At 42.3% G+C, this 56884-nt stretch carries 62 protein-coding genes, 1 tRNA gene and 3 pseudogenes (2 of these 66 cut by a window edge); 21 read left to right on the top strand and 45 right to left on the bottom strand.

The features are described from left to right. The 5 genes from MBEAL2_RS29075 to MBEAL2_RS08175 form a co-directional block, all read right to left on the bottom strand. On the bottom strand, positions 1-371 hold the 5' portion of the coding sequence (locus MBEAL2_RS29075) for a M20/M25/M40 family metallo-hydrolase (protein ID WP_052947579.1). Its footprint begins 910 nt before the window's first position; 371 of the gene's 1281 nt are visible here — the first part of the coding sequence; the start codon lies at positions 369-371; the stop codon falls past the left edge of the window. Positions 372-386: 15 nt separating this feature from the next. Then, positions 387-1136 carry an SDR family NAD(P)-dependent oxidoreductase gene (locus MBEAL2_RS08190; protein ID WP_047151816.1) on the bottom strand — a complete coding sequence of 250 codons (750 nt, stop codon included), beginning with the start codon at positions 1134-1136 and terminating at the stop codon, positions 387-389. Between the two features lie 148 nt (positions 1137-1284). Further along, complete coding sequence (locus MBEAL2_RS08185; protein ID WP_047151815.1) at positions 1285-2445, bottom strand: N-acetylglucosamine-6-phosphate deacetylase; 1161 nt, start codon at positions 2443-2445, stop codon at positions 1285-1287. A 17-nt stretch (positions 2446-2462) separates the two neighbouring features. Further along, positions 2463-3209: a glucosamine-6-phosphate deaminase gene (locus MBEAL2_RS08180; RefSeq protein ID WP_047151814.1), complete on the bottom strand. Its 747-nt coding sequence runs from the start codon at positions 3207-3209 to the stop codon at positions 2463-2465. Between the two features lie 44 nt (positions 3210-3253). After that, positions 3254-4108 carry an MBL fold metallo-hydrolase gene (locus tag MBEAL2_RS08175; RefSeq protein ID WP_047151813.1) on the bottom strand — a complete coding sequence of 285 codons (855 nt, stop codon included), beginning with the start codon at positions 4106-4108 and terminating at the stop codon, positions 3254-3256. A 524-nt stretch (positions 4109-4632) separates the two neighbouring features. Between MBEAL2_RS08175 and MBEAL2_RS08170 the strand changes: the two genes are divergently transcribed. After that, complete coding sequence (locus MBEAL2_RS08170) at positions 4633-5961, top strand: MFS transporter (RefSeq protein ID WP_082129825.1); 1329 nt, start codon at positions 4633-4635, stop codon at positions 5959-5961. Here the strand turns inward: MBEAL2_RS08170 and MBEAL2_RS08165 are convergent. Beyond that, entirely contained in the window at positions 5920-6264 is a 345-nt protein-coding gene (locus tag MBEAL2_RS08165; protein ID WP_047151811.1) for a hypothetical protein, read from the bottom strand. The two genes, MBEAL2_RS08170 and MBEAL2_RS08165, sit on opposite strands and share 42 nt — an antisense overlap. 598 nt (positions 6265-6862) lie before the next feature. On the opposite strand from MBEAL2_RS08165, the gene MBEAL2_RS32225 reads away from it, so the two are divergent. Continuing rightward, positions 6863-7018, top strand: a complete 156-nt coding sequence (locus MBEAL2_RS32225) for a hypothetical protein (protein WP_173427698.1) — start codon at positions 6863-6865, stop codon at positions 7016-7018. A gap of 15 nt (positions 7019-7033) precedes the next feature. Then, positions 7034-8433: pseudogene (locus MBEAL2_RS08160) on the top strand (hypothetical protein). A 178-nt stretch (positions 8434-8611) separates the two neighbouring features. On the opposite strand, the gene MBEAL2_RS32220 reads toward MBEAL2_RS08160, so the two are convergent. The 19 genes from MBEAL2_RS32220 to ahlS form a co-directional block, all read right to left on the bottom strand. Continuing rightward, the gene (locus MBEAL2_RS32220; protein WP_047151810.1) at positions 8612-8800 is read right to left on the bottom strand and encodes a hypothetical protein; all 189 of its coding nucleotides are present in this window, start codon (positions 8798-8800) and stop codon (positions 8612-8614) included. Positions 8801-9035: 235 nt separating this feature from the next. Continuing rightward, entirely contained in the window at positions 9036-9197 is a 162-nt protein-coding gene (locus tag MBEAL2_RS31695; protein ID WP_161798192.1) for a hypothetical protein, read from the bottom strand. A gap of 302 nt (positions 9198-9499) precedes the next feature. Beyond that, complete coding sequence (locus MBEAL2_RS08145) at positions 9500-10924, bottom strand: SLC13 family permease (protein WP_047151809.1); 1425 nt, start codon at positions 10922-10924, stop codon at positions 9500-9502. A gap of 22 nt (positions 10925-10946) precedes the next feature. Beyond that, positions 10947-11495, bottom strand: coding sequence for a Fe-S-containing hydro-lyase (locus MBEAL2_RS08140; protein WP_047151808.1), 549 nt, complete (start codon positions 11493-11495; stop codon positions 10947-10949). Positions 11496-11507: 12 nt separating this feature from the next. Continuing rightward, on the bottom strand, positions 11508-12350 hold the full coding sequence (locus MBEAL2_RS08135; protein WP_047151807.1) for a fumarate hydratase: 843 nt from the start codon (positions 12348-12350) through the stop codon (positions 11508-11510). Positions 12351-12355: 5 nt separating this feature from the next. Further along, the gene (locus MBEAL2_RS08130) at positions 12356-13711 is read right to left on the bottom strand and encodes an MmgE/PrpD family protein (RefSeq protein WP_047151806.1); all 1356 of its coding nucleotides are present in this window, start codon (positions 13709-13711) and stop codon (positions 12356-12358) included. A gap of 24 nt (positions 13712-13735) precedes the next feature. Next, on the bottom strand, positions 13736-15007 hold the full coding sequence (locus MBEAL2_RS08125; RefSeq protein WP_047151805.1) for a TRAP transporter large permease: 1272 nt from the start codon (positions 15005-15007) through the stop codon (positions 13736-13738). Further along, on the bottom strand, positions 14988-15533 hold the full coding sequence (locus MBEAL2_RS08120) for a TRAP transporter small permease (RefSeq protein ID WP_047151804.1): 546 nt from the start codon (positions 15531-15533) through the stop codon (positions 14988-14990). The genes MBEAL2_RS08125 and MBEAL2_RS08120 overlap by 20 nt, the downstream gene beginning before the upstream one ends. A 64-nt stretch (positions 15534-15597) precedes the next feature. Then, on the bottom strand, positions 15598-16638 hold the full coding sequence (locus tag MBEAL2_RS08115) for a DctP family TRAP transporter solute-binding subunit (protein ID WP_047151803.1): 1041 nt from the start codon (positions 16636-16638) through the stop codon (positions 15598-15600). A gap of 185 nt (positions 16639-16823) precedes the next feature. Continuing rightward, positions 16824-17249 carry an FCD domain-containing protein gene (locus MBEAL2_RS29070; RefSeq protein ID WP_269082455.1) on the bottom strand — a complete coding sequence of 142 codons (426 nt, stop codon included), beginning with the start codon at positions 17247-17249 and terminating at the stop codon, positions 16824-16826. A gap of 29 nt (positions 17250-17278) precedes the next feature. Then, positions 17279-17500: a GntR family transcriptional regulator gene (locus tag MBEAL2_RS29065; protein ID WP_052947577.1), complete on the bottom strand. Its 222-nt coding sequence runs from the start codon at positions 17498-17500 to the stop codon at positions 17279-17281. Positions 17501-17736: 236 nt separating this feature from the next. Then, the gene (locus MBEAL2_RS08105; RefSeq protein WP_047151802.1) at positions 17737-18630 is read right to left on the bottom strand and encodes an HpcH/HpaI aldolase/citrate lyase family protein; all 894 of its coding nucleotides are present in this window, start codon (positions 18628-18630) and stop codon (positions 17737-17739) included. A 29-nt stretch (positions 18631-18659) separates the two neighbouring features. Beyond that, positions 18660-19046: a CoA transferase gene (locus MBEAL2_RS33940; protein WP_369405480.1), complete on the bottom strand. Its 387-nt coding sequence runs from the start codon at positions 19044-19046 to the stop codon at positions 18660-18662. Then, the gene (locus MBEAL2_RS08100; RefSeq protein WP_369405478.1) at positions 18998-19819 is read right to left on the bottom strand and encodes a CaiB/BaiF CoA transferase family protein; all 822 of its coding nucleotides are present in this window, start codon (positions 19817-19819) and stop codon (positions 18998-19000) included. The genes MBEAL2_RS33940 and MBEAL2_RS08100 overlap by 49 nt, the downstream gene beginning before the upstream one ends. A gap of 67 nt (positions 19820-19886) precedes the next feature. After that, positions 19887-21068, bottom strand: coding sequence for an acyl-CoA dehydrogenase family protein (locus tag MBEAL2_RS08095; RefSeq protein WP_047151801.1), 1182 nt, complete (start codon positions 21066-21068; stop codon positions 19887-19889). A 54-nt stretch (positions 21069-21122) separates the two neighbouring features. Beyond that, the gene (locus MBEAL2_RS08090; protein WP_047151800.1) at positions 21123-21647 is read right to left on the bottom strand and encodes a MaoC family dehydratase; all 525 of its coding nucleotides are present in this window, start codon (positions 21645-21647) and stop codon (positions 21123-21125) included. Between the two features lie 281 nt (positions 21648-21928). Further along, positions 21929-23371, bottom strand: coding sequence for an aldehyde dehydrogenase family protein (locus tag MBEAL2_RS08085; protein WP_047151799.1), 1443 nt, complete (start codon positions 23369-23371; stop codon positions 21929-21931). 32 nt (positions 23372-23403) lie between these two features. Further along, complete coding sequence (locus tag MBEAL2_RS08080) at positions 23404-24489, bottom strand: zinc-binding dehydrogenase (RefSeq protein WP_047151798.1); 1086 nt, start codon at positions 24487-24489, stop codon at positions 23404-23406. Between the two features lie 38 nt (positions 24490-24527). Next, positions 24528-25361 carry an AhlS family quorum-quenching N-acyl homoserine lactonase gene (ahlS, locus tag MBEAL2_RS08075; protein WP_047151797.1) on the bottom strand — a complete coding sequence of 278 codons (834 nt, stop codon included), beginning with the start codon at positions 25359-25361 and terminating at the stop codon, positions 24528-24530. A 200-nt stretch (positions 25362-25561) separates the two neighbouring features. On the opposite strand from ahlS, the pseudogene MBEAL2_RS29060 reads away from it, so the two are divergent. Beyond that, positions 25562-26749 (top strand): annotated as a pseudogene (locus tag MBEAL2_RS29060) (sigma 54-interacting transcriptional regulator); the annotation flags it as partial. Positions 26750-26856: 107 nt separating this feature from the next. After that, positions 26857-27015: a helix-turn-helix domain-containing protein gene (locus MBEAL2_RS33935; protein WP_236692726.1), complete on the top strand. Its 159-nt coding sequence runs from the start codon at positions 26857-26859 to the stop codon at positions 27013-27015. 366 nt (positions 27016-27381) lie between these two features. Here MBEAL2_RS33935 and MBEAL2_RS08065 read toward each other — a convergent pair whose 3' ends face one another. The 5 genes from MBEAL2_RS08065 to MBEAL2_RS08045 form a co-directional block, all read right to left on the bottom strand. Further along, the gene (locus MBEAL2_RS08065; protein ID WP_269082450.1) at positions 27382-28176 is read right to left on the bottom strand and encodes an amidase; all 795 of its coding nucleotides are present in this window, start codon (positions 28174-28176) and stop codon (positions 27382-27384) included. A gap of 17 nt (positions 28177-28193) precedes the next feature. Continuing rightward, the gene (locus MBEAL2_RS33525; RefSeq protein WP_082129822.1) at positions 28194-28517 is read right to left on the bottom strand and encodes an amidase family protein; all 324 of its coding nucleotides are present in this window, start codon (positions 28515-28517) and stop codon (positions 28194-28196) included. 86 nt (positions 28518-28603) lie between these two features. After that, positions 28604-29716, bottom strand: coding sequence for a C45 family autoproteolytic acyltransferase/hydrolase (locus MBEAL2_RS08055; RefSeq protein WP_047151794.1), 1113 nt, complete (start codon positions 29714-29716; stop codon positions 28604-28606). A 12-nt stretch (positions 29717-29728) separates the two neighbouring features. Further along, positions 29729-31366, bottom strand: coding sequence for an amidohydrolase (locus tag MBEAL2_RS08050; protein ID WP_047151793.1), 1638 nt, complete (start codon positions 31364-31366; stop codon positions 29729-29731). A gap of 30 nt (positions 31367-31396) precedes the next feature. Next, a complete protein-coding gene (locus MBEAL2_RS08045) occupies positions 31397-32692 on the bottom strand; it encodes a hypothetical protein (protein ID WP_047151792.1) in 1296 nt (431 codons plus the stop codon). 245 nt (positions 32693-32937) lie between these two features. Here MBEAL2_RS08045 and MBEAL2_RS08040 point away from each other — a divergent pair, with 245 nt between their 5' ends. The 8 genes from MBEAL2_RS08040 (at position 32938) to MBEAL2_RS08010 (ending at position 38450) form a co-directional block, all read left to right on the top strand. After that, on the top strand, positions 32938-34125 hold the full coding sequence (locus tag MBEAL2_RS08040; protein ID WP_047151791.1) for a M20 family metallopeptidase: 1188 nt from the start codon (positions 32938-32940) through the stop codon (positions 34123-34125). Between the two features lie 23 nt (positions 34126-34148). Continuing rightward, the gene (locus MBEAL2_RS08035) at positions 34149-34346 is read left to right on the top strand and encodes a DUF3311 domain-containing protein (protein WP_047151790.1); all 198 of its coding nucleotides are present in this window, start codon (positions 34149-34151) and stop codon (positions 34344-34346) included. After that, a complete protein-coding gene (locus tag MBEAL2_RS08030; protein ID WP_047151789.1) occupies positions 34346-35842 on the top strand; it encodes a sodium:solute symporter family protein in 1497 nt (498 codons plus the stop codon). Before MBEAL2_RS08035 ends, MBEAL2_RS08030 begins: the two co-directional genes overlap by 1 nt. 338 nt (positions 35843-36180) lie before the next feature. Then, positions 36181-36762, top strand: coding sequence for a polyhydroxyalkanoic acid inclusion protein PhaP (phaP, locus tag MBEAL2_RS08025; RefSeq protein ID WP_082129821.1), 582 nt, complete (start codon positions 36181-36183; stop codon positions 36760-36762). Between the two features lie 378 nt (positions 36763-37140). Further along, a complete protein-coding gene (locus MBEAL2_RS08020) occupies positions 37141-37554 on the top strand; it encodes a hypothetical protein (protein WP_047151787.1) in 414 nt (137 codons plus the stop codon). A 210-nt stretch (positions 37555-37764) separates the two neighbouring features. Continuing rightward, positions 37765-37860, top strand: coding sequence for a putative holin-like toxin (locus MBEAL2_RS33930; RefSeq protein WP_152667732.1), 96 nt, complete (start codon positions 37765-37767; stop codon positions 37858-37860). A gap of 110 nt (positions 37861-37970) precedes the next feature. Further along, complete coding sequence (locus tag MBEAL2_RS08015) at positions 37971-38258, top strand: hypothetical protein (RefSeq protein ID WP_047151786.1); 288 nt, start codon at positions 37971-37973, stop codon at positions 38256-38258. Positions 38259-38377: 119 nt separating this feature from the next. Next, positions 38378-38450: transfer RNA gene (locus MBEAL2_RS08010), tRNA-Lys, on the top strand. Here MBEAL2_RS08010 and MBEAL2_RS08005 read toward each other — a convergent pair. Next, the gene (locus MBEAL2_RS08005) at positions 38451-38942 is read right to left on the bottom strand and encodes an ABC transporter substrate-binding protein (RefSeq protein ID WP_052947574.1); all 492 of its coding nucleotides are present in this window, start codon (positions 38940-38942) and stop codon (positions 38451-38453) included. Positions 38943-39106: 164 nt separating this feature from the next. Between MBEAL2_RS08005 and MBEAL2_RS08000 the strand changes: the two genes are divergently transcribed. Further along, positions 39107-40090: an MBL fold metallo-hydrolase gene (locus MBEAL2_RS08000; protein ID WP_047151785.1), complete on the top strand. Its 984-nt coding sequence runs from the start codon at positions 39107-39109 to the stop codon at positions 40088-40090. 173 nt (positions 40091-40263) lie between these two features. Continuing rightward, the gene (locus MBEAL2_RS07995) at positions 40264-41478 is read left to right on the top strand and encodes an esterase/lipase family protein (protein ID WP_052947573.1); all 1215 of its coding nucleotides are present in this window, start codon (positions 40264-40266) and stop codon (positions 41476-41478) included. Positions 41479-41695: 217 nt separating this feature from the next. On the opposite strand, the gene MBEAL2_RS07990 is transcribed toward MBEAL2_RS07995, so the two are convergent. Next, positions 41696-41929, bottom strand: coding sequence for a hypothetical protein (locus MBEAL2_RS07990; protein ID WP_047151784.1), 234 nt, complete (start codon positions 41927-41929; stop codon positions 41696-41698). Positions 41930-42176: 247 nt separating this feature from the next. Continuing rightward, positions 42177-42619, bottom strand: a pseudogene (locus tag MBEAL2_RS30095) (glycoside hydrolase family 32 protein); the annotation flags it as partial. A 106-nt stretch (positions 42620-42725) separates the two neighbouring features. Here MBEAL2_RS30095 and MBEAL2_RS32215 point away from each other — a divergent pair. After that, entirely contained in the window at positions 42726-42887 is a 162-nt protein-coding gene (locus MBEAL2_RS32215; protein ID WP_173427699.1) for a hypothetical protein, read from the top strand. A 173-nt stretch (positions 42888-43060) separates the two neighbouring features. Here MBEAL2_RS32215 and MBEAL2_RS07980 read toward each other — a convergent pair whose 3' ends face one another. The 9 genes from MBEAL2_RS07980 to MBEAL2_RS07955 form a co-directional block, all read right to left on the bottom strand. Beyond that, positions 43061-43540 carry a hypothetical protein gene (locus tag MBEAL2_RS07980; RefSeq protein ID WP_047151782.1) on the bottom strand — a complete coding sequence of 160 codons (480 nt, stop codon included), beginning with the start codon at positions 43538-43540 and terminating at the stop codon, positions 43061-43063. Between the two features lie 302 nt (positions 43541-43842). Further along, a complete protein-coding gene (locus MBEAL2_RS31690) occupies positions 43843-43992 on the bottom strand; it encodes a hypothetical protein (protein ID WP_161798191.1) in 150 nt (49 codons plus the stop codon). A gap of 113 nt (positions 43993-44105) precedes the next feature. Then, entirely contained in the window at positions 44106-44273 is a 168-nt protein-coding gene (locus MBEAL2_RS31685; protein WP_161798190.1) for a hypothetical protein, read from the bottom strand. Positions 44274-44637: 364 nt separating this feature from the next. After that, positions 44638-45903, bottom strand: coding sequence for an SGNH/GDSL hydrolase family protein (locus tag MBEAL2_RS07975; RefSeq protein WP_047151781.1), 1266 nt, complete (start codon positions 45901-45903; stop codon positions 44638-44640). 142 nt (positions 45904-46045) lie between these two features. Next, positions 46046-46570, bottom strand: a complete 525-nt coding sequence (locus tag MBEAL2_RS29050; RefSeq protein WP_052947572.1) for a CE1 family esterase — start codon at positions 46568-46570, stop codon at positions 46046-46048. Next, positions 46567-47034, bottom strand: coding sequence for a CE1 family esterase (locus MBEAL2_RS33520; protein ID WP_052947571.1), 468 nt, complete (start codon positions 47032-47034; stop codon positions 46567-46569). Before MBEAL2_RS33520 ends, MBEAL2_RS29050 begins: the two co-directional genes overlap by 4 nt. 295 nt (positions 47035-47329) lie before the next feature. Beyond that, positions 47330-48226 (bottom strand): DMT family transporter, encoded by an 897-nt coding sequence (locus tag MBEAL2_RS07965; RefSeq protein ID WP_047151780.1) that lies wholly within the window; start codon positions 48224-48226, stop codon positions 47330-47332. A gap of 83 nt (positions 48227-48309) precedes the next feature. Next, positions 48310-48648: a hypothetical protein gene (locus tag MBEAL2_RS07960; protein ID WP_047151779.1), complete on the bottom strand. Its 339-nt coding sequence runs from the start codon at positions 48646-48648 to the stop codon at positions 48310-48312. Positions 48649-48872: 224 nt separating this feature from the next. Next, on the bottom strand, positions 48873-49667 hold the full coding sequence (locus MBEAL2_RS07955) for a ClpP family protease (RefSeq protein WP_047151878.1): 795 nt from the start codon (positions 49665-49667) through the stop codon (positions 48873-48875). Between the two features lie 376 nt (positions 49668-50043). On the opposite strand from MBEAL2_RS07955, the gene yppF reads away from it, so the two are divergent. After that, on the top strand, positions 50044-50277 hold the full coding sequence (gene yppF / locus MBEAL2_RS07950) for a YppF family protein (protein ID WP_047151778.1): 234 nt from the start codon (positions 50044-50046) through the stop codon (positions 50275-50277). A 302-nt stretch (positions 50278-50579) separates the two neighbouring features. Continuing rightward, entirely contained in the window at positions 50580-51209 is a 630-nt protein-coding gene (locus MBEAL2_RS07945; RefSeq protein WP_047151777.1) for a hypothetical protein, read from the top strand. 214 nt (positions 51210-51423) lie between these two features. On the opposite strand, the gene MBEAL2_RS07940 is transcribed toward MBEAL2_RS07945, so the two are convergent. Together MBEAL2_RS07940 and MBEAL2_RS07935 are read right to left on the bottom strand one after the other, a co-directional pair. After that, the gene (locus MBEAL2_RS07940; protein ID WP_047151776.1) at positions 51424-52533 is read right to left on the bottom strand and encodes a cysteine desulfurase family protein; all 1110 of its coding nucleotides are present in this window, start codon (positions 52531-52533) and stop codon (positions 51424-51426) included. A 98-nt stretch (positions 52534-52631) separates the two neighbouring features. Continuing rightward, positions 52632-54224 carry a phosphodiester glycosidase family protein gene (locus MBEAL2_RS07935; protein ID WP_052947570.1) on the bottom strand — a complete coding sequence of 531 codons (1593 nt, stop codon included), beginning with the start codon at positions 54222-54224 and terminating at the stop codon, positions 52632-52634. 273 nt (positions 54225-54497) lie between these two features. Between MBEAL2_RS07935 and MBEAL2_RS07930 the strand changes: the two genes are divergently transcribed. Genes MBEAL2_RS07930 through MBEAL2_RS33510 form a run of 3 tightly spaced genes read left to right on the top strand, consistent with a single transcriptional unit; the run spans position 54498 to position 56202 of the window. Continuing rightward, positions 54498-55280: a GNAT family N-acetyltransferase gene (locus MBEAL2_RS07930; protein ID WP_236692720.1), complete on the top strand. Its 783-nt coding sequence runs from the start codon at positions 54498-54500 to the stop codon at positions 55278-55280. A 14-nt stretch (positions 55281-55294) separates the two neighbouring features. After that, positions 55295-55723, top strand: coding sequence for a hypothetical protein (locus tag MBEAL2_RS33515; protein ID WP_052947569.1), 429 nt, complete (start codon positions 55295-55297; stop codon positions 55721-55723). Continuing rightward, complete coding sequence (locus MBEAL2_RS33510) at positions 55720-56202, top strand: lysophospholipid acyltransferase family protein (RefSeq protein WP_161798189.1); 483 nt, start codon at positions 55720-55722, stop codon at positions 56200-56202. Before MBEAL2_RS33515 ends, MBEAL2_RS33510 begins: the two co-directional genes overlap by 4 nt. A 12-nt stretch (positions 56203-56214) precedes the next feature. On the opposite strand, the gene MBEAL2_RS07920 is transcribed toward MBEAL2_RS33510, so the two are convergent. Continuing rightward, positions 56215-56884, bottom strand: the 3' portion of a protein-coding gene (locus MBEAL2_RS07920) for a patatin-like phospholipase family protein (RefSeq protein WP_052947567.1). Its footprint extends 200 nt past the window's final position; the window shows 670 of its 870 coding nt (coding positions 201-870); its start codon lies beyond the right edge, outside the window — the gene reads right to left on this strand; it ends in the stop codon at positions 56215-56217.

Below are 56884 nucleotides of genomic sequence, written 5' to 3'. Positions count from 1 at the left end.
TCCTTCACTACACCTGCATAGGGATGGACAGTCCACGGATCGTCACCTTTGGGGACGGTATCCATATGTCCGGAGAAAAGGAGGGACCTTCCCTGTCCGTTTCCCCTTTTTCTTGCGACCACGTTCGGCCGATTCTCGTAATTTCTCTCACCCAGGTAGGCAGCGTGGCTGGTCAATCCCGGGACATCCGTTGGAAGAAACATATCCATCTCGCATCCAAGCTGGCTTAGAAACTGAAACACGAACTCTTGAACGGTTTTTTCATCCCCGTTAGGGTAGCGGTTTTCACTTGGAATGGAAACCAGTGATTTGTTTAAACCCAGGATATCCTGTCGGTGCTCATCCACCCAACGACTAATATTGAGATACATCTGGACTCCCCCCTCTTATTCCTGGCAAATCTGCCCTCCATCCACAACAAGCTCCGTTCCCGTAATGAAGGAGGCTTCATCCGAGGCGAGGAACGCAAACGCATTAGCCACTTCCTCCACCTTCCCGTATCGATTCAAGGGAATTTTGGCGGTATAGCTGCGGACCGTTTCCTCCGACATCCCACCCTCCAATGCCAATTCGGTGAGAATAAATCCCGGACAAACAGAGTTTACACGAATGTTGTACGGAGCTAATTCAATGGCCATCGATTTCGATAACAGGATGACCCCTGCCTTTGTCGCATTGTAGTGAGCTAAACCAGGTTCGCCAAGAATGCCGTTTGTGGATCCCATATTCACAATGGCGCCAGATTCCTGTTTTTTCATCTCTTGAGCTACAATCTGGGAGCAAAGAAACACACCGGTCAAATTAACATCTAGCGTATCCTGCCAATTTTTATCTGTAATTTCAAGGAACGATTCAAAGCGGGAAATTCCCGCATTGTTCGCAAGGATATCAATCCTTCCAAACTGCTGGTTTGCAAGTGCAACCAGCTTTTCTACTTCCTCTCTCTTTGTCACATCTGCCTGAATACTATGTACTTTACCAAATGGCTCGAGCTCTTCTCGTGCTTTTTCCAACCGTTTCCCTTCTAAATCACAAATCACTATCACTGCGCCTTCTTGCAGAAATTTTTTTGCGATCGCTTTTCCGATTCCTCGACCGGCCCCCGTGACAATCGCCGACTTCCCTTGTAGTCTCATAGCATAACCTCCGGGTTACAAGTTAGTTTGTAAATTTAACTTTCTAACTAGATTCTAATGTTCTGTTAATTCAAAGTCAACAAAATATTTAGAATATTTATGTTGCGTTATGATTGGGCTGTACCTTCGTCAGCCCCCTTTTTTCTTCTTAACCTAAGTCCGCATAATGAAAAACAGAAGTCCCCAGAGAAACAGTCTCTCTCACAAGCAGTGTTTGGTTATCCGCCCAGGTAAATAGAAAAAAATCTGCGAATGATCCAACCTCTAATAGCCCGGTTTCCTGACCTGCAAGCCTGAATAATTGTGCTGGATGCAACGTGGCCATCTGAATGGCCTCACCGATTGAGCAGAGTCCCCACTTCACAACATTTTCAATTCCCTTATACAGCGGAGTGGCCGATCCTGCAAGAATATCCGGACTTTCTGCGAGATGCAGCAATCCATTCGGCTCTAAAATGACATGCGGATGGAGCGCAGTAACATACTCGCCTGGAGCCAATCCCGCAAGGTTTACCGCATCGCTCGTTAAAATAGCCTTGCTGCCCTTGGCTCGAATCATCACTTTCAACGTAGAAGTGGGGAGGTGATGCCCATCTGCAATGAAACCTGCCCAGAGCCGATCCTCCGCAAGCTGTGCCCAGATGTAATTCGGATGTCTCTTAATATAAGGATGCGCTCCATTTCCCAGATGCGTACTCATGGACGCGCCTGCTTCCACCGCCTGGATAATACATGATTCTTCCGCAGCCGTATGTCCGATAGCCGCAATGACACCCATCTTCCTCAGTTTCTTGATAAAGGCCAAAGCCCCGGGTCTCTCCGGAGCAAGCGTGACTTTACGAATGCGTCCTCCGGCGACCTGATGCCAATGAAGAAACTCTTCCCAGTCCGGGTCTCGCACCCATTCTTTACAATGGGCCCCACGCGGGCCATCTTCCGATGAGATAAAGGGACCTTCCACATGAATCCCGAGGACCGCATGATTTACTAAAGGATCTTCTTCACATGTCTGTGCGATCGTACGGATACAATGCAGCATCCGCTCTCCAGGTCCCGTTACGACCGTTGGACAAAAACGCGTGACCCCTCCCTGGTGAAGGACGGACACTACACGTCGGATGGTCTGTGTCGTTAGATCCTCTCCATTTAAATCAAAACCGCCTATCCCATTTACTTGAACATCAATCAAGCCTGGAGCAATCCACTGGTTCGTCTCTTGATTGATTTCGATAAGTGAAGCTACTTTTCCATCCTTAACGGTTACCTTTACCGTTTTCCCGGAAAGCCAGTGTTTAGCAATCCATTCCATACACATCAAAAACTCCTTTATTCCCGGATTAACTTGCGATCGATTTTCGAGGCGGATTCTTCATCAAGAAATAAATGGAATTCCGGGTGGGTTTTTAAAATCGTGGCGGGAACCTGATTGGTAGTCTCGTGCTGAAATAAAGCCCGAATGGCGTCCGCCTTGACCTGGTAGGGGACACAGGAAACAATGACGCGACTCTGCATAATTTGATGAACGGTCATGGAGATAGCTTTCTTCGGAACTTCCTCCAGGGAGGCAAACCAGCCCTCACCAACCTGCTGCTTTTTGCATCGTTCAGCCAAATCCACTACGATAAATGCATCTTTCGTGTCGAAATTGGCCGGTGGATCGTTGAACGCAATATGAGCATTCTCCCCGATGCCAATCAAAGCAAGATCGATGGGTTCCCTGCGGATTTCCCTCGTCAATGTCTCGATATGCTCTTGAACATTTCTTTCTCCGTTTACAAAATGACCCTTCTTTAAGGGGACACGTTCTACAAACCGTTCCTTTAGATATTTACGAAAACTGGCCGGATGCTTTTCCTCTAAGCCAATATATTCATCAAGATGGAACATTTCTACCCTGGTCCAATCGACATCCGTCTGAGTCAGTGCATCCAGTGTATCAAACTGGGAGGCCCCGGTAGATAAGACAATTCGTGCAGAACCCTTTTCTTCCATTACTTGTTTGAGAAGACGTGAACAAAACACCGCCGCCGCTTTTCCCAATTCCTTAGCATTAGGCAAGATTTCTACATTCATATTCTTCCTCCTCTTCGTATTTCTGGAATCAATACACAACTATTTCATGTGTGATAAATAAACCGTTCACCAACGGTAAAGATATGAAATTTCATGTTACGGTGTGTAGAAAATAAATAGTCTACGAAATAGGCAGGGTTTTCACGGTTGGTCTTAAACATGTCAAAATGCATTGGAACCAGCATGTCCGCATGGATGGCACGTCCGAACTCTACCGCTTCCCGATAATTCATGTTCCCTATCACTTCATTTTGATCACGCATCCAATCACGGCCGTTGCTGTTAATAAAAGCGACATCAATCTTAAATTTAGATAGCTCTTCGACTAACCCTGGAAAATAAATCGTATCCCCGCTGTGGAATATCGTTACGCCATTCACCTGAATAACAAAGCTAAAATAAAAATGATTCCCCTGGCTATCCACTTCATCGACCGGATGGTAAACAGCGATGGGAGTTATTAAAAATTCTCCGAGTTGAACCGATTGCAAATGTTTGGCGCCAATGATTCGTGACTCTGGTATTTCCATTTTCTGTAAAAGAAAGGTATGTGAAGCTGGAACTAAGAAAAGCGCATCGGTTGATGATTTGGCCAAAGGCCGTAAGGTGGCATGATCCATGTGATCTTGGTGGAAGTGGGAGCATAGCACATAATTGGCATTCTCAATCTTTGAGGGATTTAATGGAGGTGGGAAATCTCGGGTAAAGAGTCCCTCGGGGCCTAATTCATCTTCTACAATCGAGTCAGAAAGATATAGATCGATATAGAGAACTTCACGTTCCCCTTTGAATGCATACCCTTCCTGTCCTAAGTTCCATATGGCAACGGTCCCATCCTTGACGTTGGTCTCCTGAATCTCTTTCAGCAGTGCGGAATCAAACTTATACCTGTATTCCATTGTGATGGCTCCTCTCTTTTTTGTCTCTTAATGATTCCTTCGTCCTTGTCCATTTCTTACCACTATTTTATTGTCAATAGGTTGTGTCAGACTATGTACAAATCGCACAAAAAAAACAAAATGTATTCAGTCGATATGCTGAATATTCTTACAATAAAACATAGAAATATAGATTAATATGATAGCTTTAACAAAATTATACTAGAAGATAATCCCCCCTGTCGATTGCGATCGTTGTTTTCAGCCATCCATCTCGCTCCCTCGTTTTGTGATTAGAGTAAAAACGGAAGATAGTCATCCCTATGATTTAAATGATTTGACAATGGACCAAAAGAATGATAAAAATAAAACAAATCAATTACAGTCCTTTAACCCAACCCCGTGAGGTTGAGAAGGAAGCGGAATTATAAATGTAGTAATTCTTTTAAAAGGATTATCATGTTTATGCAGCCTTCTTACCTATTAAGGTAAGAAGGCTTTTATTATTCTTCCATAGCGACTGTATATAAGTATGAGGAGGAGTAATGATGAATGTAGTAAGCAAAGCACAGTATGTATCAGCAGAATCACAAGAAGTTAAAGTTGAAGTGGAGTCTAAATCAAAACGTTATAAAACATTGTTAGGTTCCGTCCTTGGTTACGCAGCAGAAGGATTGGATATGCTACTATTGTCCTTTGTACTCATGTACATTTTGAAAGAATTTCACTTAACCCCCGCACAGGGCGCAAATCTTATACTCGCGACAACAGCCGGTATGCTAGTGGGTTCCTATTTATTCGGATTTCTAGCTGACTTATTTGGCCGTATTCGGACAATGGCTGTATCGATTCTATTGTTCTCAGTCGCAACAGCACTTATTTATTTCGCAACAGATTATTGGCAATTGCTATTTCTTCGCTTTTTAGTAGGGATGGGGGTCGGTGGTGAATTTGGAATCGGAATGGCCATCGTAACAGAAACCTGGTCAAAAAATATGCGTGCAAAAGCAACCTCGGTTGTGGCGTTAGGATGGCAATTTGGAGTGTTAGTCGCATCCTTGCTGCCAGCCCTAATCGTTCCATATTTCGGCTGGAGAGCGGTATTCTTATTTGGATTAATCCCAGCACTATTGGCAGTATATGTTCGCAAAAGCTTAAGCGAACCAAAACTGTGGGAACAGAAACAGCAATATAAAAAACAATTACAGCTAAAGGCACTACAGGGAACATTAACGGCAGAAGAAACAAGAAAATGGAAAAATATGAAAAAATTTCCGTTACGTAAGTTATTTGAAAATAAGAAAATTACGATGACAACGATTGGATTAATTGTCATGTCCTTTATTCAAAACTTTGGATATTATGGGATTTTCACCTGGATGCCTACCATTTTAGCCAATAAGTATGGCTATACCTTAGCAAAAGCAAGTGGCTGGATGTTTATTTCCACGGTTGGAATGTTGATTGGAATTGCAGTATTTGGTTTTTTGGCGGATAAAATCGGGCGTCGAAAAACATTTACCCTCTATTATATAGGCGGCACAGTGTACTGCTTAATTTATTTCTTCTTACTAAAAGACGCAACATTATTATTGTGGGGAAGCGCCTTGCTTGGCTTTTTTGCCAATGGCATGATGGGTGGATTTGGAGCCGTGTTGGCAGAAAACTACCCAGTAGAAGCCCGTTCAACAGCGGAGAATTTCATCTTCGGCACAGGCCGTGGATTAGCAGGATTCGGCCCTGTAATTATTGGATTGCTAGCGTCTGGCGGAAATCTTTTTGGAGCGATGTCATTAATTTTCTTAATCTATCCAATCGGTCTAATCACGATGTTAGTATGCGTGCCGGAGACAAAGGGAAAAGCACTGGATTAATTTTAGAAGGAAGTTCCCCACGCGAGGAACTTCCTTTCCTGTCTGCTTTGCTATAATTCGTGCGTATAGTACTACCTGAAATCTTTCGAAGAGCAATGTGAGGTGTTCCACAGACAATTTGTTCGGTTCTTCTAACTTCACACGGTTAGGGGGGCCTAGGTGGGCGATAACGTTGCCGACTATCCTTACCCCATCTTCATCCAGAATAAGAACATCTGCTTCCTCATGTACATAGTTATTGCAAAGAACCGTGATAAAGTTGCTGAGTGTTTGCTGGGTTAAACCAATTTGAAAGTGATTCATGGTTCTCTCCTCCCCTACTTCGAATGAGATGGTGAATTTTATCACCTACGCTGAATTTTTTCACCAGTCCTAAATCGTGAAGGTAGATTTACAATTTGTAAACCCTTACACTGATGTGCGGTGAAACAATTCACCGACTTTACGATCCGTTTGATTGTTAACCCTCATTATTCCTATGTTTACATATTGGCATTAAAATTGCTTAATTTATATTTGTGATTGTTACTACAATAAATAAGGGAGATTGATTTGTCATGGTAAATATCGTTAAAGTACATTTTAAGCTTTATGTAATGAAGATAGTGGACGAATGAAAATGGATAAAAACGGATAATTACAATGCATAAGCTGGCGACTATATTTAGTCCGGGTGCTCCGTCTGAAATGGTAAAGTTCCCTCTATACCGTGCTTATTGACCATCCTAAAGGCAAAAATCTGTTTGATATTATTTACCAATGATGCCATTATCATTCATGAGGATAAGTTTAACGGTACTCTTCAGTCGTATGCCTCCCATAAAAAAGAAGGCGCATACATTTCGGGAAATATCATTTAATTACCTGAAAAATTGAAATTATCAATGGAAGTCTCCGCCTTATGCTAATCGCACGAGGACGCGGAGCGGCTGGTGTCGTTGTAGAAATTACCATTCAATCCGCAGAAATTCCAGAAAAGCAGACGCGCTTGTTACACAACAATCCTCGCACTCTTCGTGTGAAAGATGTAGAAGCAATTTATCGTGCAGCTTATTAATAAGGAGGAAGTTTTATGCAGTGGAAACATCGTCGAAACGGCGCAGAAGCACCATATATTCCTGCCGGACCTTTTAAAATAAGGCTTCCGTTTGTCCATTATCGCTTTGAATGGCCGGACTACGTGCAGGGACTATTAATGTGTGCTGTAGACTTAGGGGGCATCACATTATTAGCCGATCATCTGGCATGCCATTTGAAGTCGCGTTAGCCATCATGATATTAAATGGATTTATGTATTTACTGCATCATTTATTAGGTGATCCTGTTATTCCGGGTTGGATTACTCCTGCTATTCCTTTAATCGTTCTATTTGTCAAACAGTTCCCGGAAGGAACAGATCGAATCTATGCACTTATTGCGTTTCAGTTGACGCTAGGTATATTATCTATTTTTCTAGGGATGACTGGCCTTGCAAGTAAAGTTGTTCGTTTGGTGCCCAATGCGATTAAGTCTGGAATTATTTTAGGTGCTGGAATTGGGGCTATTACGTCAATTTTTGAAAAAGGTGGAAAATTCGACTTATTTCCAGTGACGATTACCATTTGTATCGGACTTGCTTTCTACCTTATCTTTTCTAAACAATTTGAAGGGATAAAACAAAGAAACAAGGCATGGATATTCCTAGGTAACTTAGGAATTCTGCCGGCTATTTTGCTTGCGGTTGTGGTAGCTCCTCTTGCTGGCGAAGCAAAGTGGCCTGCCATCAAATGGGGATTCAGTCAGCCCGATTTTGCAACTCTTTGGGCGAAGTATACTGTATTTGGATTAGGAATTCCTCCGGTGGAGTTTTTCGTCACAGCCCTCCCGGCGGTTCTCGCCACGTATCTCGTTGTATTCGGCGACGTACTAAAAACCAAAGCATTATTATCAGAGTCAGATGCCGCCCGTACAGATGAAAAGGTAGATTATAACCCAAATCGTGCCCATTTAATTTTTGGGGGCCGCAATATGGTTATGAGTATCATTGGTCCTGATATTACCATGTGTGGGCCGCTATGGGCAGCGATGCAAGTCGTAGTGATTGAACGTTTCAAGGGAGGCAAAAAAGCGATGAATTCCTTCTTCGGGGGCATAGGTTCCTTCCGTTGGGGAACGAATACAGGACTTCTTTTATTGCCAATCGTAAGTTTAGTACAACCCATCCTTGGTGTAGCGTTAGCATTAACATTGTTAGTGCAAGGTTATGTAAGCGTGCGCATTGGTGTAATGCAAGCGCGCAGCCAGCGTGATCTTGGAATAGCAGGAATCGTAGCAGCTGTTCTTGTTATTAAAGGTGCGGCAATGGCGTTTGCAGTAGGGATCCTGTTGTGCTTCCTACTCTACGGTAAGCACTTCCTTCGCGGTGAAGATGATCAGTTATTTACACATCCATCTAACGAAGAAGAGGAACAAATGAAGAGGCAAGCCGTATAAAGCAGCAATGGCGTTCGTTGATATGGGGTCTCACCACATCATCATCAAGCTAAGAAAAAAACGCCTCAAAAACAAAAAATGCGTTATTCTTTCTCTATAATTTATAGAAAGGATGACGCTTTTTTGTATGAATACTTCTGTATCGCAAGAAAGTAAATTTTATTATTAAAATTGTTCTTTATTGATTATGTATTACTTCAAGGTGATCCGGATAATAACTGTTTGTTTCTCCCCCTTCGAATTTTACAGTAACCGGATAATCCCCTTCCCCTATGTTTAATACTTCTCCCTCAAACCCTCTCCAAAAACCAGTCAACGGCTTTACAAGACAACCAAACATAATTTTATTCCCGTGAATATCATGCATATTAATCGCTCCAGTATTAGATTCACTCATATTTTTACAGACATTTTATATTTATCCCAACCTGCACGCTTTGGCAACACTATCTAGATATTTTCTCAAGATCTCCTCAATTTGATTCTTGATATGCGATGTTTCTATATAAAAAAGCCACTCCGCAGAATGACTCTATGTATCAAAATAGCTGAAATGCAAATAACACAGTTATACCCAGGAGAAGTCGTGTAAGATGAACTTTTTAGGACAGCAACTCATCCTTTTCTTTGCTGTACTTTTTCAATCGTTCGTATTCTTTTTCTGATGGATTATTTGCACGTAAGCTGTCGCTATTATCGTCAATGTCAGCCAATTTCACGAGTAATGCAACTTTATTTTGTTTGCAGCGACGAATAAAATCCATATCTGCTTCGTTTTCCCTTTTGGTAAGGCAATATTACTTTATTGTACGCAGTATTTTTAAACTATAATTTATTAAATTATAAAAGACCGTGTAGAGGAATCCTGCTATACGGTCTCAAACTCAAAACACCTGACTTTTATTCAATGTAATAAATTATTTGTCATGACAGCAGTCATGCTCTTTTTTATTCCAAATTGCAATGCATATAGAACTGAACTGAGACACTAACGTTCCATGCATCCAATTCGGGTCAAGAATCTTTCAGGAGAAGTGTGATATAAAGATGAAAAAATGGTATATTTCTACGAAATAAAACCGATCCATCTCCACCAGGTGGCGGCTACAAACATGGTAATTAGAATTGAAGCTAGCGTGGCCCATATTCCTGGAATAAGAAAATCACGTTGGCCTATATAACCGCTGGCCTGCGCAAGAACATTCGGCATAGTTTCTACTACCAAAATAAAACCAAACAGGCATGTAAGCGCCGCTGAAAAAGCGATTGCCACCGGGTCAGCGCCTGCCCTGTCAGCAATCCCGATTAATGCGGGCAACAATGTCACAATGGCGGTCGATACGTTTGAGACACCCAAATGATAAATCTGGGTGAACAGCACAACAAGTAAAATAGCAAAAATCGGAATATGAAAGCTGTTTATCAGCCACTTATGTTCAAGCATTTGGCTTACATATTGGATCGCACCTGTCTCATTCAGTACTTTCCCAAGCGAAAGCGTAATGCCAAGAATAAAAACGGTATCCAAATTAATTTTTGTAGTGTTCTCCCAACTTGTCACTCCAATACCGGGCAGGCTAAGCAGGATAACAGCGAATATAGCAGGAATAGCAGGGACCATGTGATGCAGTGATTCTGTCGCCCACAGTCCAACAGTAACAGTTAAAATGGCCAGACAGCGTTTTTCTGCCCAGGTAAGGGGTCCGAGTTCATGCAAGCGCTTCTCCATTACTTCCTGCACACCTGGAATTTCTTTTATCTCCGCAGGATACGTGCGCCTGATAATATACCATACTGCCGGGATTAATAACAGCCAAATCGGAAAAGCCAGCCAGAGCCATCGAAAGTAAGAAATACTTGTATGAAGATACAAATTTAAAATTTCAACCGTCAGCACATTCCCAATCGCGGCTGGCAGGATGGCCGTACCGCTAATGTTGCCACCAAAAGCAACCCCAAGCATAAGCTGTCTGCGTATATTCGGGTGTGCCCGATAATCAAACATTTTCATAAGATTTATAATTGCCGGCAACAGCAAACTGGTACGTACTGCCGTTGCCGGAATAAAAAACGCCTGAATCTGTGAAATAAGAATGATTCCGGCCAGTATACGTGAAGTAGTTGAGCCAATTTTCAATAATATATAATATGTTAACCGTTGAATGAGAGAGGTATCGTTTACAGCCCGGGCCATCATCATGCCCGCAATAATAAGAAAAATAGCGCTGGAAGCAAAACCGCTCAGCGCCGTATCCAGGGGTACAATCCCAGTAAAGCCGATAATTAGTAAAACCAAAAATGAGGTTTGTCCAATCGGAATGGTTTCAGCCACCCAGAGGACAATTGCCGCGCCGGTTAGGGCAAGAGTAAGGCACGCTTTATCTCCCGCCCGCTGGTGCAACAGAAGAAAAATCGTTCCAAAGACAATGGCGGCGGCACATACACTAAGCCCTCTCCACCATATCCTTCTCCCTGCTGCTTGTACTGACATCTCTATCTATCCTTTCCTTCGCTTATCCTAAACCAAATTGTGCTTCTCCCTGCTCATATAAATCGTTTCCATAGATATCATTCACTACAATTGCCGGGAATTTCTCCACCTCCAGCCGATAGATTGCTTCTGTTCCCAAATCAGCATACGCTACTACCTCCGCGGAGCGAATGGTTTGGGCAATCAGCGCCGCCGCCCCGCCTACTGCTGCAAAATAAACAGCTTGCTGTCTCACTATCGCTTCTTTTACTTCAGCGTTTCGTTTTCCTTTTCCGATCATCCCTCTGAGTCCCATTTCGAGAAGACGCGGGGTATACGCATCCATCCGGCTGCTCGTTGTGGGTCCCGCTGAACCGATAACCTGCCCAGGTTTTGGCGGCGTCGGGCCAACATAATAGATAATCTGTCCCGCAATTTCTACCGGAAGGCCATTCCCGCTTTCCAGCGTTTCATACATCCGTTTATGAGCGGCATCCCGCGCGGTATAAAGCATCCCGGTCAATTCTACTCTCTCGCCAGCCCGCAATTCCTCTATCTGCTCTTTGGACAATGGGAGCCTTACCTGTTTCATCTTTTCTCCTCCTTAGACGACCGCCGTCTTATGGCGGCTGGCATGGCAGTTAATATTGACGGCTACCGGCAGGCCAGCAATATGCGTAGCGAATACCTCAATATGAACGTCAAGTGCGGTTGTCCGGCCTCCCATTCCCTGCGGTCCAATACCAAGACGGTTAATCTCTGTCATTAACTCTTCTTCAAGATTGGCCACGTCGGGGCGTTCGTGACGCTGTCCAAGTGGACGGAGCAACGATTTTTTCGCCAGGTAAGCCGATTTCTCAAAAGTTCCGCCAAGGCCAACGCCCACCACCATTGGCGGACAGGCATTCGGTCCTGCCATTTTCACCGTCTCGATAATAAATTTCTTGGCTCCCTCAATCCCGTCAGAAGGCTTTAGCATCTTAAGCTGGCTCATATTTTCGCTGCCGAAGCCTTTCGCCGTCATGTGAAGCGTACACTGATTGCCAGCCACCAGCTCCACGTGAATAATGCCAGGTGTGTTGTCACCCGTATTCTGACGTACAAGCGGATCCTGTACAACCGAAGCCCGTAGATATCCTTCTCCATACCCCTGACGAATCCCCTCATTAATCGCATCATATAAGCTTCCCTCTGTAATGCGGCACTCCTGTCCTAACTCAACAAAAAAAACGGCCATTCCTGTATCCTGGCACATCGGTACGCGTTCTGCCGCGGCGATTTCCGCATTTGTGATTAACTGGTGAATCACTTCTTTGCCAACCGGAGATTCTTCTTTACCCGCCGCTTCATGGAAGGCGGTTACAACATCGGCACCCAGATCATAGTTCGCATCGATACATAACCGTTTGACCGCCTCCACAATCTGGCTGTACGTTATCTCCCGCATACCTCTCATCCGCCCTTTACCATACTAAGCATCCAAAAATCTTGGACATCTTCTACTTGCTCCAAATTCATGACCGTATCGATAAAGCCTTCTACTTCTTCCTTCCGAAGCCGTAACGTCAATGCACGGAATTTATCCATCAACTCAATGGCTGACACCGGATTCTCAGGATCGCCTTTTGGATAATCGGCCGTAAGCGTCAGTTTATCACCGCTGGCAAATTCGATTTCAAACTTGGCGCCCCATTTACTTGGATAAGCCGCATCCACTTCGGGATCAATTGAAACAGAAATCCGCTTCATCAAGTCTCGAATGTCCTCGTTATATAAGGCTTCTTCGCTAAAATCGGGCAGCGATGTTTTACCTGTCAATAGTGCAAGTGCTACGCAGTACTGCAAGCTAAACTTGGAAGCGTATACTGTATTGGGGTCCGGGTTATCGGTAATGTTTACGACAGCACGGTACGTTTTAACACGAATCGCCTTCACATCGCTCGGTTTCAGCTGTCTTTCCTGACACAACACCTGTGCAAGATCCATCGCATGGTGGGTATGGCGGCATGAAGCGTGAATTTTAAACGAATTTTCCGTAATTTTAAATGTTGTACCGAGCCCTTCCGTCATTTTGCTGGCATCATATTGCTCTGACATGGCCTGGAAAAATCCACGTTTCCCTTCAAAAATGCATTCTGCCCCGGTAAATCCCTTTTCGGCAAGTAAGGCCGCCAGCACCCCATTCATAGCTGCTTTGCCAGGGTGCAATTGCTTAGACATGGCCCCGTCTTCAATGAATTCCCATAATCCGGCCGCCTGTGTGCCGGCATTCCCAAGCGCCTGGACAATCTGATTCTCATTAAGCCCGAGCAGCTTGGCGGCCGCAGCGGCTGCGCCAAACGTGCCGCACGTTGCTGTATTGTGCCAGTAATAATAGTGGGATGGGCTAACCGCTTCCCCGACGCGATAACACACTTCATACCCGAGTGCTACTGCCAGCAGCAAGTCCTTTCCGCTTAATTTCTTCCATTCCGCTACTGCCAGTGCTGCCGGAATAACAACCGTTGCTGCATGGATAATGGATGCTTTGTGAATATCATCAAGCTCCACAACATGGCTTGACGCTCCATTAACGAGCGCTGCATTCAATACAGATGACCGCTCTCCTGTTACAAGCGTAGCCTGGGGATTTCCTCCGGATTCCCTCACCACCTGATGAATCATTTGAATGGGCGGCTCCTCCCGTCCAGCCAGCGCTGAGGCAAGCCAATCAAGCACACATAACTTCGTAAATTCTACTGCTTCTGAAGGCATGTCTTCATATTTTGTTTTTATCAGATAAGAAGCGATTTGCCTGCTTATACTCATTGTTTTTCGTCCTCCTTGGTTTCTTTATTCCATCATATTCGGCAGCCAAAGTGAAATTTGCGGGAAAATAACATAAAATGCCAGCACGATGATAAACAAAACAATAAAGGGAGCAACCCCACGTACGACGAGTTCAAGTTTCTCTTTTGCAATACCGCCTACAACAAACAAGTTTAGACCGACCGGAGGCGTAATCATCGCAAGTTCCATATTTACGGTCATAACAATTGCGAAATGAATCGGATTAATGCCGAGATGATGGATAATCGGAAGCAAAATTGGCAGTGTAATCAGGATAATCGAAACCGCTTCCAGAAACATTCCCAGGAAAAAGAACAGGAGGTTGACGACAAGAAAGAACATCCATTTGTTTATATTACTTTCCGCAATCCATGCCCCCACGGTTTGTGGCACCTGTTCATTCGTCAGGTACAGGCCGAACAGGCTGGCAGCGGCAATAATAAGGAAAATCATCGACGTAATGTTAATGGTTTCTACCAGAAGGGGGCGAATGTCTTTTATACCCATCTCCCGATAAATGACAACCGAGACGATGATACCGTATACAACCGCGATAACGGCTGATTCCGTGGGCGTTGCCACTCCGGTATAGATACTGCCCAGAATTAGGATGGGCAGAAACGCGCCCCATAGCGCTTTAATCGAGGCTTTCATACGCACTTCCATCGAAGATTTTTCGTCACTTCCAAATCCATGCTTCCGGGCAAAGAAAATAGCGGATATGATCAAGATACCACCCAGCAGCAATCCTGGGATGACGCCAGCCATAAACAGTTTGCCGATGGATTCTTCGGCGGTAATTCCATAGATGATGAGCGGAATGCTTGGCGGAATTAAAATCCCTAATGTACCTGAGGCGGCTACCAGTCCCATAGCATACTTTTTATCATAACCCGCATTGACCATCGCTGGAATCATAATCGCTCCGATTGCGGCAGCCGTCGCCGGACTGGAACCAGAAATGGCCGCAAACACCATACAAGCCAATATGGTAACAACAGATAGCCCACCCTGCAGATGACCCACCCATGTGCGCAGCGCTTCAATTAAATACTTGGAAATTCCGCCACGAGCCAGAATGACGCCGGCCAGTACGAAGCCGGGAATCGCCATCAGTGGAAATGAATCAAGCGCTGCGAACATCCGCTGCGGCACCATGTTCATGTTAAAGTCAGACATCATCAACACCAGTACAGTAGACAATGCCAGACTGATGGCAATCGGTACCCGGAGCAGCATAAGACCTATGAAACTACTAAATAGCGTGAGTACCATGCGGGGCATTCTCCTTTTCTTCAGATATCTCTACCATATCTACTGTATTTACGATTTTTTCTCCACGCACTGCCTGGACAAACTTCTCGATAAAGCGAAGCAGGAGCATAATGCCTGAAATTGGGAGAATCAGATAAACCATCCACATTGGAATACCGACATCCATCGAAACCATGCCGGACGTATACCTCTTCGCCACCAAAACATACCCGTAATACATAAAGAAAATACTAAATAAAATTCCCATGAGGTTTGCAAAAAGATCTACCAAACGCTGCATCCTACGCGGCAGTTTATCATACAGTATGTCCACCTGAATATGGTGATTATTACGCAATGCAACTGAAACGCCGAGCAGCGCACCCCATACAAGTGTATAGTTAGCTATTTCTTCTACCCAGGCTTTTGGCTCATTAAAAACATAGCGCATGAGAACACCGTAAAAAACAAATGCGATACCAACGGATAAAAAGGAGCCTGCGGCGATGTCTTCAAGCAAATCCCACATCTTTTTCGAGCTTTTCAATGATATCCCTCCTTCAATTAAGGAGGAAGAAGCACCAATAATGCAGTGCCCTTCCTTAGTAACCCTATTTCAGATTCTTTATTCCGTCGATAAGCTCAGGGGTAATAACGGACTTGAACTGCTCATATACCGGCTGCAGCGCTTTTTCCAGCTCGGCACGCTCTGCATCCGTCAGTTCCGTAATTTGCATTTTGCCTGATTTTTTCAGGTTTTCATAGCTTTTGTCGTTTTCCTCCTTTGCCATATGATTCGCATAGTCAGTAGCTTCTTTTAAAGCCCCTTCAACCTTCGGACGAACGTCTTGCGGCATGTTATCCCAGAACGGCTTATTGACGAAAATACCATAATCAATACGTCCATGGTTACTAACCGTCATATACTTTTGTACTTCTTGATACTTTTGTGTATCAATGTTGTTGAATGTGTTTTCCTGTCCGTCTACCGTACCTTGCTGCAGAGCCGCGTACGATTCACCGAACGGGATGGTTGCAGATCCTGCTCCCAGTGCTTTAAACTGTCCATCCAATACTTTGCCTGCCTGTGCGCGGAATTTCAGCCCTTTAAAATCAGCCGGTGTTTTCAACGCTCTTTTGTTGTTTGTGACCTGTTTAAAGCCATTTTCCCAGAAAGCCAGACCCATGATGTCGTTACCTACCAGCTGCTCACTGTTCATCAGTTTTTTCGCCAAATCACTCTCGAAGAATTTCAGAGAGTGTGCTTCATCCCTAAACAGGAACGGCATGTCCACATATTGCCAGCGTGGGTCGAGCTTTACCATTTTGGTCACGGAAGGGGCAATCATTTGCACGTTTCCGGATACCAGCGCATCCAATTCTTCTTTATCACCGTACAGCTGTGACGATGGATATACCTCCACTTTTACTTTCCCGCCTGTTTTTTCTGCCACCAGATCAGCAAATTTTTGCGCCGCTTTTCCTTTTACACTTTCAACCGAAGTAACATGTGAGAACTTGATGACAATTTGTTTGCCATCCCCTTTATTTCCGTTATCACTCTTGGCAGTTTCCTTACTGCCTCCGCCCCCGCAGGCAGTTAATAAACCGAGGAGCAAAACAAGTAAACAGATGGCCAACCTTTTTTTCATTAACAACATCCCCCTAATGACAAAATGTTTTGAAGATAACGCTTACACAATTACTATTTTTCTTATGTAGCAGGGTCTTCTTTCTGGAGATTATCCATCTGTGTGACCATCCGCTCCAGCAGGCAGAAGATACGCAGATCTCCTATCTGCTGGAGCGGACAATCTATTGGTTACGTAGTGAATGCTTATTCGCCTTTTCCCTCTGCTTGTGTGGGAGCTTGCTGTGTATGTTCTCTAGAGGCGACAAAATCGTGAAAACTTCGCATAATATGATGAGACATTGTTGCTCGTGCCTCGTCTGCCTTTCGTTCGGAAATGACCTTAACAAGCTGCTTGTGTTCAGATAATGAACGCTCGATTTGCTCAGTCAGCAGCTCCGGAAGACGGGTCGGGAGCCCATTCCATATCTGGTGTAACAGCGTTTCTAAACGCTGTCCTTTCCCCGTCTTCCAAATAGCATGATGAAACTCGTCATTAGCTGATACGTACGCTGCTACGTCCCCACTTTGTGCTGCCTGTTCGGTTTTCTCAAGTGCTAAAAAAATTGATGTAAAATCTTCACCATATCTACTGGCCCGGGCGGCTGCTTCCCCTTCCATTAAAGCGCGCAGTTCGTAATGTTCCTGAATATCGGCCAGCGTCAGCCACGTACCACAGCACCGCGCCGGTTTTGCAGCACAAGCAAGCCATCTCGTTCAAGCATTTGAAAGGCTTCTCTTACAGGCATGCGGGAAATACCAAGCTTGCTGGCCATTTCCTCCTGTGACAGAACTTCACCCGGTTTTAATTCACCCAGGAATATCGCTTTCCTTAAAATAGCGGCTACTTTTTCCCGTGCAGGTTGTATAATAATTGGCTCCATGTTTTTTCCAATCTCCTCTAAGCTTTATGTGTTTTTCTTTCATTATAAAGCTAATAGGAAAAATACTCTAACATTTTGGATCCATAATCCTTAATCCTAATATAATATAGATAGTAAAAAGGGTAAACAGATAATATAAATTGTTCTGAATTATTCACATTTTTTAAATTACGTTGTTTGTTTTAAATCCACTTGTATTGTAACCCACTCCCGGGATTACAGAAGGAGAGTATGGTTTAGTTTGCACGCTTTTCTTCCCTTTCACTTGACCCAAGCGCTTCCATCTGCTCTATCATTTTGCGCGCCCGCATCGCCACAGGATAATCAACCATCTTACCATTGACCTGAATGGCGGCGATTCCCTGCTTTATGGCCTCATCAAACGCTTGCGTAATGCGCCGGGCCAGCTTGATTTCCTCCTCTGAGGGCAGAAACACATCATTAATAATGACATTTTGTTTAGGATGAAGTGCCAATTTCCCCTGAAAACCAAGCTGCTTAATCAATTTGGCTTCTTTTTTAAGACCCTCTTCATCTTGAATGTCTACGTAGACCCCATCTATTGGCGGGTGGATACCTGCAGCTCGTGACACATTAACAAGCCAGGAGCGGGCAAAGAGGATTTCTGTTCCTTCTTTCGTAAGTTCGGCGTAAACATCCAGCGTGTAATCGACCGACCCGAATGCCAGGCAGCGGATCCTGTCACTGGCTTTTGCGATATCAAAGGCGTGGTGCAATCCGGACGCCGACTCAATTAGCGGCATAATCACTGTCTCACCAACTTTGCGGCCGTGCCGCATTTCCGCTGCTCTTAGAAGATAATCAACCAGGTCAATGTCCTCTTTCTTCCCTGTTTTCGGCAGCATAATGCCATCAGCGCCATATCCTACCATTTCCTGTATATCATCCATAAAATACGGGGTGGACAGATCATTAATCCGGACAAATGTTTCTCTTCCATTTTTTTTCGTTAGCGCCTGTTTAACCATCTGTCTTGCCTGTTTTTTCTCCTCAATAGGAACTGCGTCTTCTAAATCATAAATAATAACGTCCGCTTCTGTCTGCGCCGCTTTCGCGAGCTTTCTTTCCTGATTCCCCGGTATAAACATCCAGCTTCGCCACAGTGGCATGTATCTCTCCCCCCTTTCGGCTTCCTTTCCTACCCTTTGTTTATGACACTCTTACTGCGGCCTATCTCAGCCAAAATTAATTCATTATGTTCCCCAAGACGCGGCACTGGCTTCATGACCGGCTCTATTCCTTCCGGCATAGCCGGTGGGATAAGCGCACGCACAGGCCCTACTTCTGTCTCCACCTCTCGCCAGCGGTTGCGCGCTTTGAGCTGGGGATGTTCAATAAACTCATGCATTGTATTCATGCGTGCATTTGCTATCTTCGCAGCCTCCAGACGTCCCATAATCTCATCGGCTGTCAGGGTCAGAAGCTTGTCATTGATTATTTTTTCCAGTTCTTTTAGGTTGTGAATACGCTTATGATTCAGGTTAAAGCGCGGGTCCAATGCAATTTCCTGCTGCTCAAGCACCATTCGCAAAATTGTGCCCACTCCCGCTCGTTTTGAATTCCGAAAAACACCGTTTTATTATCTTTGGCTGGAAACGGACCGTATGGATAGATTGTGGCGTGTCTTGCACCCGTCCTTTGCGGCTCTTTTTCGCCATAATGCGTATAGTAAAGGGGATAACCCATCCATTCCCCAAGTGCTTCCAGCATTGATACTTCTAAAACTGTACCTTCTCCCGTCTTCTGGCGCTGAAGGAGCGCGGTCAAAATCCCAGTATACGCATACATACCGGCCGCAATATCGGCAATCGAAATTCCTACCTTCGATGGGGCCTCCGCTGTACCAGTCAATGAAACAAGCCCGGATTCACACTGAATGAGCAAATCATATGCTTTTTTATCCCGATACGGCCCCTCCGTGCCATAACCGGAAATACCACAAATAATAAGGCCGGGAAATTTCTCGCGTAATTCAACCGGGCTAAATCCAAGCCTGTCAATGGCTCCAGGGGCTAAATTCTGTACAAACACATCAGCCTTCGCAAGCAAATCTAACAGTATTTGCTGGCTTTCTTCGGTTTTTAAATCCAGTTCTATGGATTGTTTGGAGCGATTTGTCCACACGAAATGGCTGGATATTCCATTTACGGTTGTATCATATTGACGGGCAAAATCTCCCACATCCGGTCGTTCAATTTTAATAACACGAGCACCTAAATCAGCCAGCTGGCGTGTGGCAAATGGAGCGGCAATGGCTTGCTCTAGTGACACTACAGTAATTCCTTCCAATGGTAGCATTTGTACACCTCCGTAAAATCATAATAATTGCTTACACCCCATTCAATACGGATATTGGATCCGAAAATCAATAAGAGCGAGGTAGTTTTAATATATGCTCCGCTACATAGGATAAAATTAAATTGGTAGAAATAGGAGCAACTTGATACAAACGTGTTTCACGGAATTTGCGTTCAACATCATATTCTTCCGCGAATCCAAAGCCACCGTGGGTTTGTAAAGCTGCATTAGCCGCTTCCCAGGAAGCGTCGGCAGCTAGCAATTTCGCCATATTTGCTTCTGCCCCGCATGGCTCGCCCCTATCGAAAAGTTCTGCCGCCCGAAAGCGCATTAAATCAGCCGCTTCCACGTTGATATAGGATCTTGCGATTGGAAATTGAATGCCCTGATTCTGACCGATTGGACGCTGGAAGACAACCCGTTGGTTTGCATAATTCGTCGCCCGCTCAACAAACCACCTGCCATCTCCAATACATTCAGCTGCGATAAGAATGCGTTCTGCATTCATTCCATCTAGAATATAGCGAAACCCTTTCCCTTCTTCCCCGATAAGGTTCTCAACAGGTACTTCTAAATCTTCAATGAAAAGCTCTGTAGTGGCGTGATTCATCATTGTACGAATAGGGCGGACCGTGATTCCATTCCCAATCGCTTGCCGCAAATCGACCAACAACACTGACAAACCTTCTGTTCGCTTCTTGACTTGATCGAGCGGTGTTGTGCGGACAAGCAATATCATCATGTCTGAATGCTCCACACGTGAAATAAACACCTTTTGCCCGTTAACTATATATTTGTCGCCCTTACGTACAGCCGTTGTTTTTAGTTGGGTGGTGTCCGTTCCGGTATTCGGTTCTGTTACACCAAAGGCTTGAAGACGGAGTGAGCCATCTGCGATTTGTGGTAAATATTTATTTTTTTGTTCTTCGGATCCATGACGGAGCACTGTGCCCATCGTATACATCTGTGCATGGCATGCACCCGCATTCCCACCAGAACGATTAATCTCTTCAAGTATAATGGAAGCTTCGGTAATCCCGAATCCGGAGCCGCCATACTCTTCCGGAATCAAAGCTGCCAGGTATCCTCCTTTTGTTAACGCTTCCACAAACTCTCCTGGATAAGCATGTTCTGCTTCCAGTTCACGCCAATAAGAATCAGGAAAACGACTGCAAACTTTACGTACACCTTTTCGTAGTTCTTCGTGTAATTCATTGTGATTTATCTTTTCTTCCGTTTTTTGTGCCATTTTTTCTTCCTCCTCCTATGTGATAGATGTTTTGAGAATAATGTAATTGAATGATTAACTCATTGACTCTTGCTTCAAAACTTTGGAAAGCAAATCATTGGTCATATCAGGAGCACAACCATGCTTATACACCATAAAGGTACGCTTAAATTCAATAACCACCTTACCATCCTGGTTATATCCACCTGTTTTTACTTTTACAATTCCTACATTGGGGCGAGACTTAGATTCACGCTTCTCAAGAACCTCACTATAGGAGTAAATTGTATCTCCTTCAAAAACAGGGTTTGGAAGTCGTATTTCGTCCCAGCCGAGGTTTGCCATTACATTTTGGGAAATGTCGGTTACCGATTGGCCTGTTACTAAAGCTACTGTAAAGGTAGAATCTACAAGAGGTCGGCCAAACTCTGTCTTCTCCGAATAAACAGTGTCAAAGTGGATTGGGTTTGTATTTTGCGTAAGAAGTGTAAACCATATGTTGTCTGTTTGTGTTACCGTCCTGCCAAGTGGATGAGGATAAATATCTCCCACTTCAAAATCCTCAAAAAAACGTCCGTTCCAGCCTTTTTTAATTGTCATCCCTATTCATCTCCTAATTTTTAATTTTAAAAAGATTAAATCACAAAGTTTCATTTTCTTATGGTAATTTTTACGAAACAACTTGAATATTGGATCCAATATCCTTGATACCCTTATGGTATGTTTTAACTTAAAAATTGTCAATATATAAAATCATTAAAATGTTTTAACTACTTATTAATACATAAGCCTCTTTTTGTCTGTAATAAATAAAAAGACTGCCGAGACGCTCTCGACAGCCTGACCTACTCTTAAAATAGTTCGTTAAGCTCGGACAATCATTATATTTGAAACTTAATCGCTACATTTTTAACCTGCGTATAATACTTAAGCGCTTCCAGTCCTTTTTCACGGCCAAACCCACTTTTACGATAACCGCCAAATGTCATTTCCACTCCACCGCCAGCGCCATAATTATTAACGAATACCTGCCCTGAACGAACTCGTGAAGCAACCCAATGTGCTTTATGAATATTGGATGTCCACACCCCCGTCACCAACCCGTACGCTGTATCATTGGCTATCTTTACCGCTTCCTGTGGTGAATCAAACGGCAGAACAACAAGCACTGGACCAAAAATCTCTTCCTGTGCAAGCCTGCTGTCTGTTGTAACTCCATCAATAATGGTCGGTTCAAAAAAGAACCCATTGCCTACCTCTTCACATCTTTTTCCGCCCAGCAAAATGGTTGCCCTCTCCTTTTGGGCGACTTCCATATATGACTCAATTCTTTGCAACTGTTTCTCCGATATAATCGGTCCTATATCTGGATTATCCTCTCCTGCTCCTACACGCAGTTTCTCCATATTTGCTTTTACCATAGAAGTAAAAGAGGAATATATAGATCGTTCAACAAGAAGGCGTGAACCTGCCGAACAGGTCTGCCCTGTGTTCTGGATGATGGACCGCACAACCCATTGCGCTGCTTCTTCTAAGTCAGCATCTTCAAACACGATATTCGGTGACTTCCCTCCCAATTCGAGGGTAACCGGTTTAATATTTACCGCTGCTGCTTTCATTACTTCTGTTCCTGTATCGACTGAACCGGTAAATGTAATATGATCGATATCGGGATGGGCAGCTAATGCTGCTCCTGCTTCCGACCCGTATCCGGTAACAACATTTACAGTCCCTTTCGGCATTCCTGCCTGTTCACAAATAGCCGCAAGCCGCAGAGCCGTTAATGGTGTATCCTCGGCCGGTTTAATAACCGATGTGTTTCCGGCCGCAAACGCAGGAGCCAGACTGCGAGCGGCAATTTGAATCGGGTAATTCCATGGAACGATATGGGCCGTCACACCAAGCGGTTCGCGAAGAGTAAAATCAAGCACGTCTGATCGAATCGGAATGGTTTCTCCAAGAATTTTGTCAGCGACACCTGCATAGTACTCAAAATATCGGGCCGCTACTTCCACATCTACGGCTGCCTGGGCAAGCGGTTTTCCGGTATCCCTGGTTTCGAGCTGGATGAGTTCCTCTTTTTGCTCACGAATCAAACGGGCAATCTCATGCATAATTCTGCCTCGATCAGCGGGTAGAAAATTTTTCCATTCTTCAGATTCAAAAGCCGCTCGTGCTGCCTCTACAGCTTTATCAATATCCGCTTTATCACCGCGTGGCACCTGAGCAATTTCCTCCATCGTCGCCGGGTTTATTGTTGCAAAATGATTACCCGAGACACTATCTGTCCATCTTCCATTAATAAATATTTGTAAAGGTTTCATCGTCTTCCTCCCAATCAGCATAAAGTAGGACTTTATTCTAATACGATGGATGCCCTTGTAATTTCCCGGTTTGCAGATTTATCAAGCGCCTGTCCAATTTCATCAAGCGAAAAATCACAGTCCAACATCTCATTAAAAGGGTACTTATCCCCTTTTTCAGCGAGAAATTGAAGAGCTTTCTGGAGATACCATGGATCGTAGCGCACGAGAGAAATAATCTGGATTGATTTTCTTGTCATCAATCCCGGATCGAACGACATCATTTTTCCCGGTGAAATATTTCCGATGCTAATATATCTGCCTCCCGGCTTTAAAAGATGGATGCCTTCGTTGAAGGCGGCCGGTACACCGGTCAATTCCATTGCCACATCGGCACCTTTTCCACCATTCGCGTCTAAAATAGCCTGAACTCTCTTTTCTACCGTATCGTATTCATTCATATCGATGACATAATCTGCACCAAATAAGCTGGCCTTCTGCAATCTAGATGCCACAGCATCAATGACAATAACACGGGCGCCAAACTCTTTTGCTACCGCAGCTGCGTTTAACCCTAATCCTCCGGCACCTTGGATGACAACCGTTTCCCCAAAATGAACATTTGCCTTTTCAATTCCGAAATATACTTGGGAAAGCGCACAGTTTGCACTTGCTGCCGCAGAATCGGAAACGTTATCAGGAACTTTATAAAAGTATTGATCTGGATGGATATAATAATGTGTGGCAAATGACCCGTGAAAATGAGGGGCTTCTTCCGGGTTTTTCGCCCAGAATTTGTAAGCGTTTTCACAAAGATGGAATTTTCCTTCCTGACACGAGTTACATTTACGGCATGTTAAAAAATAAGCTGAAGCAATCCGATCACCGACTTTTACCGGGTTTCCCGCATAATCTGTTTCCACACCTTCTCCCAGCTTGGCGATCATACCAACCATCTCATGCCCCATAACACCTGATTTTTTTGTTGGATGCTGTCCCTTCCAGATATGTAGTTCAGAACCACATACGTTGGTCCGGATTACTTTGACAAGTATAGCACCTGGACCTGCGTCAGGCAGTTCATACTCCGCGAATGTTAGCTTTTCCGGTTCTGTCATAACCGCTACTTTGCCTTTCATTGTTCTTCACTCCTTTTTATTGTTGGTTAACCCTGCTTTTATTCGTAATATCCTTCTGTTGATTTGATAAACTTACTGAATTGATCTGAATCATGTCCAAACCACACTTGTGACTTTGTTCGGGCCGCATATTCACGAATCCTATTCACAGTGTTAACAAAGCCGACAGAGTCGTATATAATCCCTGGTATTTTTGCCGGAGGCCCATAGTTTTCCGCTGAGTAAATAGCATCGGAAGCGAGCACAATACTTCCCGTACCTGGAAGTTCCACATGCAAACCAAGCATGCCCCATGCATGACCAGGGCCAAAGTTTAATATTTTAACACCTTCCACTAGAGGAACTTCTTTATCCTGAGGCTGAATCGTCTTCCAGTTAAGCCCCGTACGGATCCAGGCGTCAATGTCTGCCCAGATGTAAGCACCCAACTCCCTGCTCATTGCGAATGATTTCATCGTATTCGATAGTTCGGTGTCGTGTACAATAATCGTCGCATTTGTAAAAAGTTCAAGACAGCCGGCATGATCAAGATGCAGGTGGGAAGCCACAACATACTTAATATCTTGAGGACGAACTTTTAATTGAGCTAACCGATTGATTAAGTAACATTCTTCATTTGCTAAATAAGGAAACAGCTGCTGTACTCCTTCCGGCCAACGCCCGCCTTTCCCCATCCCTTCCGGATTACAACCTGTATCGAAAAGAATTTTCCCTTCTGGATGATCAATAAGAACCGCATATACTGGAAACTCAATATATTCAGCAGGCGGATTAGGATTGGAAATCGATGCCGGATTATGCATCGCGACCATGTATCCTTTGTCCATTTTCATTGTTCCAGTATCCAGTACGAATAACTTAGGTTTAATCATGACAAAGCCTCCTTTAAACTATATTTCTTGCCTATTTTTGTATTTGCAAAAAACATGCCACTTCTTAACAATCTAAATTCGGTTAGAATATTCAAAAAATACTATAAAAATGTAGGACAGCGGTGTACAATAACACCATAAGTTTGGTGCATAATTCTACCATGGTGCCATATTACACCGATAAAATGGGAGGATCGTGAATGAAAGAAAGAGTGGAAACCACTGCGGTAATGAATAGGTCGCTCAGCCACAAAGAAATTCATGAAAAAATCATTTCCCAGCTTAATGCCATTTTTGATGCTTCACAGGATGGTCTTTATTTAACTGACGGGGAAGGTTATACACTTCGTGTAAACAGTGCTTATGAAAAAATGACAGGTTATAAAAGAGAAGATTTGGTTGGCAAACATATGAGCTGGCTTGTACAGGAAGGTATGATTTCGGAATCGGTCAGTCTTCAGGTACTTACAGAACAAAAAATCGTTTCACGCCTGCAAACCATAGGTAAAGGCAAAAACATTATGGTGACAGGAATACCTATAAAAGATGAAAACGGAAAAATTATAATGGTTGTCAATAATGCCCGTGATATTAGCTATTTAAAAAAACTTGAGGAAGATCTAGAAAAAGCGAGGAGACTAAGCGAAAAATTTTCTGAAGAAATCGCTTACTCACATCCGTCTGAGCCGGAATTTATCTTTCAAAGCGAACAAATGAAGTCCTTAATTACTTCCATGCGGCACATTGCGCGCTATCCCACCAGCATACTGCTTCGGGGAGAATCTGGCGTGGGAAAAGAAGTGATTGCTAATGTCATCCATAAATACAGCAGACGTTCCAAAAAACCTTTTATTAAAGTAAACTGTGCGGCTATCCCTGAAACTCTGCTAGAAGCAGAACTATTCGGTTATGAAAAGGGGGCTTTTTCTGGTGCCCATACTTTGGGTAAACCGGGATTATTCGAATTGGCCAATGAAGGACGATTCTTTTAGATGAAATCGGCGACCTACCGATAAATCTACAGGGAAAGCTCCTCCGGGTCATTCAGGAACGGGAATTGCGAAGAGTAGGCGGGGTGAAAAGCATATCTCTCGATATCCGAATTCTTTCAGCTACAAACAGGGATTTAAAACAATTGGTAAAGAGGGGAGAATTTCGCGAAGATTTATATTATCGTCTTAATGTTGTCGATATTTTTATTCCTCCGCTGCGAGCACGAAGAGAAGACATTCAACCGCTTATTTTCTACTATTTAAATAAATACTGTAAGGAATATCGTGTCGAGAAGCACATTTCAGAAGAAACGATAGGTTATCTTGAAGGATATCCATGGCCTGGGAATATCCGTGAAGTTCGTAATCTTATTGAAAACCTTATTGTTTCTACTATAAACTGCGAAATCAAGCCATTCCATCTGCCTGTTTATATTAAAGAACCATCCACTGGCTATCATTGTGAAAAACAGCAGATAGCATCTCAACAGAATATCGAAGAAATGCCTGGACTTAGAGAAACATTAGAACAGTTAGAAAAAAAGCTTATTACCGAAGCATTGCAAAAACAGGGGAGTATACGAAAAGCTGCTACCCTATTAAAAATAGACCACTCTACACTCATTCGAAAAATGAAAAAGTATAATGTCGATAAAATGTAGATTTTCGGGTTCTGACGGCAAATCACTGGGAAAATAGAGCCAGTCTCATACTGCTTAATACCTTCGGTAATAACGAGAGCATTCTTCTCTTCAGGATAGGACAAGACGTTAAGATGCTCACAATGGCAACAGCTTGTCCATCCCCCCTTTTATGTGTCTAAATTTACTACAAAAGATCCATTCTTTTTGTTGAGTATAGTGAGAAAGGGGGACCTATCAGTCCCCACCCCAAACCACTTTATTGTTTTAAAGCAACATATGCTTTCTTTAACGATAAAAAAGCCCTCCAAGCCAATCTGACATGAAGATTCAGCGCTTAGAGGGGTTACGTTGAGTCAAACGTAAGTCTTCTTTTATTTTTACCGGTTATTTTATAAAGGCTAATCTAGGCCGTTCTTTGTGCCAATCCGTGATAGACTGGTATGCGTGCCCTAATTTGATTAACCTTTCCTCTCCCAAAGGGCGGGCCACCAATTGTAAGCCAAGAGGAAGACGGGTTGTTTCGGTAAAACCGTTAGGAAGAGTTAAGCTAGGAACCCCTGCGTTCGTAAAAGGGATGTTGAATGCAGGCGAGCCTGTATAGGAAAGGCCTTGTGGCGCGGGGGTGGGCGTTGCAGGCGTAATAATAGCATCTACGCCTTCAAGTAAATCAACTAGTTCGTTCCTAAAAGCAGCACGAATGTGCTGAGCACGCAAATAATCAACAGCTGAAACGAGTTGGCCTAGTTCCAGTTCTTGACGCAATTGCGGATTGTAAAGCGTGTGGTTTTTTGGGTAATGGTCTTGGTGGTAACAAGCCGCTTCAGCTTTCATTACGATGCGATGTGCTTGATTTGCATCCTCTAAATTTTTCGGCAGTGAAACCGACACGATTCTTACACCAAGCTCCTGAAAGTCTAGTAATGATTGATTAAAGGCGAGTGCGATTTCAGGATCGACTTCATTAAAAAACTGTGTATCAGGAATACCTATGACCATATTTTTCACATCGTTCATGAGAGAACCTGTATAATCCGGGACGGGGGTTTGTAGCGTTGTCGAATCCAGTGGATCATCCCCAGCTATCACCTGTAATACCAAGGCTGTATCCTCAACCGTTCGGGTAATCGCCCCAGCATGATCCAAACTCCAGCTACACGGGATGGCTCCTGCGCGACTCACGCGTCCATAAGTCGCTTTTAAGGATTTCTTGTGGACGGCGCTCCACCGAAAAAAGCAAATTCTGTCATGGTTGTTTTCCCAAGTAAAATTGCCCCCGCTTCTTTTAAACGAGAAATAACAGTAGCATCCGAGGTAGGCACAAAATCTTCCAGTGCTTTTGAGCCCGCACTTGTTCTTATCCCTGCCGTATAATATAAATCCTTCGCACCAAAAGGGATGCCGTGTAAAGGGCCCCTTATCCTTCCTTCGTAAATTTCCTTTTCCGCTTGTTTGGCTGCTTCTAATGCCTGCTCCTCTACAACCGTAACCCAGGCTTGGATTTGAGTATCTACCACTGCAATGCGATCAAGAAGAACCTGGCAGGGGACAGCTGCTTAGCCTGAATTTGTTTGGAGGCGGCAGCGATAGTTAAGTCATAAAGCATCTTTTAGGCCCTCCCTTTTGGCATAAAGAGTGGTTCAATTTGGCGATTCGTAGTAAAACGATAAATCTTGTATGGGCTTGAGCAAGGCTGGCCCGTTGTTAATTCCATGACACCCTGAGACAAATTCATGATGATGGAGAACACTGTATTACCTGCTACAGGGCGGCCTAAATCAGGCGGAAATAACTCTCCGTGTCGGCAGATCCCATCAGGATATCCAACATGATCGGTCAGAACGGTTTTAAAGACCTGAGCGTCTGCACTTTCGTTCTGAGCTAAAAGTAATTTATTCGCACGGCCTTGACGCAAATGCGTATCAGGGAATTTAATTCGTGCCGTGTCCTGTATATTGACCTTACGCGCCCCAATAAAATGATTCGTATGAGTCAGCATTCCATCTGCTGGATATAACACATCATAATCATGGGGGGTTGCCTCAATATCTAACGCTTCCCCTTCCTTATGGGCGATAAGATAGTTAGCAGACGTACCCCTGGCCAATCTTCCTACTTGACCTACGGCTTGGGAAAGGCTTTTACTATTTAGAATACCTCTCAATACAATATGGATAGGCACGCCCATTGCCCGATCTGCAGTTCCTAATAAATTCAGGCAAACTCCCAAGCCCTCGCTGTTCATTCCAATTTTCCCTACAATTCCTGCCTCTGTCGTCATTAAAATGGTAGGACGCGGAGATTGTTCAATCTCTAAAATAATAACCCCAGGCTTTATCTTATCCAGCCAATCCCAATTTTGGCCAATCAGCGTGTCGCCATTCCGGGTAACAGGTGGAACTACGGCTAGACTCGTACAGCCATCCGTATTTAAAATGATTTCGCTTCGGGCGTTTAAAGCTACTATATCAAGTAAATTTTGGTCTGAGCCTTCACTTATTCCTTTTATTTCATCCATTATCTCCTTATCATACCGTTCAATCCAAGGAATATAATCTGCAGCACGGGTTGTTGCACTTTCCCAACTAACTCCGGCCAAATCCATAAAAATTTGCTTGTAACTATTAATATTATGGATGATCTGTTTTTTAGCGAGCTGCCCTATTTTTCTGCCACGTTCAACAGCCGATCCACTAACATGAATGAAAGGAAATGTTTCCACAAATTAACCTCCTTAGATTCCGCTTTCCACTGCCTTATTCATTTCTTTTTCCTTTTGGTAAACCACTTCACCATCAATGATGGTCATTTCAACCCGAAGATCTTTAATTTTATCTTCCGGTACGTCAAGAATCCGATGATTTAAGACGACAAGATCGGCTAGTTTTCCGACTTCAATGCTGCCTTTGATATTCTCTTCAAAACTAGCATAAGCTCCATTCCATGTATAAAGCTTAATAGCTTCAAGAGGGGTAATTCGTTGGTTCGCTCCGACTTCTTGGCCAGAACCAGTCTTTCGGTTTACCGCAACGTGAATGCCAAGCAGCGGATTGTAATGGGTGACCGGGCTGTCTGATGATCCCGCTGCGATTACGCCTTCATCGATGAAATCACGAACAGGAAACATATGATGGACTCGTTCGCCGTAATTTTTGATATATCCTTCACCAAATTCATAAAAGAAAGGCGGGTTTGGAATCGGAATAATGCCAAGCTTTTTTATCCGCTGCAGTAAATCAGGCATAGTTACACCCGCATGCTCAATACGATGGCGGTGGTTGGTCCGCGGATGATTCGTTAGGGCTTCCTCAATACAATTTAACATCATTTCAATCGCGCGATCGCCCTGGGCATGCGCTGTAATCTGGAACCCTTTCTCATGAGCTTCTCCAAGGATTCGATTTAACTCTTCCTGGCTGTAATACAGAATGCCATAATCATTTGGATTGCTCGTATAAGGTTCTCTTGTTGCAATGGTCGGTCCGCTGCTGCTGCCATCGGTAAATACTTTAGCCGGACCTATCCTGAATCGTTCGTCTCCTAAACCTGTGATGATGCCGGCTTCCATCATTTTAGCCACAAATTTCTCTGAATGATTTAAGGATGAAATTATTGCATAGACACGAACCTTAACCTCTTTTTCTCGAACGGCCTTTTGCATAATCCTCATGTTATCAGGTCCATATCCACCGGCATCATGAATACTTGTAATGCCGACAGCAACAAAATCATTCGAAGCAAGGGCCATGCCTTTTCTTAGTTCTTCCTCGGTATATGCCGCTAATTGAAATATGCTCATGTGAGCAGTCTCAATTAAGACTCCTGTAGGAATCCCTTTATCATCACGCACTATTTTTCCGCCTTCAGGATCCATCGTATGCTCATCAATAGCAGCCAATTCTAGGGCTTTGCTGTTTACAGCTGAGATGTGGCTGCAGGTACGAACAACCATAATCGGATGTTCTGTCGAGATTTCATCTAACTCCCATCGGGTTGGATAACGCTGTTCGGATATTTTTGTTTCATTGAAGCCCCATGCCCGTATCCAGTGCCCTTTTGGTGTTTGTTCTGCTTTTGTTTTCAAATCTGCCAGGATATCCTCAATGGACTGAATATGAGGTTCTTTACAGCTAACCCCAAGCTGGTTCGTCCCGCATAGGGTAAGGTGTAAATGTGAATCAATAAATCCTGGCAGTAAGCTTTGTCCTTCTAAATCAATCGTCTCTGTATCATCACCAATCCAGCTCTCCACTTCCTCGTTTAATCCCACAGCCACAATTCGATTCCCTTTTACCGCAACCGCTTCGGCAATGCCATTCTCTTTATTAACGGTAATCACTTGCCCATTTAAAAACACAAAATCAGCAAACATAAAATCACCTCTCTGTTTTATGGCTTTTCTTTATTCCTTTTTCTCGATTTCTCTTGCCAGGCTTATCAGGTCAATTTTGTATATCGGACGTGGTCTCCCCCTCTGGTTCATCGACTCTTTTCCAATGACTTCGGCCACTCCTTTGTCACGAAGTTTTTTTAAAATGCGGATAGCGTGCCGATCACTTGTATTCATTCCAATACTGACTTCTCGTGCAGTTACACGGTCTCTCCTCATGATGGATAACCAGGCAAAAAATTTGCGGACGGTTAATGATGAAAAATTCCCCTCCTGTACATTGATGAGCGAATACTCAAGGGGGTGGGAAAAACCAAGCGGTCCATGGGCCTTTTTTTCATCATCGATTAAAAAGGCACAATTCCCGCCATTTTGCCTGGCGAATAAAAGCGCCCGACTCGCATTGTACACCGCGCTTTCTCCTGTATTTCCCATCCCAATCCCCAGGCTAATGGTATGGGCGAACTTGGTTCGAATCTCATTTAAAACGGTATACTCCTTCAAATGGTTGGTCACCTTTTCTAATATTCCACGGGTCGTGTACAGTGTAATCGTCTTACCGTCTATAATGCCTGAGCTAGAAAATAGTTCATTTCCATACGCAAGAATTTTTTGTTTTACTTCCAAATATTCACCCTTCTCCCAGGTATCGAAGTGACAGTTATCATCATCGATTTGAAATTGAAGAACCGTAATTTGAGCACCATGCTTTTTTTGCTCGTTTCCCATTAAAATGGCTTTCTTTACCGTTTCACGAATCGTTTGCTTCGTATGCTTAATAAGGAAGACCGGGACTTTCAACTGTTTTAACCGCTTGTACACAGAGTGAAGACCTGTTGCAATGACCTGAACTTTCTTTTCGGTCCATAAATGCATATGATGATGAAATAGCTCTTCACTATCCCAATAGCCTTCCATTGTTTTCGTGAAACGCGAAACTTCAGCCAGTCCCATTTCTTCATACACTTCCTGTAGATGCTGGGGAGAAAAGCAATCAAAACTAATAATGGGAAAAAAATGATACGCCTGGTAAATCTTTGCCAGCACGCTATAAATATCTGTCCCTTCAAACGGAATAAAAACAGCTCGGTGATCATCCGGTAAAACCTTTTGTGAAAGATAATACGGTGCCTGCCCACTAAATAAAAATAAATCGGCAAATTCTTTTAATTGGGTAATTAATGAAGGAGCTTCTAATTCAGAGCTATAAATCATCGGGATAACTTCGATTTCTTCAAATTCCTCTGTTACTTTGCTGATGTCATGAACAAGAATTTCAGGTCCAACGACTGCGATTTTGAGCTTCATGGTCCTTTCCCCTTGCTATACGATGTCTATAAAAGGTCTGAAATTAACTTCGTAAAAAAGTAAAAAAACAAAACTCTTTGGTTTTTAATATATCTTACACAAATTAATTATACAATACTAAATTTTCAGAATTGTAGAGTGTGATTTTACTTAACTATAACTGTAAATTGTATTGACAAATTAGATTATTCAGAATTAATATGGGCTTATATTTTCAATACAATATGTCTTAAGGAGGTCTGAAAATGAAAGTAAAACCAGAGTTAACCTTTGATAGTCTTATAGACCAAGTAAAAAGTGACGTCATAAATTGGAGACGATATCTCCATCAACATCCCGAATTATCCTTCCATGAAGAAAAAACATCACAATTTGTCTATGAAACGCTCCAATCTTTCAATGGCTTAGAAGTTTCGAAGCCAACCAAAACAAGCGTGATGGCTCGTCTTATTGGAAAACAGCCGGGTAAAGTGGTGGCCATCCGGGCTGATATGGACGCCCTCCCCATCGAAGAAGAAAACACCTTCGAATTTACTTCTCAAAATTCGGGTGTCATGCATGCATGCGGACATGATGGTCATACAGCGATGTTGCTGGGAACAGCAAAAACCCTCGCGCAACTACAAGACCAAATCAAGGGTGAAGTTCGTTTTCTGTTTCAACATGCGGAGGAAACATTACCAGGCGGTGCACAGGAAATGATAAGTGCTGGTGTTATGGATAACGTAGATGTAGTAATTGGCACACATCTTTGGTCTCCGCTTGAAATTGGAAAAATCGGAGTCGTATATGGACCTATGATGGCCTCCATGGATACCTTCACCCTGACCATTCACGGAAAGGGCGGACATGCTGCGCTGCCTCATCAAACCATTGACAGTATCGCCATTGCTGCACAGGTTGTAACCAATCTTCAGCACATCGTTTCAAGAAATACAGACCCTCTAGACAATATTGTTCTATCTGTCACTCAATTTATCGGAGGAACAACGTTCAACGTAATCCCTGGTTCCGTTCAAATTTGTGGTACAACCCGCACTTTAGACTCGAGGGTTCGCGAAACATTGCCAGAGCTTATGGAAAGAGTCATTAAAGGAATCACGGATGCACACGGGGCTACCTACGCATTCCACTATGTATTTGGTTATCACCCCGTAGTTAACAATGAACAAGTGACGAGGGTCATCGAAGATACGGTTTGCGAAGTCTTTGGCAATGAAGCCCTTGATATGATGAGACCGAATATGGGTGGTGAAGACTTCTCGGCATTCCAGCAAAAAGCCCCCGGTACTTACTTCTATGTGGGAGCTGGCAATCAAGAAAAGGGCATCATTTATCCACATCACCATCCTCGCTTCACGGTTGATGAGGATGCCCTGGAAAAAGGGGTAAAAATGTTCATCCATGCCACTTTTAAATTACTGGAACAGTAGATTTCTATAAATGGAGGTTATCGATGAGACTGATACATTTTCTTGCCCTGCTTCCCTTTATTGGTATGCTGGGGTTACTACCGCTGGTAAATAAAGTAACCCCTTTTGTGCTTGGAATGCCCTTTATCCTTTTTTGGATCGTGTTATGGGTCGTTTTAACTTCCGTTATTACGGCCATTATTTATAAAATTGATCCTGCCAACCAGGAAGGTGATGCCTGATGAATGCTGCGCTCATCGTCATTTTCGGCTTTTTGCTGCTGTCACTTTATTTGGGGATTCGAGCAAAAAAAGGGAAAGACATGAATCTCGAGCAATGGACAGTCGGAGGACGCGGATTTGGTGCCTTATTCGTGTTCCTTCTAATGGCCGGTGAAATCTACACAACCTTTACCTTTCTCGGCGGGAGTGCCTGGGCATACGGCAAAGGCGGACCCGCCCTGTATATTTTAGCTTATATCTCCTTGTCTTACATTTTAGGCTATTTTTTTCTCCCACTCATTTGGAAATATGCAAAAGAAAACAATCTGATGTCCCAACCCGATTTTTTTGCCACCAAGTATAAAAGTCCATTCTTAGGTATTGTTGTCTCTTTTGTTGGGGTCATCGCCATGATCCCTTACCTTATTTTACAATTTAAAGGTTTAGGAATTATTGTATCGGAAGCCTCTTATGGTTCTATTTCCCCATCATTTGCGATCTGGATTGGAGCCATTTCTCTTACGATCTATGTCATGGTTTCTGGTATTCATGGCTCGGCATGGACAGCCGTCATAAAAGACATTATGATTTTTGCCATTGTGATTTTTCTCGGGATTTATATGCCCTTCCATTACTACGGCGGCTTACAGCCGATGTTTGAAGCCGTTCATACAGCCAACCCCACCTTCCTTGCATTGCCTGAAAAGGGGCTGGGCATTTCCTGGTTTATTTCTACCGTAGTCTTGACCGTGTTGGGTTTCTACATGTGGCCGCATACATTTGGTGCCGTTTACTCTGCCCAAAATGAAAAGGTATTCCGTAAGAATGCGATTGTGAGCCCGCTGTATACACTGATGCTTCTGTTTGTGTTCTTTGTCGGTTTCACGGCCATTTTACAAGTTCCCGGGCTCAAAGGATCAGAACAAGACCTTTCTCTGTTGCGTCTTTCGGTCAAAACCTTTGATCCATGGCTTGTCGGGTTTGTCGGAGCGGCTGGCTTATTGACAGCCCTGGTTCCCGGTTCGATGCTTTTAATGGCTTCTGGTACTTCTTTAGCCAAAAATATTTATAAGGTCGTTGTTCCTTCTGCAACCGATTTGCAGGTATCTAAATTGGCGAAATACCTGGTCCCTGTGGTATCTTTGATTTCGGTTTACTTTACATTAAATGGAGGGAACACGATTGTGACCCTTCTCTTAATGGGGTACAGTCTGGTCACTCAGTTATTCCCCTGTTTCCTCTTTAGCTTGATGAAAAACAACTTTGTAACAAAATATGGGGCTTGCGCCGGGATTATCGTCGGCATTTGTATCGTTACCTATATTACCGTTACAAAAACAACAGTCGGAACTTTACTGCCTTCACTGCCGCAAGGGGTAAAGGACCTAAACGTCGGGGTTATAGCTTTAATCATGAACATCACCGTATTGGTTATTGTAAGCTTGGCCACACGAAACTTCGCTGCTTCAAAAAAGGTAGAACCCATGGAAAACATCCAGACAACCATGATAAAATAAGAATCTTCCTTTTCGAAATAATCGACCAAACGGTTTATATTCAACACCCTATTGGGTAAACAACAAAAAACCTCATAGTTACTCTACGTAATGGCGTCTGTTAAATACAGGCGTCCTATTTTTTTAGTCTATGTTGAACATGTCCATGATTGAAAAAATTAATTTTTTGTTAATTGCGAATAGGAAATGATTGACAAAATGCGCACTTAGGTGTAAATTACACATAAGGGATATTTACATTCTTTTTGGTAATTTCGGCGTCGTGCATTGATAAAAATCTCAACAGGTGTATCTATCATAGGCTTTCTTTTACGTATAATTAGGGAAACTTCTTATCAATGGATGCCAATAAAAACATAAACAAGGAGACCATGATGGCACACTTAGGAAAGCAAAGCAGTAGAAATGTCGCGGATTTTATCTGGGATGACTGGTTCGTTGGTCTAAAGTTGATGTATGTATACCAAAGTGAAATGGCAAACCTTACACTGCAGACGATAGAATACCAAAAAGAAGTTTGGGCTCAAACAATGGAAAACACCATGAAAATAGAACAAGAAACAAAAAACTTTTTTGAAGATATAAAAAATAATTATCAAAACAACACAAAAAATCCAGGCAGTGAACAGGCGGCTAGAGCATTTGAGGAATGGAACCAGCATCTTAATGAATTTTTCAAACGTATTCAGTTGCTTACAGCAACACCTGCTACGGCCAGCCTGACTACAGTAAATAAATCACAGGAACAGATGGAAGCCTCTTTCAAAAGTCTAATCGAACAGCAGAAAAAAATAAGAGAAGAAATCAAGTCCCTTATGGTTAACTTTGTTAACGAGATAAAAATGACGCAAAGAGAGATGGCCGCCTCGTTTGAAGCCATTGACAAAAACAAGACAATAAATACGAGAAGTGAAAAATAAGGGAGAACCTCTCTGTGTACCAGGCAGAGAGGTCTTTAGTGTTGACATCTTCTCCCGATTCAAAAGAATTACACTGTCTATCAGGGCTTCCTTTCATTGTTTTGTGAACTCTCATTAGGTAAGAAATGTTGACCGCTAAAGTAACGAACTGTATTGAATGAAATAGGACCTGGCACTTTCATATGCATCCTTCCTAACCAAAAACAAGGGGCGGGGATATCCTCAACCCTTCTCTTTTTCTTTTCTTTCCTCTTCATATTTCTTCTTAATTTCCTCAACTTCTCGTACGATGCGTTCTGCTTCTTTTTTATCAATTCCGTACATATATTTTCATCCTCCATGCATATCTTTCCACAAAGCGAGAAAGGTGTGATCTTTTTGACAGGAAAAAGTATAACCATACCGGAGACACTCTATACCGAGTTAGAACGGATTGGGATTATTAGCGCACATGCTGCAGGACAAAAAGAACCAGTACCTCCAGAATATATTGCATTTCTATTGTTAGAACGCGGCATCGCACGTATGGATGGAACACGGCAAAGAGAAGGGGATGTCGTGTTGCCTGTGCCGTTGCCCCTTTGCACAGGTACAGGAGAACTTGTTACCACGATACCGAAGTATATAAAAGAAAAAGGAATCCGTATCAAGCAGCTCCAGCAAGCGACGCCCCTATCTACGAGCACGCTGTACGCATTAGCAGATGGACGCATGCCAACCATGGATTCGTTTCTTCGTTTACTTCCTGCTTTGGATTTCCCATCACTTGATTGCCTTTTTAGCCGCTCATAGAAGCGGTTTTGTTGTCTTTCGTTTTTCCTGAGGTCAGGAAAAATAATTTTATCGTTCTCAGGAATAGGACAATTCAATTCGCACATATCGTATTCTCACAAGGAAACAAAAACAACCGAATTGTGGTGCTATAAATAGATAATTTTATTCTTTTTGTCAAATACTAAATCGAAGTACAGCAGGCGCCTTCGGAGAGAGGTGAGAAAAACAATGTCAAACGAACTTACGTTAATAATTGCAAGTGGTACGTTTCTCATTGCATTATTAACTTTTGTTCTTGAATTGATTAACTCATTCAAGAAATAAGCAGTGTCCAATTACTTATTGTTCCGTTGACTTGCCTGCTGTACCAACACTAATAGCATGTCCATATAATGAAATAATAATTATATACAATTAAACGGAGGTTGTTTTGAATGCACGGAATGAAAGTAAGATACGAAATCGAAGGTATGAATCTAAAAGTTATTAATGTCACTCTCCGTGATGCCGAAAACAGTTACGTTTTATTAAAAGCTTCCGATGAAAAAAACAACGAAATCGTTTTTACCCTTTCCCATGAACAAGCTGAATTTCTCGCAGATGAATTTTATGAGGCTAATCGTCGCCGGAAAGAACACTCCTCTGCCACATCAATACCCGACTTAGCGAACATTGCAACTGAACCGATCGATGAGTACACGGGTGATCATTTTACTTCTTGAACCTTTCGTAGCTATTTATCATATAGATGGTTTATCCAGTAAGTACCTTTGCATTATCTATGTAATGTTTATATAATAAAGGAAGTTACTTAATCAAAGTAATTAAATCAGTAGACAATGGGGTATTAGCTCAGCTGGCAGAGCAGCCGACTCTTAATCGGCAGGTCGTAGGTTCGATCCCTACATGCCCTATTATATAAATACGGAGCCTAGATACGTCATCCACGCTCCAACTCCAAGGTTCATATTTAGAGTGACTCCATACCGCCCGCCTTTCGTTAGTTTTTTCGCATTATCTGCAAATTGCTGCCATGGCCATGCTTTATCCAATGAATCCGGCGGAGTAATCCCCACTTCTTTTACTAATTTTTTATTGTAGAAGAGCACCAGAGAAGATTCCATCGCGCCAAGTGCATAGAGCTTTCCATCATACGTTCCCTGCTGGATAATGGATTTCGCAAAGTCCTTTTTGTCTTCCTCCTTTACATATTCATCCATCGGCGCAAGAATTTGAGTGGCCGCATAGTTCGCTATGAACGACCCGTCCATATCAAGTACATCCGGAAGACTGCTGCCCGACACTGCGACATTGATTTTATCTTCATACGCATGGCCCGCCCCACTTGGGATAATCTCAAGCTTGACTTTGATTTTTCCTTTATGCGCTTGATTAAACTCCTCCACCCTTGCTTAGTTGAACCTATTTATTTGAAAAGAGTTTATGATTTAAATAAAATTAAGAATTTTGTGATATGATTAGTTCTATCAATAGGGTCTTTTTTTCCTCATTCTACATAGATTTCTCTACCTATATCCTTCTACTATTTCGTTAGGAGATGTGATTTCGTTTGACTATTTTAAAAGAGGACGATTCTGTTTATCCGATTATTGTTCCGACAAAAAGCAGTTTACGAACTTTTAATTTTTATTTACTGGAAGAAGCCGGCTCTCTGTCCTTAATTGATGCCGGTATAAACTCGGAAGAATGCTGGGAATCTTTTAGACAGGTGATGACTGAAAATGGGTTTTCCTTTGATGATTTAACCCAGATTATTATCACGCATAACCATGAAGACCACGTTGGTTTGATTAACCGCATTTCTTCAATTAAAGAACTTCCGATTTACGCCCACAAGGAATCGATTCACCGCTTGAAAAGAGAGAAGGAGTTTTTTTCGTTACGCGTAGAATTTTTTCAGCAGCTATATCAAGAAATGGGCTGTGGCGCACCTGGGGAGCAGCAAGTAGAAAAATTAAAAGAAGCCATTCGGAGAAACGAGAAAAATAAAATCCAGGCAGATATTTTGCCGCTTACTGATTTTGATACTATAGCGGGGTTACAAATCATAGAAACACCCGGCCATTCCCCCGATCATTTGGTATTTTTGCATCCACAAAGAAAATGGCTTTTTGCTGGGGATCATCTTATCGGCCATATTTCCAGTAACGCGCTAGTTGAACCTGATCAAAAAGGAAGACGAATATTGACTTTAGTTGACTATGTGGATTCACTTAAAAAGTGTTTACATCTTAAGATAGACACCGTATACCCTGGACATGGTGAACTCATCCACGATCATCGGGATTTAATCACGACCAGATTAAACCGAATCGATGAAAAGGGAGAAAAAATTTTGAACTTGATGCAAAGTGGAATTTCAATAGCCAGTCAACTTGCCTATGCTTATTATAAAGACAAATATAAAAGTGAGTTTTCATTGGTCATGTCAGAAATCATTGGGCATTTAGACTATCTAGAAAGGTTAGGTAAAATCCAAAAAGAACGAAAAGGTGGTGTATGGCACTATCATGCAACATCCCTGACAGTATAAATACATCTCGTGCCTATAAAAATAGGGTCTGTTAATATTACTTAATGCGTAGACACTTCTTAGAACCGTATTTTCAACTTCAAACAATGGGGTGGGATAAGTGTTCTTCTGGCAAAAACTAAAAGAAAGAATAAAAAAAGTGGTTCTCCACAGGACAAGATGAATCGAAAAACGTGGAATTTGAATTACATGGATCCGATACCCTTACTCCTACTATGAATGAAACTGAACCAGCCCTGCTGTCCCCAGAACCAATCCCAGTCCCTCTTCCTTATCAGGTAATGGAAAGACACCATGATAGCAAATACTGGGAATGGACAGAACGAATTAGGGGGTATCAAGACCGGTTAACACAAGAGAAATTTATTCCGGAAATTGAGTGTAAGGATGAGGAGATTGTTCGGTATTTCGGATCCTCACAACCAGCTTCCTATGATGTACTTCTTCATTACTTACCTGCATTAAAGAAAGTACATCAAAATCCGGTTTTGCTTGTCCATGGTGCCGGACACCATGCAAACCTCTCCTGGTGTGAATCTTCCTCTCAGGAGAAGGGGCTTCTCTATTCGTTATCATCATCAGGAAGAGATGTATTTGCGGTTAGCTTTGCTCATGGCCATGGGGATAACTGGCAACAAGCAATTCAATTATCGAACATTGTTCGACGGATTAAGGAAGTATCGCAAAGGGAGAAAATTGATATAATTGCCCACAGCAAAGGCGGATTGCCCGTATGGATGTATCTGTCAGGGATTTGCAACTCCCTGGATGCGCCTTATGAAGGGGGCGTGGAACGATATATGATGCTGGGGACACCCAACCGGGGATTGGATTTTCCATTCCGCCATGCTTACCCCAACTGGTCCGTTATTGAGTTAGGGATGAATGCACCGGTTGCTTGTGACTCGATGATGTATTATGGCCAGTATATCGATACGACAGAGCGAAGCATTTATCGGGATGGTGGTGCGTTTCCGGGTTCCTGTCAACTCTTGTATCGTTGGGACGATAAATATCCTGTTCAGATACAGTCCAAAACCTTATACTATGGCGGACAAAATATTTTTCTTCATTCCAGGGGTATCGATGCTGCGATTCGGGACGGAAACCATTTAATAGAGAAGCTACTGTCTTCACCGATTGACAGCCAAATTGAAGTCCACATACTAGCAGGTAATCAACCTTATTTTAGTGGAATACGTGGAGAGCAAGATGCGGAAAGCGATGGGCTTGTATTTGTAGATAGTGTTCTTTTTATCGATGGAATCGCTCCTTTTCCTAATCAAGTCAAACGAAAAGATGTGTTACGTCTTAATCATTTGGAACTCCTTTATCATCCAGATGCGCATCAATGGGTATTGGACGGATTTTCACCTCAATTTAGCTAGCCAGTTTCCTCCAATGAAACTAGTTTTTTCAATTTTTTTATTTTACCAGTTTAGAGAACTTGCTGTTTGCGGAACAAGTAGACAACATCACTAAACTATGCACTAAAAATAGAAAAACACCACTCCATTTGGTAAAGTAATTGTGTCGAGCAATCACTACCATACGGAAGAGGTGTTCTTTATATAATAGAACAAAAACAACAGTAGAACAAATTCGTTAAACTTCATTTTTATTTTTAATTCTAATTTTATCCCCGATTCGCAGTTTATCCTTTCCTCCGTAATAGAGAATATCTCCACCTATGTGTATACCGTTTATCCATTCCCCATTATGCTTTATTTTCACTGCTTCTCTATTTATAAGTGAAATCGTGGTAACGCCGTCTACATGAAGGAGCATAGGAGAACCATCCAAAGCTTTAAAGAATACACCCTCAATATACTGATCCATTGTTCTCATCCCTTTTCAATTCCCAATATAAAGGAATTTTCCTAATTATTATAAGTTATCACTAAAGATAGTATACCAAGAAATTGTTGTTCTTATATTGTGAATTTATTAAAAATTACACAATGAATGTTAACAGAACGTTAACTAAAATCACGAGGGTTGACTTGATGTAGAAATGAATGAGCCTTTATGATAGTCCATTCTTCCCGCAAGATAAGTGACCCTTCCATTTGCCTTTTTTATTTTTACTTGAACCGACAACCATATACCAACTTTCCTCATACTTCCAAACTTTCAGATCCCGAAAATCCTCAGAGCCATCCGTTGGCGGTTCAGAAATAATAGGATTGCCAGCATACTTCAAAAACGTCCGGCCATCTAAACTTGTAGCGATACATTGTCCTCACTAGGGGCCAGCGAAATGGGGAGCTGTTCCCAATGAACAAGATCTTTACTTTTTACATGTCCCCAGTGCATCGGTCCCCAATCTGCACTGTAAGGATGGTGCTGATAAAAAACATGATAATCACCCTTGAATTGAATCAACCCATTCGGATCATTCATCCAGTATGCAGGAGCCATGATATGATAACCCAATCGATGGTGACAAGCGGAAGCTCGATTAAACACTTTGGCAATCTCCTCATCTGCTTTTCTAAGCAATGTTTCATGTGTTCTCTCTTCAGACATGTCTATACCCCTTTCTCCAGGGATTGACATTACAATTGCAGTTTTAAGACAATGGGTGTATAGATAGCCAAAATAGGGGAACTTCTATAGAGAAAGGAGTGTTTCCATGAATAAGAAGGATCCTCAAAACAATAAACCAGAGTTTGCTCCTGGCGATGATGAGCAATTAAATCAAAATGCATCCAAAGAAGAAATTGCCCGCGGTGATTATACAGAGGTTACGGTTGCAGAATTTGATGAATATGATGCATCCAAAGAAGATAAATAGAAGAAGTCCCGCCGCCTCTGAAGGTAGCGGGACTTCTTCTATTTATCTTCTTCATTTTTTTCTTGATTTCCTGAACTTCTCGTACGATGCGTTCTGTTTCTTTTTTATCAATTCCGTACATGTATTTCCATCCTCCATGCATATCTTTCCACAAAACGGAAAAGCACCCCCCCTTAGTCATCGAGTTCATCTTCGAATACTTGAATGACTTCGATTTCATGTGGTTTTTTAGCAAAAATAAATGTTTCTCCGTAAAATTCTTCCCACTCCCAAATGTCTTCCATGCCTTCATTTTCTTTTAGCTCTTCTATACTTTGGGTGCCATAAAGATCCGTTAGATTTTGTCTCCACTGTTCCCTGTAATTTTCATCTAAAATGAGGACATCACCTACACGGGCAGTCGAATCATGTTCTGTGTATTCTCCATTAAATGTTTCAAAACCTTGATAATCAAAGGTAACCAGAACCAGTGTTCCTTTTGCATTTGGATTTTTTTCAATAATTTCTTCATAGCTTAGCAAATCGTCGAGTTCACTTTGCACAAACTCCTCCAGATATATATGAAAGGCAAGGCTGTTCCCCCTAAATTCGAGAATGATTCCTTTTTCTTCTGTCGGATGAATGACACACCTTGCGTACCCTTTTATTTTCATTTTTTTCTCCTTTACTTTATTATTTTGAAGCTTTTTCAAGAAAGAAGGAGTACCTATCTGGTATTGTCATACTTTTTCTTTGTCGGTAGTACGGCGTAAAAACCAAAACCCGGAAACCAGCCAAAATGAAGGCCATTTTCCGGGTTTTTCATGTTTGGGAAATAGCTAGGGTACATTTCATTGAAACAGAAAAAGGGCACCTACGCCTTCCCTTAGTTACTCTTTTTTTTATTATATTTTCTGCTATTGATTTCTGATACTCCTTCCGGCTAAGCAGATAATAACGGGCCCTTTCTATTATGCTATTTTTTTCCGTTCCATGAAGGACGTCCACCACCAACTTTATTAGCATTCACTCGACCAATTGAACTACTGTCCTTAATCCACTGTGATATGTGACGAGGAATAATGATTGGTCCAGGACCCCTTGCACCTTTTGGTTTCTCATTCATCCAGCTTCTCCTCCATTTACCATTTAGTTTGTCTGTAACTTTATGGTATCCGTTTTCATAAAAGGCTCGGCTAAATTTTATCTACCTGTTCGCCATCTATAATTTTCATATTTTCAAGAAGCTTCTTTATTTCTCGTTCCATTTTCGTGATATTCCATTGTTTGCAAAGTCCTATTTTCCATTTCATTTTGACGCTCGTATGTCATTTTCATGCCATCTATCCAGCCATCCCACATAAAATCGACGATGTTTCCCATACTTTGTGTTCCTGTTTGTACCATGATCGTCTCCTTGTTTTATGTTTTTAGTTGTTCCCATTGATAAGAAGCCTCCCTACAATAAGTAAACCTTTATTGATAGATATACCTATTGAGATCTTCATCAACGGAACGGGTGGAAATCGCCAAAACAAATGTAAATATCTCTTATGTGTAATTTACACCTAAGAACGTTAGTTGTAAACCACTCTTATTCAAAATTAACATAAGATTAATATAGTTGAATTATTACTGTAGTTGCCCAAAAAGGACGCTTATCACTATAAAAAGTGGTAGGCGGCCTTTAATTATTAGGGATACTTTATGGTAAAAGTAGGGCTGAAAATTTCTGAAAATGACTTTTGAGACAGCCGCTGTCTATATCTTTTTATTTTTTAAATATGGATAAATCAATGGAATCGGCCATCACTTTGTAACCTTCATCATTAGGGTGTAGATGATCGAAGTCATATGCAGGAAGAAGTTTTTCAGAGTTATTCGGATCAGCCACCGCATGTTCAAAATCAATGACACCATCAAAAACACCGCTTGTGCGAATCCAGCTGTTCACTTCTTTTCTTACTTTCTCTCCTTCTTCAGTGAAGTAGGTGTCCCTGAACCCGCGGAAAGGAGTAAGCGTTCCAGCATATATCTTTAGTCCCTTAGCATGAACTTGTGCTGCAATCTGCTGCATTCCGGCAATAATTTGATTTGCATCAAGTGTGTGCGGAAGGTGCCCGATATCATTAATTCCTTCCAAAAGGATAACGTCTGTCACCCCTGTTTGTGTTAAAACGTCTCTATCGATTCTTGCAAGCGCATTCACGCCATAGATAGGTGAATCCCGAAGAATCTTATTTCCTGAAATTCCTGCATTTAATATAGAGAAATTTTCACCTGGATATTCTTTATCAAGCCGGTCATCCAAAATGTCCGGCCAACGACGATTCGCATCTACAGTTGATGCAAATCCATCTGTAATCGAATCACCTAACGTGACAATCACTCGATTCTTTTTACTGGACTTTGTTAGCACATCAACTCCCGACAGCCAGAACCACGAGTCGGTTTTCGTTATAAAAGAGGTCGTGTCATCTTCACTTGTATGATTTCCCTGGGTGGAAATATAGGAGTTTTGCCTGGATAGTTTATGCCAGGTTGTAGGACCGCTCTCATCAGGTATGTAAACACTAACAGCAAGATTTTCACCATCCGTCACTTCAAATGGGGTGGGGTCACTTAAGACTTCTGCTCCGGGCGGAATGGTAACAGATGATTTTCCACCAAAAGTAATCCCTCGATGTGAACCTGAAATAGTTTCTGCTTCCTTGCCTGCGCGCGCTGCGTCTACTTTGCCAAATGTTAACGGCTGAGAACCAAAAGTATTAGATAGCCGGATCCGGATGTCTGATCCCGAGGCATGCGGGTGTACAATCATTCGGACTGTTTGATTTTTGAACCCGCTGTGTGAAATTTCGCTGTCATAAGCTGGTTGTTGGCTGGCAGACCACGCTCCTATCCATTCCCTTTTGTTACTTGTGCTTTGTGATGTATGGTTTGTTGTTTTCTCAGAATTTACTTCGGCGTAGACTGTTGATATTCCAAAGACTAAACTTGCAGTAAGAATCATAGGCAAAAGTGGTTTACGTGGCATCTTGTCCTCCTTTAAATTAAATAACATACTTTCCATAAATTAGTATCTCATTTTTTAAACTTATCATACAATATATAATATTCTGTATAATTAAAATAGAGGCTTTAGGCGGATGTAGTTATGTATGATGCCCACCTGCTTCCTAATGTCTCATAAAGAAGTCATATAGTAAACGACTTGTATTTGGACCTTGTGTATCCGTATAGGAGCCGGAAGAACTTCCTCCAAACCAAGCATGAGCTGCATCTTTAATTTCCCATTTCTCAAGCAAGGGTTTTCCGCTAGCATCATTGTATATTTTCTTTACATAGCTTCTTCCATTTGTACTACCCTGTACCGTTTGAACTGCACCATTAGTAACTGTATCGTTATCTATCCCATCATCTATATAGTCATTTGTTTGAGCCCATTGAGAAATCACCTGGCTACCATTAAGAGGGTTAACAGTAGAGTCTGCGGTTCCATGGAAGACAATAACAGGCATTCTCTTCTTACGAGTCCCCATCTCTGTATATGCATTCCTGCCAGATTCGTTTGGATCGGGACCACCGTAAGACATGGCCATAACTCCTGTGATTGCTGAGTCTGCTGCGTCATATTCAAGCCCTGCTACAACACCCAATTTACTGAACACATCCGGATAAGAGGCTGCCATATTTACACTCATGGCTCCACCTGCTGAGATACCGGAAATGAATACTTCAGAGCTAATGATTGAATATTTTTTTTGACTTTATCCACCATTCCTTTAATAATGGCCGGTTCCCCGCTGTCACGATGCTGATTGTAGTCATAAAACCAATTCCAACACCGGTTTGCATTGGCAAATGGGTTCATTTCCGGGTAGAGTACAATAAATTTTTTTTCTTCTGCGAGCGTGTTCATTTTTGTTCCAGCGGCAAAGTCATCCGCATCCTGTGTGCATCCGTGGAGCATGACTAGTAAAGGAACAGCAGTCCCTGCCTGATAGGTGTTAGGCACATAAATTTTGTAGTAAAAGTTGCTGCCATAATAATAACGAGTGAAACTTCCACCCGCTTGAGAAACTCCGGAAAAAAGAGGACTTAACAACAATGCTACGCTAAGGCAAATCATACCGATTACCTTTACGATATTAAAATTACGATGCATGCTTTTCCTCCTTGTTTACCTGTATAGCAATATTCGGACAATTCCAGACGTGTTTATGTTCTACAAAAGTTGTACTCTGAACGACACATAAGCAATACTTGTTTTAATTTTCTGACATTACTATCTTACTTCTGGAGAATGGTGTAAATACTTGAAATTTACATATACATGGACTTAGTCCTTACCTATCAATCGAAATCAGTTTTGGTGTGACACTTCGGAACAACGAGCAAAAGCCCTTTCTGAACGGGATATTTATCAAAAAAGTTTTTGTATGTTTATTCTCTTTGCATTCTTACCCCTCAAGCTTTTTCTTTAATATATGTTTAGGTGATTGATTAAGCTGAAAATTTCCTGATAAATATAATCCAGTAAATACAAACAACGTAGCAATCACATCATACTTTGTAAGCTCTTCACCTAGTAATATAGAAGATAAGGCATATCCTGCGATGGGGGTTAAAAATAGCCAATTATTTGCTTTCACCGTGTCCTGTTTAAGCAAATAAAACCAGAGAATCATGGCAAAAATTGAAACACCTAAGACCGACCATAGAAGATATACAATAAAGTTCATATCAAATACCATATTTTTATCCGATTCTAAATACATAGACGGCACGATTAAAATAACCCCGCCGAACAACACCTGCCACGCATTAATTACAAGACTCGGTAGTTGCAAATCTACTTTCCGGAAATACACACTGCCTATTGCCATGGAGATCATTGCAAAAAAAAGTAAGAAAATCCCACTTAATGTTGCATGGCTGTTTTCGAATAATGGATAGGTAGCAATAAGTAATCCTATGGCCGATACAACCATTCCCATCCATTCTTTCCGTTGAAGAGAACGTTCGGTGAATATGGAGGAAAAAAGAGCAACAAGAAACGGATTTATAACGACAGCTAGATTAAAAAAACCAGATGAGACCGATTGAAGTGCCCAAAAACCACAACCAAGATAGATGGCCGTATTAAATAAACCTAATAAGAATAATGGCTTCCACTCCCGTTTTTTTGGTAATGGATAGTTACCTCTTCTAACTATGTAAATATAAGATAATAGCAAACATCCTGCTAAAAGAAATCGGGTGGTTCCCATTGTTAACGGCGGGAACGACAAAAGACCAAATTTAACAGAAACAGCTCCAGATGCCCATAAAATCGTAAATAACATACCCAAAAACATGTTTTACTCCCCTCCTCGACGTTTGCAATCCATAGTATGATTCTTTTTCTCTTCTAAGTAAGCGGTATTGTCATAATTACGACTTAAACTAACAAAACAACAGCTGCTAAAATAATTGAAAATCCAATGACATTCACTAGACTCCACCTGGCAATGCGCAACGGAGCTACATTAATCATTGATGACATAAGCCCAAGCGTCCCACTAAAAGGTCCCATAAAAAACGTCATCACTGCACCGCCTAGAAGTGCAATCGCCATCTGCTCAGTTGTCGTTCCCAGAACATCCGGTTTTAATGATTGCGCCAGTAAATTAACAACAACAATCGGGTGCAAACCTATATATGCAAATAACAGCGTAATATACGGGAGCAGAATTAAAAACCAATGAATGCCAACCAATTCATTTAATTGAACAAACAATTGATTAACAAAACGATCATTTCCTCCTTTCTGCCATATACGCCTATTATTTCTCCAAAAAGAAATGTTTCCCTTCTTAAATGCAAAAATCTGCTAATAGCGGCGGATGCCCGAGAGCAATAAAAGGCTGCCAAATAAAGTTTGCCGGCAGCCTTTATGTATTTAACTGTGAATTCCTATTCTTTATGCTATTGGAAAAGAAGTGCCATGGCTAGAATAAATAATTACTGAATCATTTGTTGCTGCTCTGTTGCTTTTTTGGCCTCTATTCTCTTTTTCAACTCCTGAATCGCTGATCCAAGCCCTCCCACTTCATCAATGAGCCCGCATTCGACCGCTTTTGTACCGCCCACATTTGTCCCTACATCCTGGGTTAATTCTCCTACCTTCAGCATAAGTTCTCGGAATGTATCTTCAGATACTTTCGAATGGCGGGTAACAAAATTCACGATGCGGTCCTGCATTTTCTCTAAGTAATCAAAGCTTTCGGCTACTCCAATAACCAATCCAGTTAAGCGAACCGGGTGGATAGTCATGGTGGCTGTTTCGGCAATAAAGGAGTAGTCCGCAGAAACAGCAATCGGCACACCTATACTATGCCCGCCACCCAGCACAAGGGCCACAGTCGGCTTGGAGAGAGAAGCGATCATCTCGGCTATAGCAAGACCAGCCTCCACGTCTCCCCCTACCGTGTTTATTATAATAAGCACTCCTTCTATCTGTGGGTTTTGCTCAGCTGCCACAAGTTGAGGAATAATATGTTCATACTTCGTTGTTTTATTCTGTGGAGGCAGCTGAAGATGGCCTTCCACCTGTCCAATAATGGATAGAGAATAAAAATTGCTTTCAGACATAGTGGGTACATTCGTTTGGCCAAACTGCTGAATAAATTCTGTAACAGCTTTTTGAGGCTGTGGCGTTTGCGGTTCTGGTGTTTGCGGTACAGGCTGTTCTGACTGTACAAAAGGTGATGGTATGATGGGTCTTTGTGGTATAGGCTGAGAGCCGGGGAACTGCATACGATTCGGCAATTGGATTTCCTCCTCTGTCTTTATTATCTATAGTATTATTTATAGACAACTAAACCATTCATATTTTAAAACTAATTCTAAAAGTAGTCTTCAGGGTGCAACCACTGCGTACATACTCCTGCAATGTACGTGTGCATGAAAATCAACCAGTTCCTTTGAGCCTCCGATATAGTTCAGGTAATGAGTTGGGAGACAGAAAAGGGTGGTTGTACGAAGAATATTCGTCGTGGGATACCATGGTTTCATTGCTTTTTTTACCGCAAATGTAGAAGTTTGTCGATAGTTTAAATTTTCTAAACAAGTTAAACAAGTGGATTTCCATGTTATTATTTATGTAAGCGCTTAACAACATAGGAGGTATGTTATGACAATCGAATCTTTAATTAGCCAATTTGTACAGGTCAAGCAAGATAAGCCTTCAAATGCACATGAATTACTGGACTTTGTCCAACGGAGTTACATTAACGGTGAACTTTCTATTGTCCAGTATCGTAACTTGTTTAGAGAACTTACTGTTCGCGGAGCGGAAAAACCGGAATATTTCTATGGCGGCGAGATACTAAACAGTGAAGCCCATGCCTCTAAAGAAATCGTATAAGATAGTATTTTTGTATATAGTATACCCCTTTATGAAAACGCTTTTTTCTTATGGATCGTTATTTTAACAAAAAGAAGTTAAGGCATAAAAGGCACTTTTACTTTTCACGTTTTCTAATTCCATTTATATTAATGAAGAAACCAATCCAACGATGGATTGGTTTCTTCATTAATATAAAGTAGATACCCAAGTTTATAAACTGTAATTGAGTACCCTTACTAGCTTTAACTTTCCTCTCCATAGGAATAAGACAAATATGCCATGGCATAAGCTGTTAAAAACAACAGAAAGGAGAACAGTATATGATAGTTGAAAGCGTTCCATCCCGATTTAAAAGAATTCAACTGTCTACTATTCTTACAGAGGCGTACTTTCGTGAGAAGCTGCCGGACTCCGATTTAAGAAACGCAATGGCCAAAGAAAAATCCAAGCTACTGGTAGTTAAAGGCCCTTATGATGATGGTACATATATTTTAGTAAAAGGCTATCGCCAATTTTGCAGTTTACAATTAACAAAGGAAAAAGATGCAATGTGTAAAGTTACTCCTGTCATAAGTTTACAAAAACCTGTAGTAAAGCGTTTACGGGAAGAGCATGTTCAGAAAAAGAGAAACAGTGACGAAAAAGAGGCGATGGTTGCAGCTCTTCTCCCGTATTATACAGCCCAGGCAATTAATGAACTGACCCATATTCCTCTAGCTATCATAAAGAAACACGAGAAAATGCTAGCAATTGACCCTACTCCTCGAAAAAAAAGAAAGGAAGGTGGGACAAACAAGACAGGATTGCTGCTTATCCTTGACATACCATATATTAATCCTTTATTGAAGAAAAGATTACTTGATGGCTATTTGAAAAGAGAAATCAAGGTATACGAAGATAAATTCCTCACAAAAATAGTGAAAACAAGAAAAAAAGAAGACCGATACTAAAAAAAGGGACTGCTAGACATTATACTTGATTCCTTACAATGTAAGAATTTCTTAACTTGATGGGCATGGGATATCGCCACATGCCCATAATAAAAAATGACATGCAATAGTATATGCAATATGAAACAAGCTGAAAGGGACAAACGTATATTTGAGCAATAAAGCTACATACAAAATTGTCCTTTGGATCGGCACAACTATTTTAGTTTACAATTTATATAATCTTTTTCAATTTCCTTACTAGTTCCTCAATCTCTGCCTTTGTAGTATATTTTCCAAGACTAAAACGTATTGCTCCACGTCCAATCTCTTCCTTTACACCCATCGCTTTTAGAACAGGAGATAGTGAAGTTTGCCCGGAGTGACAAGCTGATCCGGTAGATGCCGCAACATCATCAAGAGCTTCTAAAATTTCATGGCCAGAAGTTCCAAGAAAACTGATATTAAGCGTGTTGGGGAGCCGCTTTTCTGGGTGTCCATTTAGTACGATACGTTTACCAAATATATCAGCAAGCTGATGGTAAAAGTAATCTGTCAATTGTTTTACTTGATCCATTGTGGCGGTCTTAGAAGCAACCTCGCACGCTTTGCCCAAAGCAATAATAAAGGCTGTGTTTTCCGTTCCGGCACGTCTTCCACTCTCGTGCCCTGCCCCATGAATCAACGGTTCAATCTGGATGCCTTTCCTTATATACAGAGCACCAATCCCTTTCGGCGCGTATAATTTGTGCCCTGCAATGGTCAAGAAGTCTACATCAAGTTCTTTCACATCTAAAGGAATTTTTCCGGCTGACTGGGAAGCATCCGTATGAAATAGCACATCATTCTTGCGGCATATCTCCGCTATTTCTCTTATCGGTTGAATCGTACCTGTTTCATTATTGGAGTGCATGACAGTTACTAAAATCGTTTTATCTGTAAGGCTGCGTGCGACATCATCGGGATTGACCAAACCATGCTGGTCAACCGGAAGATACGTCACTTCATAACCAAGCTGTTCAAGAAATTGGCATGGATGTAAAACGGCCGGATGCTCAATTTTTGAAGTAATGATATGATTTCCTTTTTGTTTGTAAGAATGGGCTACTCCCTTAATTACCGTATTATTGGATTCACTTCCGCCGCCTGTAAAAATAATTTCCGCTGATTCACAATTCAGAAATGCTGCGACTTGCTGCCTTGCTGATTCAATTGATGTTTTCACCTTTTGTCCTGCTGCGTGGCTGCTTGATGGATTCCCATAATAATCATAAATAAAAGGAATCATAGCATCTGCTACTTCCTTATCGATAGGGGTAGTCGCATTATAATCTAAATAAATCACGATTCACACCTCTTCCCAATGAAATAAACGCTCCTTAGTTGATTATACCTAAAGAGGCTGCCTCATCGCTATGAGACAGCCTCCTTAGACAAGTTTAATTAAGGTAAAAATAACATTGCATCACCGACAGGACGCTCACCAGTTGAATCTGATGGATGGGTTATCAGTTTTGATCCAACGGTCATTGTTGTAGAACCACCACCGTCTAGATTCACAGCATCCGTTGCTCCGAGAGATTTCATAATCCCCGCGCTCTCCTCAAAGCTTGCCCCGACGCTATAGCCTGGATGACGACCGTCCACCGTTACGAGAAGAATGGTTCCATCTGCTTTCACACCAGCAAGTGTCCGAGGATTCCGGCGCTCACCGAATCTGTAGAAGAACTCCGGGTTCTCCGGCCAATGGAAACCTTCCGACATTGCTGTAATATTTATTCTACCGCCACCAAGTAAACGCGGACCCCCATTCACGATTCCCGTTGTTTTGTCTACTTGAAGGGGCGACCCGTCTGCTAAAATATCTGTATTTACATTAATCTCCGTTCCTACATGAGCATGAGTACGCAGCCACTCAGCTGCATCCCCCGTCCCGGCCAGCACCGAACCGTTGCCTGGAATGGAGCCGCCACGATGGTCACGGAAGTCAGTTACCTTTCCTCTCGAATCCAGTACAACCTCCACCCCTTCCCCGGGATCACTCGTTTGGCCAAATCTAGAGGTGAATTGAATGAGTTCGCCTGGATCAGTACATGTGAAATCGTGCTTTGGTTTATCTGTTGGCGTGTCACCAATACCGCCTCCTCCCCGAATCAGACCCGGTTTTCTGTTTAAACCGTCAACCTCCCGCTTTGCCCCATCTAAAGCAAGTGCAGATAAGTGTGTCTCAACCGAGGCAATACGGGCAGCTTTTTGTGAGCCGGATAGAATAAGGCTTGTCCGACCGTTTACCGCTTCGCTTATGAGATTCCCCTCAATCATGGAAACACCTGCAAGGTCCCCTTCCGTCCCATCACTTGGCCCCATTACGAAATAACCACCGTTTATAGCTGCAAGAGCATTCGTTCTAGCTGCCATGCTGCTTACTTTCTCTCTCTCCGGTATAATCTTGGTACCGAGTTCAGAACTAATTTTCCCCTTAAATTGTTTGGGGTTCACTTCAAGTACATTCACAACCCAGGGCCCAGTTGTCTTTCCACCATCTTCCCCGGAATACACGACGCGCGGATTCTGGTATCCTTTACCTTTAAGTTCATCGCGCAGCTTGTTCGCATCGCTTTCCGATTTAAAAAATCCGAGACGAACAAGATAGCCGAGCGGGCCGTGTTCTGGATCGTTAGAAGCACGTTTCGAAATTACTTCCACTTTCGGATTATACCCGTCAGATTTCAAATGCTTTGCCATGGTTTCTGCTTCTTTACGAGTTTTAAGAAAGGCAGCATCCACGATGTAGACGTCTTTTTCCGATTGAGTCCCACGGACAATATGTGTATAGGTAAGTCCAGCTGCAAGTTCCGTTCTCTCCCGCGTTTCTTTAAGAGAGGATTGACCTAGCGGAAGGGATTGATGCGCGATTGTTGACGCTTGTCCAACATTCGGGGAAATCACAGGAAATACTACAGGCGTCAAAGCCATCACAGCAGCTACAGATAACGAAAAAACATTGCGGAAAAATTTTGGCTTATGTTGATTCATTTACAAGCTACCTCCTTTTTTGATAACCCTTTGTATGAGGTTACCTATCAAATATCAGAAACATCTTATCATTTTTATTTAAATATAACGTTAGGATAGTTTTTAAATATGGTAAAGGTTACTCTCTTCCTTAAAGGAAAAGCCTCCAAATTTATTACACAAAATTTACAGTATTTCACCAATAATTGGCGAAATATTTATACTTTGGTGCTATTCTGTGCGTAACTGTGTAATACATCCATTTTTCACTTAACTAATCTCATCAAAGAAGGGATGAAGAAAATGGTTCAATCTGCTGGGAAGGTAAAGCCGCAGTGTTCTTCACTTATCGTGAAACTGGCAAACTGTTGGGAAGAAATAGAACAGGCATTACAACTGCGTTATCAGGTATTTGTTGAAGAGGCTGGAAACCTCTCTATGATGAATGAATCAAAAATGGAACAGGACAGATATGATAACTTTTGCGATCATGTCATTGTAAAGGATCTAGAGACTGACAAAATCGTTGGAACGTACCGTTTATTACCAGGGGATAGAACATCAGAAACGGCTGGATTTTATTCAGAAACGGAATTTGACCTGGCCAGCTTACAAGAACACAGAATGTTTACCCTCGAGCTTGGGAGAAGCTGCACCGCTCCGGAACACCGAAACGGAAGGGTCATCCAAATGCTCTGGGAAGGGATTGCAGACTACATTAAACAGCGTGATATTCGGTATGTAATTGGTTGCGCCAGCTTACATGTGACTGATATTCAAGCACTTAATAACATGTATACCATGCTTATCAAAACAGGATTGATTAGCAATCGATTTGGAATTTCCCCCCTTGCTACTCATCGGATTGACCAGCTTCAAATCCTCGACCTTGAGTTCTCTCCAAATGATATGATTCGCAAACTCCCTCCACTTATGAAAGGATACTACTGGCTTGGCGCTGAAATAGGCGGAGAGCCTGCTTTTGATCCGATATTTCAAACTACCGATTTTTTCATGATACTTGACCCTCTTAAAATTTCTAAAAGATACAAAAGGCATTTTTTAGCGAATAAATAATAAGGGAGAAAAGTATGTACAGTTGGATTGAAAAAGTCACAAAAAATGATCGGCTTCTACTTGCGATTAATAAACTATGCAAATATTTGCCGCGTCCTCTCCTGCTTATCATTTTGTCACTGATAGGCTTACTAATTTATAGCTGTATGCGAAGCGTTAGAAAACAAATCACACTGCACATGAGAGAACTTCTTCATGAAAAAAGCGTGCTTTCTATCGGCCAGACATGCAGAGATTATTTCCGCAATCTTATCATTGTTTTATATGAAATTATGATTGATTATCGATTTCTTGAAGGCTTACAAAAGGGCAGATTTAAAGTGGAAGGAGACGGCTTTCTTGACGAAGCTCTGCAGCATGGACGAGGCGCTATTGTGTTCTCTCCTCATATTGGAAATTTCTTTTATTACTACTGGTATCTTTCAAAAAATACCCTTGTTTGACAATTGCAACAGCAGAAAGCAGGGAACTTCGACCGATTTACCTCTTATTTGAGCAATTGGGATGCAGAGGGCTCGACTATGATTCTACTCCCCCTATCAAACTTATAAGGAGCATACGGGAACATTTAGAAGAAGGAGGAGTACTGTTTCTGTTGGGAGATTTTTTTCGACCTTCCTTTCCAACCGCTACGTTTTTCGGAAGGCCAACACATAGTCCAAACGGCGCTGTTGTACTAGCGCTGGAAAAACGTGTTCCCATCGTTCCTTTTTATGGCTATCGTGAGAAGGGATTTAAGCATCGATTGGTTTTCCATCCCCCGCTTTTTCTGTATAAAGAAGTAAGACCCGACCAGCGCAGAAAAGCAACAGATAAATTAAATGGTGTGCTGGAGGAAATGATTTGTCAAGTGCCTGGCCAGTGGTTCTACTGGTTTAACCTGGATGAGAGGTGGGATAAAACGGAGATTTGCTCTATATAACACCCACCATATTTAAGCCCTGGAAACGGTAGTAGAAGCCGATTCCAGGGCTTTTTTTATTTCACCTATTCTCTTTTTTGTATAAATATATCCACATTCAATACATTCCATCATACGTGAGAAATCAAGTACACCGACGGTTTCTACATCAGGCTTCAAAATGATATCCGCGTTTTTTATCACTTGTTTTCCCTGTAGAGCAAGATTCATACTTACAACGCGTGATAGGACAGAAATCATCGAAGGAAACGATGTGGTAACTGGATTGACAAATACAAGATCGATGGCGATTACTTTATCCGCTCCAAGTGCTTTAGCAGTCTCAACCGGGCAGTTATCTATAATTCCTCCGTCTACAAGCACCCGATTTTGATAAAGAACAGGCTGAAAAAGGACAGGAATGGAAAAGCTGGCTTGTACTGCATCAGCAACCATAGCGTCGGTGATGACATCCGATTCGGAATTTGAGGTGCCGAGTGAACGGGAAGCAAAAATGACTTGCCTGGCCTGGCCTAAATCTGCAGATAAAAAAGCTGCTGGCAATTGTAATTGAGACAACCGAGCATTTTTTGTTTTTTCTGCAATGAAATTATGAATTTTATTTCCTTTAATTAAACCTTGAACAACTCCCTTTCGCAGTACTAATTTCTTTAAAAAAGTAAAATAATCAATATCGATATAT

This window comes from Aneurinibacillus tyrosinisolvens (assembly GCF_001015055.1).
Lineage (GTDB): Bacteria > Bacillota > Bacilli > Aneurinibacillales > Aneurinibacillaceae > Aneurinibacillus_A > Aneurinibacillus_A tyrosinisolvens.
The sequence above is the reverse complement of the archived record's forward strand: the minus strand, read 5'-3'. Positions and strand labels throughout refer to the sequence as shown.

Excerpts from the sequence above, each read along its gene's own strand:
- MBEAL2_RS08190 (WP_047151816.1), bottom strand. The coding sequence starts at position 1,136 with ATGAGACTACAAGGGAAGTCGGCGATTGTCACGGGGGCCGGTCGAGGA.
- MBEAL2_RS08185 (WP_047151815.1), bottom strand. The coding sequence starts at position 2,445 with ATGGAATGGATTGCTAAACACTGGCTTTCCGGGAAAACGGTAAAGGTA.
- MBEAL2_RS08180 (WP_047151814.1), bottom strand. The coding sequence starts at position 3,209 with ATGAATGTAGAAATCTTGCCTAATGCTAAGGAATTGGGAAAAGCGGCG.
- MBEAL2_RS08175 (WP_047151813.1), bottom strand. The coding sequence starts at position 4,108 with ATGGAATACAGGTATAAGTTTGATTCCGCACTGCTGAAAGAGATTCAG.
- MBEAL2_RS08170 (WP_082129825.1), top strand. The coding sequence starts at position 4,633 with ATGATGAATGTAGTAAGCAAAGCACAGTATGTATCAGCAGAATCACAA.
- MBEAL2_RS08165 (WP_047151811.1), bottom strand. The coding sequence starts at position 6,264 with ATGAATCACTTTCAAATTGGTTTAACCCAGCAAACACTCAGCAACTTT.
- MBEAL2_RS32225 (WP_173427698.1), top strand. The coding sequence starts at position 6,863 with ATGCTAATCGCACGAGGACGCGGAGCGGCTGGTGTCGTTGTAGAAATT.
- MBEAL2_RS32220 (WP_047151810.1), bottom strand. The coding sequence starts at position 8,800 with ATGCATGATATTCACGGGAATAAAATTATGTTTGGTTGTCTTGTAAAG.
- MBEAL2_RS31695 (WP_161798192.1), bottom strand. The coding sequence starts at position 9,197 with ATGGATTTTATTCGTCGCTGCAAACAAAATAAAGTTGCATTACTCGTG.
- MBEAL2_RS08145 (WP_047151809.1), bottom strand. The coding sequence starts at position 10,924 with ATGTCAGTACAAGCAGCAGGGAGAAGGATATGGTGGAGAGGGCTTAGT.
- MBEAL2_RS08140 (WP_047151808.1), bottom strand. The coding sequence starts at position 11,495 with ATGAAACAGGTAAGGCTCCCATTGTCCAAAGAGCAGATAGAGGAATTG.
- MBEAL2_RS08135 (WP_047151807.1), bottom strand. The coding sequence starts at position 12,350 with ATGCGGGAGATAACGTACAGCCAGATTGTGGAGGCGGTCAAACGGTTA.
- MBEAL2_RS08130 (WP_047151806.1), bottom strand. The coding sequence starts at position 13,711 with ATGAGTATAAGCAGGCAAATCGCTTCTTATCTGATAAAAACAAAATAT.
- MBEAL2_RS08125 (WP_047151805.1), bottom strand. The coding sequence starts at position 15,007 with ATGGTACTCACGCTATTTAGTAGTTTCATAGGTCTTATGCTGCTCCGG.
- MBEAL2_RS08115 (WP_047151803.1), bottom strand. The coding sequence starts at position 16,638 with ATGAAAAAAAGGTTGGCCATCTGTTTACTTGTTTTGCTCCTCGGTTTA.
- MBEAL2_RS29065 (WP_052947577.1), bottom strand. The coding sequence starts at position 17,500 with ATGGAGCCAATTATTATACAACCTGCACGGGAAAAAGTAGCCGCTATT.
- MBEAL2_RS08105 (WP_047151802.1), bottom strand. The coding sequence starts at position 18,630 with ATGCCACTGTGGCGAAGCTGGATGTTTATACCGGGGAATCAGGAAAGA.
- MBEAL2_RS33940 (WP_369405480.1), bottom strand. The coding sequence starts at position 19,046 with ATGGTGCTTGAGCAGCAGGAAATTGCATTGGACCCGCGCTTTAACCTG.
- MBEAL2_RS08100 (WP_369405478.1), bottom strand. The coding sequence starts at position 19,819 with ATGCTACCATTGGAAGGAATTACTGTAGTGTCACTAGAGCAAGCCATT.
- MBEAL2_RS08095 (WP_047151801.1), bottom strand. The coding sequence starts at position 21,068 with ATGGCACAAAAAACGGAAGAAAAGATAAATCACAATGAATTACACGAA.
- MBEAL2_RS08090 (WP_047151800.1), bottom strand. The coding sequence starts at position 21,647 with ATGACAATTAAAAAAGGCTGGAACGGACGTTTTTTTGAGGATTTTGAA.
- MBEAL2_RS08085 (WP_047151799.1), bottom strand. The coding sequence starts at position 23,371 with ATGAAACCTTTACAAATATTTATTAATGGAAGATGGACAGATAGTGTC.
- MBEAL2_RS08080 (WP_047151798.1), bottom strand. The coding sequence starts at position 24,489 with ATGAAAGGCAAAGTAGCGGTTATGACAGAACCGGAAAAGCTAACATTC.
- ahlS (WP_047151797.1), bottom strand. The coding sequence starts at position 25,361 with ATGATTAAACCTAAGTTATTCGTACTGGATACTGGAACAATGAAAATG.
- MBEAL2_RS33935 (WP_236692726.1), top strand. The coding sequence starts at position 26,857 with ATGCCTGGACTTAGAGAAACATTAGAACAGTTAGAAAAAAAGCTTATT.
- MBEAL2_RS08050 (WP_047151793.1), bottom strand. The coding sequence starts at position 31,366 with ATGTTTGCTGATTTTGTGTTTTTAAATGGGCAAGTGATTACCGTTAAT.
- MBEAL2_RS08045 (WP_047151792.1), bottom strand. The coding sequence starts at position 32,692 with ATGAAGCTCAAAATCGCAGTCGTTGGACCTGAAATTCTTGTTCATGAC.
- MBEAL2_RS08040 (WP_047151791.1), top strand. The coding sequence starts at position 32,938 with ATGAAAGTAAAACCAGAGTTAACCTTTGATAGTCTTATAGACCAAGTA.
- MBEAL2_RS08035 (WP_047151790.1), top strand. The coding sequence starts at position 34,149 with ATGAGACTGATACATTTTCTTGCCCTGCTTCCCTTTATTGGTATGCTG.
- MBEAL2_RS08030 (WP_047151789.1), top strand. The coding sequence starts at position 34,346 with ATGAATGCTGCGCTCATCGTCATTTTCGGCTTTTTGCTGCTGTCACTT.
- phaP (WP_082129821.1), top strand. The coding sequence starts at position 36,181 with ATGGATGCCAATAAAAACATAAACAAGGAGACCATGATGGCACACTTA.
- MBEAL2_RS33930 (WP_152667732.1), top strand. The coding sequence starts at position 37,765 with ATGTCAAACGAACTTACGTTAATAATTGCAAGTGGTACGTTTCTCATT.
- MBEAL2_RS08015 (WP_047151786.1), top strand. The coding sequence starts at position 37,971 with ATGCACGGAATGAAAGTAAGATACGAAATCGAAGGTATGAATCTAAAA.
- MBEAL2_RS07990 (WP_047151784.1), bottom strand. The coding sequence starts at position 41,929 with ATGGATCAGTATATTGAGGGTGTATTCTTTAAAGCTTTGGATGGTTCT.
- MBEAL2_RS32215 (WP_173427699.1), top strand. The coding sequence starts at position 42,726 with ATGAATAAGAAGGATCCTCAAAACAATAAACCAGAGTTTGCTCCTGGC.
- MBEAL2_RS07980 (WP_047151782.1), bottom strand. The coding sequence starts at position 43,540 with ATGAAAATAAAAGGGTACGCAAGGTGTGTCATTCATCCGACAGAAGAA.
- MBEAL2_RS31690 (WP_161798191.1), bottom strand. The coding sequence starts at position 43,992 with ATGAATGAGAAACCAAAAGGTGCAAGGGGTCCTGGACCAATCATTATT.
- MBEAL2_RS31685 (WP_161798190.1), bottom strand. The coding sequence starts at position 44,273 with ATGGTACAAACAGGAACACAAAGTATGGGAAACATCGTCGATTTTATG.
- MBEAL2_RS07975 (WP_047151781.1), bottom strand. The coding sequence starts at position 45,903 with ATGCCACGTAAACCACTTTTGCCTATGATTCTTACTGCAAGTTTAGTC.
- MBEAL2_RS29050 (WP_052947572.1), bottom strand. The coding sequence starts at position 46,570 with ATGAGTGTAAATATGGCAGCCTCTTATCCGGATGTGTTCAGTAAATTG.
- MBEAL2_RS33520 (WP_052947571.1), bottom strand. The coding sequence starts at position 47,034 with ATGCATCGTAATTTTAATATCGTAAAGGTAATCGGTATGATTTGCCTT.
- MBEAL2_RS07965 (WP_047151780.1), bottom strand. The coding sequence starts at position 48,226 with ATGTTTTTGGGTATGTTATTTACGATTTTATGGGCATCTGGAGCTGTT.
- MBEAL2_RS07955 (WP_047151878.1), bottom strand. The coding sequence starts at position 49,667 with ATGCAGTTCCCCGGCTCTCAGCCTATACCACAAAGACCCATCATACCA.
- yppF (WP_047151778.1), top strand. The coding sequence starts at position 50,044 with ATGACAATCGAATCTTTAATTAGCCAATTTGTACAGGTCAAGCAAGAT.
- MBEAL2_RS07945 (WP_047151777.1), top strand. The coding sequence starts at position 50,580 with ATGATAGTTGAAAGCGTTCCATCCCGATTTAAAAGAATTCAACTGTCT.
- MBEAL2_RS07935 (WP_052947570.1), bottom strand. The coding sequence starts at position 54,224 with ATGAATCAACATAAGCCAAAATTTTTCCGCAATGTTTTTTCGTTATCT.
- MBEAL2_RS07930 (WP_236692720.1), top strand. The coding sequence starts at position 54,498 with ATGAAGAAAATGGTTCAATCTGCTGGGAAGGTAAAGCCGCAGTGTTCT.
- MBEAL2_RS33515 (WP_052947569.1), top strand. The coding sequence starts at position 55,295 with ATGTACAGTTGGATTGAAAAAGTCACAAAAAATGATCGGCTTCTACTT.